The organism is Enorma shizhengliae, from assembly GCF_009676995.1.
Lineage (GTDB): Bacteria > Actinomycetota > Coriobacteriia > Coriobacteriales > Coriobacteriaceae > Enorma > Enorma massiliensis.
Genome location: NZ_VTFZ01000008.1, coordinates 1 through 57,671, shown reverse-complemented (window position 1 = coordinate 57,671; position 57,671 = coordinate 1). Strand labels below are relative to the sequence as shown.

At 63.2% G+C, this 57,671-nt stretch carries 49 protein-coding genes and 1 tRNA gene (1 of these 50 running past the window's edge); 7 read left to right on the top strand and 43 right to left on the bottom strand.

Annotated features, from left to right (window positions below):
- The 12 genes from lacG to GJE22_RS06715 form a co-directional block, all read right to left on the bottom strand.
- Nucleotides 1–497 carry the 5' end (the start) of a 6-phospho-beta-galactosidase gene (gene lacG / locus GJE22_RS06770; protein WP_144688567.1) on the bottom strand. 919 nt of this gene lie to the left of the window's left edge, so only the first 497 of its 1,416 coding nucleotides appear in the window; the start codon lies at nt 495–497; the stop codon falls past the left edge of the window.
- Nucleotides 498–733: 236 nt separating this feature from the next.
- Nucleotides 734–1,498, bottom strand: coding sequence for a DeoR/GlpR family DNA-binding transcription regulator (locus GJE22_RS06765; protein WP_144688566.1), 765 nt, complete (start codon nt 1,496–1,498; stop codon nt 734–736).
- A 275-nt stretch (nt 1,499–1,773) separates the two neighbouring features.
- The gene (locus GJE22_RS06760; RefSeq protein WP_144688565.1) at nt 1,774–2,487 is read right to left on the bottom strand and encodes an SIS domain-containing protein; all 714 of its coding nucleotides are present in this window, start codon (nt 2,485–2,487) and stop codon (nt 1,774–1,776) included.
- A 179-nt stretch (nt 2,488–2,666) separates the two neighbouring features.
- Nucleotides 2,667–3,833, bottom strand: coding sequence for an N-acetylglucosamine-6-phosphate deacetylase (nagA, locus tag GJE22_RS06755; RefSeq protein WP_186297438.1), 1,167 nt, complete (start codon nt 3,831–3,833; stop codon nt 2,667–2,669).
- A 185-nt stretch (nt 3,834–4,018) separates the two neighbouring features.
- Nucleotides 4,019–5,185, bottom strand: a complete 1,167-nt coding sequence (gene agaS / locus GJE22_RS06750; protein WP_144688562.1) for an SIS domain-containing protein — start codon at nt 5,183–5,185, stop codon at nt 4,019–4,021.
- A gap of 66 nt (nt 5,186–5,251) precedes the next feature.
- Nucleotides 5,252–5,971 (bottom strand): GntR family transcriptional regulator, encoded by a 720-nt coding sequence (locus GJE22_RS06745; protein WP_154324133.1) that lies wholly within the window; start codon nt 5,969–5,971, stop codon nt 5,252–5,254.
- A gap of 95 nt (nt 5,972–6,066) precedes the next feature.
- Entirely contained in the window at nt 6,067–6,495 is a 429-nt protein-coding gene (locus GJE22_RS06740) for a PTS sugar transporter subunit IIA domain-containing protein (protein WP_019128874.1), read from the bottom strand.
- Nucleotides 6,496–6,679: 184 nt separating this feature from the next.
- Nucleotides 6,680–7,342, bottom strand: a complete 663-nt coding sequence (locus GJE22_RS06735) for a hypothetical protein (RefSeq protein ID WP_144688558.1) — start codon at nt 7,340–7,342, stop codon at nt 6,680–6,682.
- Nucleotides 7,343–7,580: 238 nt separating this feature from the next.
- Nucleotides 7,581–8,432, bottom strand: coding sequence for a PTS system mannose/fructose/sorbose family transporter subunit IID (locus tag GJE22_RS06730; RefSeq protein WP_144688556.1), 852 nt, complete (start codon nt 8,430–8,432; stop codon nt 7,581–7,583).
- Nucleotides 8,413–9,315, bottom strand: coding sequence for a PTS mannose/fructose/sorbose/N-acetylgalactosamine transporter subunit IIC (locus GJE22_RS06725; protein ID WP_144688554.1), 903 nt, complete (start codon nt 9,313–9,315; stop codon nt 8,413–8,415). The genes GJE22_RS06730 and GJE22_RS06725 overlap by 20 nt, the downstream gene beginning before the upstream one ends.
- Nucleotides 9,316–9,416: 101 nt before the next feature.
- Nucleotides 9,417–9,881, bottom strand: coding sequence for a PTS sugar transporter subunit IIB (locus tag GJE22_RS06720; protein ID WP_019128870.1), 465 nt, complete (start codon nt 9,879–9,881; stop codon nt 9,417–9,419).
- 1 nt (nt 9,882) lies between these two features.
- Entirely contained in the window at nt 9,883–11,685 is a 1,803-nt protein-coding gene (locus GJE22_RS06715) for a glycoside hydrolase family 35 protein (RefSeq protein WP_144688552.1), read from the bottom strand.
- Nucleotides 11,686–12,277: 592 nt separating this feature from the next.
- Between GJE22_RS06715 and GJE22_RS06710 the strand changes: the two genes are divergently transcribed.
- From GJE22_RS06710 to GJE22_RS06695, 4 genes are all read left to right on the top strand, one after another.
- On the top strand, nt 12,278–13,342 hold the full coding sequence (locus GJE22_RS06710) for an aldose epimerase family protein (protein WP_144688551.1): 1,065 nt from the start codon (nt 12,278–12,280) through the stop codon (nt 13,340–13,342).
- A 204-nt stretch (nt 13,343–13,546) separates the two neighbouring features.
- Nucleotides 13,547–14,737 carry a galactokinase gene (locus GJE22_RS06705; RefSeq protein ID WP_144688549.1) on the top strand — a complete coding sequence of 397 codons (1,191 nt, stop codon included), beginning with the start codon at nt 13,547–13,549 and terminating at the stop codon, nt 14,735–14,737.
- Nucleotides 14,728–16,410 (top strand): UDP-glucose--hexose-1-phosphate uridylyltransferase, encoded by a 1,683-nt coding sequence (locus GJE22_RS06700; protein WP_144688547.1) that lies wholly within the window; start codon nt 14,728–14,730, stop codon nt 16,408–16,410. The genes GJE22_RS06705 and GJE22_RS06700 overlap by 10 nt, the downstream gene beginning before the upstream one ends.
- A 258-nt stretch (nt 16,411–16,668) precedes the next feature.
- A tRNA-Thr gene (locus GJE22_RS06695) sits at nt 16,669–16,744 on the top strand.
- Nucleotides 16,745–17,057: 313 nt separating this feature from the next.
- Here GJE22_RS06695 and GJE22_RS06690 read toward each other — a convergent pair.
- The 22 genes from GJE22_RS06690 to GJE22_RS06585 form a co-directional block, all read right to left on the bottom strand.
- On the bottom strand, nt 17,058–18,230 hold the full coding sequence (locus tag GJE22_RS06690; RefSeq protein ID WP_144688545.1) for a hypothetical protein: 1,173 nt from the start codon (nt 18,228–18,230) through the stop codon (nt 17,058–17,060).
- 220 nt (nt 18,231–18,450) lie between these two features.
- Nucleotides 18,451–19,533 carry an isocitrate/isopropylmalate dehydrogenase family protein gene (locus tag GJE22_RS06685; protein ID WP_144688543.1) on the bottom strand — a complete coding sequence of 361 codons (1,083 nt, stop codon included), beginning with the start codon at nt 19,531–19,533 and terminating at the stop codon, nt 18,451–18,453.
- Between the two features lie 3 nt (nt 19,534–19,536).
- Nucleotides 19,537–20,229, bottom strand: a complete 693-nt coding sequence (locus GJE22_RS06680) for a hypothetical protein (RefSeq protein ID WP_144688541.1) — start codon at nt 20,227–20,229, stop codon at nt 19,537–19,539.
- Nucleotides 20,230–20,235: 6 nt separating this feature from the next.
- Nucleotides 20,236–20,703 carry a hypothetical protein gene (locus GJE22_RS06675; protein ID WP_186297437.1) on the bottom strand — a complete coding sequence of 156 codons (468 nt, stop codon included), beginning with the start codon at nt 20,701–20,703 and terminating at the stop codon, nt 20,236–20,238.
- A 6-nt stretch (nt 20,704–20,709) separates the two neighbouring features.
- The gene (locus GJE22_RS06670) at nt 20,710–21,840 is read right to left on the bottom strand and encodes an NAD(P)-dependent oxidoreductase (RefSeq protein ID WP_144688539.1); all 1,131 of its coding nucleotides are present in this window, start codon (nt 21,838–21,840) and stop codon (nt 20,710–20,712) included.
- A 182-nt stretch (nt 21,841–22,022) separates the two neighbouring features.
- Nucleotides 22,023–22,973: a DegV family protein gene (locus tag GJE22_RS06665; protein WP_144688538.1), complete on the bottom strand. Its 951-nt coding sequence runs from the start codon at nt 22,971–22,973 to the stop codon at nt 22,023–22,025.
- A 75-nt stretch (nt 22,974–23,048) separates the two neighbouring features.
- Complete coding sequence (hpf, locus tag GJE22_RS06660) at nt 23,049–23,633, bottom strand: ribosome hibernation-promoting factor, HPF/YfiA family (protein ID WP_019128859.1); 585 nt, start codon at nt 23,631–23,633, stop codon at nt 23,049–23,051.
- Between the two features lie 168 nt (nt 23,634–23,801).
- The gene (locus GJE22_RS06655; protein WP_144688536.1) at nt 23,802–24,758 is read right to left on the bottom strand and encodes a substrate-binding periplasmic protein; all 957 of its coding nucleotides are present in this window, start codon (nt 24,756–24,758) and stop codon (nt 23,802–23,804) included.
- 559 nt (nt 24,759–25,317) lie between these two features.
- Entirely contained in the window at nt 25,318–26,121 is an 804-nt protein-coding gene (locus GJE22_RS06650) for a ComF family protein (RefSeq protein WP_144688534.1), read from the bottom strand.
- Nucleotides 26,122–26,207: 86 nt separating this feature from the next.
- The gene (locus GJE22_RS06645; RefSeq protein ID WP_144688532.1) at nt 26,208–27,911 is read right to left on the bottom strand and encodes a PSP1 domain-containing protein; all 1,704 of its coding nucleotides are present in this window, start codon (nt 27,909–27,911) and stop codon (nt 26,208–26,210) included.
- Complete coding sequence (locus GJE22_RS06640; protein ID WP_087185933.1) at nt 27,899–29,041, bottom strand: DNA polymerase III subunit; 1,143 nt, start codon at nt 29,039–29,041, stop codon at nt 27,899–27,901. The genes GJE22_RS06645 and GJE22_RS06640 overlap by 13 nt, the downstream gene beginning before the upstream one ends.
- Before the next feature lie 622 nt (nt 29,042–29,663).
- Nucleotides 29,664–30,440: a dTMP kinase gene (tmk, locus tag GJE22_RS06635; protein ID WP_144688531.1), complete on the bottom strand. Its 777-nt coding sequence runs from the start codon at nt 30,438–30,440 to the stop codon at nt 29,664–29,666.
- Nucleotides 30,440–33,223 carry a zinc ribbon domain-containing protein gene (locus tag GJE22_RS06630; RefSeq protein ID WP_144688529.1) on the bottom strand — a complete coding sequence of 928 codons (2,784 nt, stop codon included), beginning with the start codon at nt 33,221–33,223 and terminating at the stop codon, nt 30,440–30,442. Before GJE22_RS06630 ends, tmk begins: the two co-directional genes overlap by 1 nt.
- 128 nt (nt 33,224–33,351) lie before the next feature.
- Nucleotides 33,352–35,916: a DNA topoisomerase I gene (locus GJE22_RS06625; RefSeq protein ID WP_144688526.1), complete on the bottom strand. Its 2,565-nt coding sequence runs from the start codon at nt 35,914–35,916 to the stop codon at nt 33,352–33,354.
- Nucleotides 35,917–36,454: 538 nt separating this feature from the next.
- A complete protein-coding gene (locus GJE22_RS06620) occupies nt 36,455–37,384 on the bottom strand; it encodes a DUF4097 family beta strand repeat-containing protein (RefSeq protein ID WP_144688524.1) in 930 nt (309 codons plus the stop codon).
- A gap of 2 nt (nt 37,385–37,386) precedes the next feature.
- Nucleotides 37,387–38,001 carry a helix-turn-helix transcriptional regulator gene (locus tag GJE22_RS06615; protein WP_144688522.1) on the bottom strand — a complete coding sequence of 205 codons (615 nt, stop codon included), beginning with the start codon at nt 37,999–38,001 and terminating at the stop codon, nt 37,387–37,389.
- Nucleotides 38,002–38,223: 222 nt separating this feature from the next.
- A complete protein-coding gene (gene hypB, locus GJE22_RS06610) occupies nt 38,224–38,913 on the bottom strand; it encodes a hydrogenase nickel incorporation protein HypB (protein WP_144688520.1) in 690 nt (229 codons plus the stop codon).
- Nucleotides 38,914–38,968: 55 nt separating this feature from the next.
- On the bottom strand, nt 38,969–39,316 hold the full coding sequence (hypA, locus tag GJE22_RS06605; RefSeq protein WP_144688518.1) for a hydrogenase maturation nickel metallochaperone HypA: 348 nt from the start codon (nt 39,314–39,316) through the stop codon (nt 38,969–38,971).
- Between the two features lie 9 nt (nt 39,317–39,325).
- Nucleotides 39,326–40,111, bottom strand: a complete 786-nt coding sequence (gene tatC, locus GJE22_RS06600; protein ID WP_186297436.1) for a twin-arginine translocase subunit TatC — start codon at nt 40,109–40,111, stop codon at nt 39,326–39,328.
- Nucleotides 40,111–40,830 (bottom strand): Sec-independent protein translocase subunit TatA/TatB, encoded by a 720-nt coding sequence (locus GJE22_RS06595; RefSeq protein ID WP_144688516.1) that lies wholly within the window; start codon nt 40,828–40,830, stop codon nt 40,111–40,113. The genes tatC and GJE22_RS06595 overlap by 1 nt, the downstream gene beginning before the upstream one ends.
- A 129-nt stretch (nt 40,831–40,959) precedes the next feature.
- On the bottom strand, nt 40,960–41,274 hold the full coding sequence (locus GJE22_RS06590) for an STAS domain-containing protein (protein WP_019128845.1): 315 nt from the start codon (nt 41,272–41,274) through the stop codon (nt 40,960–40,962).
- A 184-nt stretch (nt 41,275–41,458) separates the two neighbouring features.
- Complete coding sequence (locus GJE22_RS06585; RefSeq protein ID WP_144688514.1) at nt 41,459–42,739, bottom strand: aminotransferase class I/II-fold pyridoxal phosphate-dependent enzyme; 1,281 nt, start codon at nt 42,737–42,739, stop codon at nt 41,459–41,461.
- A gap of 448 nt (nt 42,740–43,187) precedes the next feature.
- Here GJE22_RS06585 and GJE22_RS06580 point away from each other — a divergent pair, with 448 nt between their 5' ends.
- Both GJE22_RS06580 and GJE22_RS06575 read left to right on the top strand, forming a co-directional pair.
- A complete protein-coding gene (locus tag GJE22_RS06580; protein ID WP_144688512.1) occupies nt 43,188–43,442 on the top strand; it encodes a hypothetical protein in 255 nt (84 codons plus the stop codon).
- A 92-nt stretch (nt 43,443–43,534) separates the two neighbouring features.
- Nucleotides 43,535–43,951: a hypothetical protein gene (locus tag GJE22_RS06575; RefSeq protein WP_019128842.1), complete on the top strand. Its 417-nt coding sequence runs from the start codon at nt 43,535–43,537 to the stop codon at nt 43,949–43,951.
- Between the two features lie 105 nt (nt 43,952–44,056).
- On the opposite strand, the gene nhaA is transcribed toward GJE22_RS06575, so the two are convergent.
- From nhaA to GJE22_RS06545, 6 genes are all read right to left on the bottom strand, one after another.
- Nucleotides 44,057–45,433 carry a Na+/H+ antiporter NhaA gene (gene nhaA / locus GJE22_RS06570; protein WP_186297435.1) on the bottom strand — a complete coding sequence of 459 codons (1,377 nt, stop codon included), beginning with the start codon at nt 45,431–45,433 and terminating at the stop codon, nt 44,057–44,059.
- A 37-nt stretch (nt 45,434–45,470) separates the two neighbouring features.
- Complete coding sequence (locus GJE22_RS06565) at nt 45,471–46,583, bottom strand: calcium/sodium antiporter (protein ID WP_144688508.1); 1,113 nt, start codon at nt 46,581–46,583, stop codon at nt 45,471–45,473.
- A gap of 508 nt (nt 46,584–47,091) precedes the next feature.
- Complete coding sequence (locus tag GJE22_RS06560) at nt 47,092–48,033, bottom strand: DHH family phosphoesterase (protein WP_144688506.1); 942 nt, start codon at nt 48,031–48,033, stop codon at nt 47,092–47,094.
- Between the two features lie 110 nt (nt 48,034–48,143).
- Nucleotides 48,144–49,100 (bottom strand): ROK family protein, encoded by a 957-nt coding sequence (locus tag GJE22_RS06555; RefSeq protein WP_144688504.1) that lies wholly within the window; start codon nt 49,098–49,100, stop codon nt 48,144–48,146.
- 185 nt (nt 49,101–49,285) lie between these two features.
- Nucleotides 49,286–49,849 carry a helix-turn-helix domain-containing protein gene (locus GJE22_RS10080; RefSeq protein WP_144688502.1) on the bottom strand — a complete coding sequence of 188 codons (564 nt, stop codon included), beginning with the start codon at nt 49,847–49,849 and terminating at the stop codon, nt 49,286–49,288.
- Nucleotides 49,846–50,661 (bottom strand): HipA domain-containing protein, encoded by an 816-nt coding sequence (locus GJE22_RS06545; RefSeq protein ID WP_144688500.1) that lies wholly within the window; start codon nt 50,659–50,661, stop codon nt 49,846–49,848. Before GJE22_RS06545 ends, GJE22_RS10080 begins: the two co-directional genes overlap by 4 nt.
- Before the next feature lie 190 nt (nt 50,662–50,851).
- Here GJE22_RS06545 and GJE22_RS06540 point away from each other — a divergent pair, with 190 nt between their 5' ends.
- Nucleotides 50,852–51,061, top strand: a complete 210-nt coding sequence (locus GJE22_RS06540; protein WP_144688498.1) for a hypothetical protein — start codon at nt 50,852–50,854, stop codon at nt 51,059–51,061.
- 186 nt (nt 51,062–51,247) lie between these two features.
- On the opposite strand, the gene GJE22_RS06535 is transcribed toward GJE22_RS06540, so the two are convergent.
- The 3 genes from GJE22_RS06535 to GJE22_RS06525 all read right to left on the bottom strand — a co-directional run bounded on the left by GJE22_RS06535 (nt 51,248) and on the right by GJE22_RS06525 (nt 57,106).
- Complete coding sequence (locus GJE22_RS06535; RefSeq protein WP_144688496.1) at nt 51,248–53,758, bottom strand: ATP-dependent helicase; 2,511 nt, start codon at nt 53,756–53,758, stop codon at nt 51,248–51,250.
- Between the two features lie 449 nt (nt 53,759–54,207).
- Nucleotides 54,208–55,545, bottom strand: a complete 1,338-nt coding sequence (locus GJE22_RS06530; RefSeq protein ID WP_144688494.1) for an MFS transporter — start codon at nt 55,543–55,545, stop codon at nt 54,208–54,210.
- 46 nt (nt 55,546–55,591) lie between these two features.
- Nucleotides 55,592–57,106: a M20/M25/M40 family metallo-hydrolase gene (locus GJE22_RS06525; RefSeq protein ID WP_144688492.1), complete on the bottom strand. Its 1,515-nt coding sequence runs from the start codon at nt 57,104–57,106 to the stop codon at nt 55,592–55,594.
- Nucleotides 57,107–57,671 lie beyond the last annotated feature (565 nt).

The following is a 57,671-nucleotide window of genomic DNA, read 5'->3' as shown; positions in this document are numbered from 1 at the left end:
GTTGCAATCTCATTGAAGGTGAACCAATAGGTCACCTCGTCCTTGTATTCCTCAAAACAAAAGCGTGCGTACGCTTCAAACGCATCAATAACATCTCGATTGAGGAAGTCGCCCGCCCGGTACATTTCAAGCGGCGAATCAAAATGGTGCAAAGTTACATATGGTTCAACATGATGCGCGCGGCATGCTTGAAAAAGGCGATGGTAGAACTCAACGCCTTCCTTGTTTACTTCGCCGATCCCCGTGGGGAAAATGCGCGTCCATGCAATCGAGATGCGCAGGCCGTTAATTCCGAATCGCTCGCAAAGCTCGAGATCCTCCTCGTAGCGATTATAGAAATCGCTGGCAGGGTCAGCTGAAAACCGGCCCTGCTGGGCCAGATGCTCATCCCATGCAACCAAGCCCTTTCCATATGCGTGAGTTGCTCCTTCAACCTGATAGGCTGCAGTTGCTCCTCCAAAAACAAATCCCTGGGGGAAGACGTGCTGTCCGTACATGTACTCTCCTCTAGACATCCGTTCTGCAAACAACCGTCTATACAAGATAGAGGGAATCGCCTTAAAATGTTTGCGTTAACATCAACAGTGTTTAATTTACACAAGTGAACAGTTATAAACTGTTCGATTCTGTGAACGGTATGTGCAGAGGGGTAAACGGCACAAGGACACGGAAAGAAGCCCTGTCACTTTCGCCCGTGACCAGCCGTATGAGTGTTCCCGTATGGGCTCCGCTCCTATACGAGCACTTCAGTGAACTCGTCGACCATCTTACGAGCGCGTTCGCTGATTGCGGCATCACACACAAGCGCATCGAGATTCATGAGCTGATAGAACTCGAAGAAATCCCGCTTTCCGATCTTGCTTGCATCGGCTACCAGATAGCGCGCGTCAGCGCGGTCGAATGCAATTTGCTGAAATCTGCCTTCATCGGCATTGGATGTGAACACGCCGCCATCCGAAATGCCGTTTGCCCCCACAAACGCAGCATCGAGACCTAGCTTGCTGATTGCGTCTTCGGCCAGAGGACCAACGAATGCTCCGGTACGGGGACGAAAGGTCCCCCCGATTAAACACAGCTCATAGCCATTACGAGCCTCAAGCATATTAAAGATGGCGAGGGAGTTGACCACGATGCGCAAATGATAGGAGGGAAGCAGCGGAATCATCTGCTCAACTGTGGTACCCGTACCAAGAAAGATGGTTGTATTTGGCTCGATAAGCTGCACCGCACGAGCCGCAGCAGCAGCTTTTTCGTCTACGTTTCTATTCCGCTTCTCCGCGTGACTGTACTCGCGGCGAAGCATGGAAGGTTGGTACGCCTCTGCGCTACGAGCACCACCGTGAACGCGAACTAGCTCTCCTCGCATCGAAAGCTCTTCTAAATCGCGACGCACGGTCATCTCAGAAACCTCGAGGTGCGCCGCAATCTCATGAACGGAAAGCGTCCCTTCGCGTTCAACCATCTCCTTGATGAAGCTCTGGCGCTCCGCCTTAATCATGAGGTTCCCTTCATGCTGAACAGCAATTAACAGTTATATACATACTTACCCAACAAATTAGCTCAAAGTTCGCACAAGGCTTCATAAAGACGGCAGCCTCTCCATCGCGCCAAAATTGAATTCGTCTGCTGCCCTCAACGGAGCACCAAAGGAGGCTGTTCGGCCGATTGATAGCCCCAATCGACCGAACGCTTTGCACTCAGTAGCCCCTATCCTTTTTATCTGACAGAGTCCAGCCATATTTCGCGCGGTTGCCGGCAGTTACCGCCTACTGTTTAGTACTCGGCCAGGCGATCTTTGAACTGGTCGAGGAGCTTCTGGTTGAACTCCGGACCACCGTCAACGTTGGCGCTCATGTAGAGCGGCGGCTGCACGCCGCGCTCGAGCAGGATGTCGAGCGACTCCATGACCGCGCAGTCAAGCAGCAGGCAGCCCGTATAGAGCGAGGTGCCGCCCACCTTGGTGGGAATGCCCTCCACCTCGAGCGCCGCATCGCCGAAGCACGACTTGTTGTCCAGCACTACGTCGCCCAGCTCATAGAGGAGCTTTCCCGTCTTGCTGCGCGACGTACCCGCAGCAGACACCTCGCGCGCGGTCACGACGATCACCTTGATGCCGGCCTCGCGCGCATGGAGCGCAAGCTCCACCGGCAACGGGTTCCTACCCGAATTCGAGATGAGCACCAGGCAGTCCTCGGGGCGAACATCGAGCTTGAGCCAGAACTGGTCGCCCACGCCATCGAGCATCTCGTAGATGCCGAGTGCCGGCTCGCGCACAATCTTCGTTTGAATGTAGCCGCCCGCTCGCCCGCAGATCTCGAGTGCGTTCGCGTGGCTATGGCCGGAGCCGAATGCGCGAATGATGCCACCGCGCTCGATGGTGTCGGCCATGATGACGGCCGCCTCGTGGATGGCCTCGTCCTGCCCCTCCGTCACCTCGTCCAAACGACGCAGAATCTCCGCCTTGAAACGCTCAGCTGTTTTGAGCATTCCCTGCTCCCTTCACATAGGCACTAAACAGCGGCCCCACCCATCGGTCATTTTGGGACGTGTTCAAAACGTCTCATTTGGGTCATTTGAGACACGTCCCAAAATGACCCAAATGACGCCTATCTGCCCAGAGCAAGGCCGCGATTCAAGTGTATTCACCCCGCGCAGGGCAGCATACGCTATTCGGCGAGAGTGCCGCTCACGTAGGTGGCCGCAAGCGTCATGTCGGCGTTGAAGATGGTAAGGTCCGCCGCGCGACCCGGCTTGATAGAGCCGCACACGTGGTCGATCTTCGCGCTCCTCGCCGCAACCTCCGTCGCCATGCGGATGGCCTGCTCGGCTGTAACGATCTGCCAGTCGACCATGTTCTTCACGCCCTTGGCAAGCGTGAGAACCGAACCCGCGATGGTACCCGTCGAGCCGTCTTCGGCCTTGACGTAGCATAGGCCGCCCGTCATGACGACGGGCATGCCGCCCGAGACATACTCGCCCTCGGGCATGCCGCCGCAGATAAGGCAGTCGGTGATGAGCACCGTATGCTGCCAACCCTTCGCATCGACAAGCGCCTTGATGGCGGCAGGCACCACGTGCTTGCCGTCGCAGATGATCTCGGCATAGGTCTCGGGCGTCGTCATGGCGCAACCGGTCACACCTGGGTCGCGATGATGCAGGCCGCGCTGGCCGTTGTAGGTGTGAACGAAGCAGCTGGCACCGGCGTTCACCGCAGCGATCGCCTCGTCATAAGTAGCGTCCGAATGCCCGATGGCCGTCACCACGCCGCGTGCATCGAGCGCCGCGATGTACTCGAGCGCGCCATCCTTCTCAGCCGCAAGCGCGCTCTTAACGATGCGACCGCCGGCCTGCTCCTGCCAGCCATCGAAGACCTCGACCGTGGGATCGATGAGGAACTTGGGGTTCTGCGCGCCCACGTGCGCCGTGGTGAAGAACGGCCCCTCAAGGAAGATGCCGCCGATGTGCGCACCCACGTAGTCCTCGCTGCGACCCTCGTCAGCCTGCGCGATGGCGGCGCAAGCGCGTCCGATGTCCTCAACGGACTCGGTGAAGGTCGTGGGCAGCCACGTCGTCGTGCCCGACTTGGCGAGCGCAACACTCGCGTCGTCGATAGCGGCGGGATTGCAATCGGTGGTCGCATGGTTATGGAAGCCGTGGATATGCGTATCGACAAGGCCGGGGCCCACGATGGCGCCGGGATATTCGACGACCTCGCACGCCGGCTTCTCGGCCGTCCAACCCGCGAACTTCCCATCCTCGATGGTGAGGTAGCCACCCTGCATGGTGGCGCCCGGCAGTACGAACTTGGCTGCCGAGATGGCAAACGTACTCAAGAGAACTCCTCTCAACAACAGGCCCATTCGACGTCGGAGACGGGTTCGCTTGTCAGGTCAACCTGTCCCAAAACGCTCCATTTGGGTCATTTTGAACACGTCCCAAAATGACCGGTTTACGGCCTTTCCACGCAAGCGACGAATGAGGGCGAAGTCGCAGCGGCTGGAAAGGCCGTTCGGGTTAGTTAGGCGCTAAAAGGGTGGATGGTCACGCCCTTCACCACGCGGTTCACCGTACCGGTGGGGCTCGGCGTGTCGGGGGTGTTGCCCACGCGCACGGAGTTGATGAGCGACACCGTCTGGGCAACCATCACGAACGGCAGTGCCAGGTAGGCCTCCGGCAGTTCGCCATGGCCCTCGAAGGTGAAGGACTCACCCGCGAAACCGGTCTCACCAGCCTGCTGAATCGCGACGGTCTTCTGCGCGATCTCGTCGCCTGCGATCTCGTTCAAGATGTCGAGATCGTACTGGCGGGTGTAGGCGTCGTTGTTCACGAACACGAACACGAGGGTCTTGTCGTCCACGAAGCTCTTGGGCCCATGGCGATAACCCATGGAGCTATCCCACGAGGTCGCAACGAGACCATGGGCGAGCTCGAGAATCTTGAGCTGCGCTTCCTGGGCAAGGCCCACGTAGGAGCCGGAACCCAGATAGGTCACACGGTTGAAGTCGCCGGCCAGGTACGCGGCGACCTCGTCCTCGCGAGCCACGACCTCGCGGCCCATCTCCGCCGCCTCGCGCACCCAAGCGAGTTTCTGCTCGTCGGAGGAAGTATCGAAGATGAGGGCGGAGAGCAGCTCCATACAGCTGTAGCTGCCGGTCATCGCGAAGCCCTTATCGTTCGCGCGCGGGATGAGCAGGGTAAGCGCATCCGGATCGCCCGCGCTCTCCACGGCGAGCTTGCCTTCGGGCGCGCAGGTGATGTTCAGGAACTTGATGTTCTTGACGTAGCTCTTGGCAACCTGGACGGCGGCAAGGCTCTCGGGGCTGTTGCCGGAGCGAGCGAACGACACCAGAATCGTCGGGTCTTCGGGACGAAGGAAGTCGCGCGGCGCCGAGACGATATCGGTCGTAGCGATCGGCTTGAAATCGTACGCGTCGGTATCGCCTGCATGACGCAGATAGGGCGCGACCGTATCGCCCACATAGTCGGACGTGCCGGCACCAGTGAAGATCACCGAGACACGACCCTCGGCCATGGCCTTGGCCGATGCGAGGAAGGCCTCGATGGCCTCTTTGTTATCGGCATAGATCTGGAAGGTGTCCTCCCAAAGATCTGGCTGCTGCATGATCTCGGCGGTCGTGATATCGGCACCGAGCTCCTTCAGCTCCTCGACGGTTTTAGTAAACATCTGCGTTTCCCCTTATCTATGGTCATCATCCGGGTCCATACGCCCGCGCCGCTCTAAACCCGCAGCCTACTCTCCCCGGTGGTGGTAGACCTTGTACTTGAACTGGTCGGCACGGGCAACCGAAAGCGTGTACTCCACGATCTCGTTGCTCATGTTGAATGTGGTGCGCACGAGGTCGAGCACGGGAGCCCCTTCGTTGATGCCGAGCAGATGGGCATCGGCCGTGCGCGCGATGCTCGCGAAGAACTCTTCCTCGGCCACGCGGATCTTCTCGTGAAAGTCGTGCTCGATAACCTCGTACAGCGGCTTGCTCTCCAACAGCGGGCGCTTGAGCGAAAGGAACTTGCGCATGGGCAGATAGCTGCGCTCCACCATCATGGGAATATCGTCCGCAGAGCGCAGGCGCTTAAGCTTGAAGAGCTTGTCGCCCTCGCGAACGCCCAGATGGTCGGCGAGGTTCGCGTCTGCCTCAATCTCGCTGAACTCCAAGATCGTGGTGTGCGGCTCACGCCCCATCTCACGCATCTGGTCGGTGAAGCTATAGGACTGCATGAGGTTCGTGGTTTGTGCAGAGCGATCGGCAACAAAGGTGCCGCGCCCGTGCTGGCGCACCACGAGCCCCAACTGCTCAAGTTCCTGCAAGGCCAAGCGCACGGTCGTACGCGACAAACCGTAGCGTTCCGAGAGTTCGCGCTCGGAAGGCATGAGGTCACCCGGCCGGTACTCGTACTCGATCTTCTCGGAGAGAATATCGACCAGCTGATCATACAGCGGCTGGCGTCTCATGTTCACAGCCACAAAAGCCCTTCCTTTCCGCGTAAACGTCTCGGCATCCTCTCGGCCCTACATGGCGCTACCGCCCGAAGGGTGAGCGGTGCATCCTACATCTCGTCGTCTTCGTCGTCGCCCGCCGGCTCGAGCTTCTTGTGGCAAACGCCAGCCTGGCCAACGGTTACCGCCTGCTCCGCCATCTCCTCGAGCGTGGCGTTCGCGAAGCTGCGGGTCATGACGAGCTCGATGAGCATGGGAAGGTTGGTGCCAGCGACGACCTCGACGTTGTCGACATCCTGGGAGATGAGCATGGACTGGTTGAACGGGGTACCGCCGAGCAGGTCGCAGAACACGAGGACGCCCTCGCACTCTTCGCGCATCTCGGTGATAGCGGCACGGAGGTCCTCACCGTAGGTCGCGGCCTGGGAACCCTCGAAGGGCACGGCCTTGAACGCGGGCTGATCGCCGGCGACCATGTCGACAGCGCTCTTCACGCCGAGGGAGAAGTCACCGTGGCCGGTAAGAATGAAGCCGATCATCAAATACTCCTTTCAAAGGCGGACCGTTCGCTTGCGCTCGCGAGGCTCCGGTCCATCTGCTGTTACCGCCTGCGAGTGGTAACTGGTTACTACCAGCTGTTCGAAAACTCTAGGCTCGTTCAGAGCGAGCGTTGAGTTTTCCCATGGGGGCTCGGTCGTTTGAACCGAGCACGGTGGCGCCTTCCTAGGCGTCCTTCTTGTCTGCCGGCGCGTTGCCAGCATTTCCACCAATGCCCGCGGTGGGCATCGAGGCCTCGAATTCCTTTGCAAGGTCATCGAGCATCTGCTCGTATTTCTTTGCGCTCTTGGTATCGCCGGCATTGCGGTACTGCTTCGCGATGAGCAGGTAAAGCTTGCTCTTCAGCGCGGGATCCGCGCTATCGAGCATGCCCTCCATGCGCTCAATATAGTCATGGCGCTTGCCGCACATGATATCGTAGGTGAGCTGGCAATCGGCCGCAACGGCCTGGTCGCAGCGCTGCTTGACATCGCTCAGCAGCTCCTTGGCGCGCTTTTTGTCGTCGATGGTGATGAAGTAGTTGAACCCCATGACGGTTACCTGCGCCTGGCGCTTCTTGGAATTGCGCATGCGCAGCATGAGCTCCATCATGCGCGTTGCCATCTCGCGCTCACCGCGCGCCTCGTGAACCATGAAGCGCAGCGTGTACTGCCTGAAGGTGGGCAGCAGAATTCGAGCAAAAAAGTTATTGAGCGTCTTGAACGCATCATCATAGAGCCCAGCCGAATAAAGCGCTTGGATCTTCACATCGAGATAATGGCGAAGAATGGTGCTCGCCAAGAAGTAGACGACCACGATGGCGATGAAGATGATGACTTCTGGTCTCACGAATAGAACCTTTCGACCGAACTCGTATGACACGCGCAGCTGCGGGCGTGCGCCCCGTGCGCGATACGCCGGCTCACGCCAGCGCAGTCATATGATACGAAAAAACGGGCGCGCACCTCCTGGGAGAACGTGGCGAAGCAAGGCTCCAGCCGTGAGGTGTGCACCCGTCTTGTTCGCAATCCCCGAAGGGAACGGTGCCCGCCCGCAAGCGAACGGGCACCGAGCAAAGCAGAGAGGCTTAGCCCTTGGCGATCCAGCCGAGGCCGCCGAGGACGATGGCGATGATCAGGACGATGAAGATCGCCTTGGTCGAGGTCATGCCCTTCCTGCCGAGCAGCCAGTACACGGCGCCCACGAGGGCGGCGGGCACGAGCTTCGGGCAGATCATGTTGCAGATGTGCTGCAGGTCGACGGTCACGCCGCCCAGGTCGATCGGGGCGGAGATGACGATGCCGACGTTGGTGGACACGAGGGCGCCCACCATGAACACGCCCATGACGGTAGCGGCGTCGGTGATGGCGTTGAGCTGGTCGCTCATCGTGGTGACGAGCTTCATGCCCTGGTCATAGGCGATGTGGGTCTGCTTGCAGCGGAACCAGTCGACCACGACGTTCACGGCGATCCAGATGAAGATGCCGATCGGGTTGCCGGCGATGGCCATGTTAGCGGCCAGAGCACCGAAGATGGTGGGCAGCAGCGAGCCGAAAATGGAGTCGCCGATGGAGGCGAGCGGGCCCATGAGGCCGGTCTTCAGCGAAGCGACGGTCTCGAGGCTCTGCAGGCCTTCCTCTTCCTCGATCGCCAGGTCGATACCGGTGATGATCGTGTTGAGGAAGTTGGAGGTGTTGAAGAACGGCGCGCAGTGGGTGCGAGCAGCGGTCTTCAGGCCCTCAGTGTTGTCCCCGTAGATCTTACGGAGCTGCGGAAGAATGATCCACAGGTAACCGGAGTGCTGCATACGCTCGTAGTTCCAGCCAGCCTGGAAACCGATGAGGTTGCGGCGGTTGATCTGCGCGAAGTCTTCCTTCGTGAGCTTATAGCCCGTGGTCCCGTTCGGGAGAAGCTTCTCATTAGAGCTCATCGTCATCATCTCCCTCCACAGCGGCAGCCGCAGCGGGGGCAGCAGCCTGCGCCTTGTTCTGCACGTAGTAGATGTAGGCCAGCGCGAAGCCGATGAGCGCGATGGTCAGCATCGACAGGCTGTTGTAGTCGCCGCCGGCGAGCGCGGTGCCCTCGGGGAGGGTGACGGCGCCACCGAGGGTGGCCACGTCGCCAGCCACGCCCGCGACGTTCGTGAAGAGCGTGCCCAGGAGGGCGGCGATGACGAAGCCGAGGATGAGGTAGGCGATGTGCTTCTTAACCGGCAGGTAGCGGAGCAGGATGGCGAAGCCGACCGCGGGCAGCGCGCCGCCAGCGACGGTCAGGCCGGCGCCGAGCCAGGCGAAGTCGCCGTTGAGGGCCGCGGTGATGGCCTCGACGACCGGCTGGCCGAAGGCGAGGGCCAGGAAGACCGGGAGCATACGGCTGAGCATCCAGGAGACGGCGCCGAACCAGTAGTGCACGTTGTAGGCGTTCCAGTTCATCTTCTCGACGTCCGCGTCGCACATGTGGCCGAAGAAGGTGTTGGCGAAGCGGCCGGCGATGTCGGTGTAGACGAGGATGGCCGCCACGGGCACGCCGAGGACGGCGAGCGCCTGCTCCGGGTCCATGCCGGAGCTCACGGCGAAGGCCGTGGCGATCAGCGTACCGGAGTTAGCATCGATACGGGACGCGCCACCGAAGGTGCCGACGCCGAGGATGGTGAGCTGCATGGAGCCGCCGATGTAGAGACCGGTAGCCATGTCGCCCATGATGAGGCCCGTGATGAAGCCGGAGAACACGGCGGAGCCGGCGCTGGAGTACCAGTGCAGCTCGTCCATGATCTGGAAGCCGGCGTACAGGGTGAGCAAGATAATCTGCCACCAAGCAATCATGGTTTTCCCCCTTCTAACATTTCTCGAAACAATACGTTCCTACGCTATGGACAGCCGCGCATCTCCCCTCGCGGCGTAGCGCCAAATTGGCGTCCGGGAAGTTAAACCGTGAACTTCTCCGGGGTGTTCTGCGGCGTGAGCTGCATAACCATGGGCACGCCCATGGCCTGGATCTCGGCGAATGCGTCGAGGTCGCCCTGGTCGCAGTTGATGTTGAGGCCGAACTTCTTGACGCTATCCATCGTGGTCATGTTGCCCACGATAATCTCGTCGAGCTTCACGCCGGCCTTGAGCAGGCGTAGATAGGTCTCGGGCTTCTTGGCCACGATGAACAGACGCTGAGCGTCATACTTGCCAGCGTTGATGTTGGCAGCGGCCTTCTCCACGGGAAGCACGGAGAGCTTGCAGGTGGCGGGAGTCGCCATGCGCAGCACCTGCTTCTGGGTGGCGTCCTCAGCCACCTGATCGTCGACGACCATGAAGCGGCTCACCTGACGGGCGTTGGCCCACAGGTTCGCGACCTGGCCGTGAATCAGACGGAAATCGATACGAGCGCCTACGATCATGTTACTCAACTCCTTCTTTCTCAAGATGCCTGATGAGGGGCTCTGAGCGCAGGGAGATCGTGCTCTCGTACACGCCCTCGGTTTCGAACAAAACGAGCTCGTTCACGCCGGCGCGCGTGAAGCCGTGGGGAACATAGAGCGTCATGATGGGGCCAACTTCCCAGAAGCGCCCGACGTTCACCCCGTTCACGAACGCACAGCCCTTACCGAAGCCCGTCGTGTCGATGAAAGTATCGGCGGGTTCATCGAGATTGAACTCGAAGCGGTGGAAGGCGGGCTGGCCCTCCTCGAACCCAGCGGAATAATCGATGCCAGAAATGTCGGTGAGCGGCAGGCAGCGCTGCTCCCAACCGGTGATGAAGTGAAGATCAACGCAGACGCCCGTGCGGATGCCCTTGTGCTGCGTATCGGCCAGCAGCTTGTGGCCGTAACCCACGCGCCCCATGTTCTCCATGAGGATGTCCAGGCGGTTCTGCTCGGCGGGAAGCACGCACTTGATGTCCTCGCCGATATGCTCCTGGTACTGCGTGGCAACACAGGTGCCCTCGACGTACACCTTGGCGCGGTCGCGGCCGTCGATCACGCGGATGCGCTCCTCGGCGTCCGGCGCGGTATCGCGCTCAATCTGCGTCGTGTAGAGGGTATAGCCATAGCTCTGGCCTAGGTCCTCCATGGGCTGCGGATACTGAGAGGTAACGGGCTCGGAGAGGGCGTCGAGCACGTTGAAGAGGCTCACGCGCTCCTTGCACTCGATGCTCTCGACGGCGACGGCATCCTTGATGAGGGGCTCGCCGGTCCAAGCGCTCGGGAAGAGCTCACGCACCACATCGCGAAGCAGATACCACTTCTCGGTGGGATTGCCCTCCTCGTTGAGCGGCGCATCATAATCGTACGAAGTCACCTGATGGATATCGTGCGTATGGCGCGCGGAGCAGGCGTTCATGAAGGCGAAGTTGGTGCCGCCATGGAACATGTAGAGGTTGATGCCGTTACCAACCTGGAGGCACTCGCGCACGCAATCGGCGAGGTCCTGAGCATCGCGGCGAATCACGTTCTCGCCCCAGCGATTGAACCAGCCATCCCAGAATTCCATGCACATGAGGGGCCAGTTCTTGCCGTGCTCCTCGTGGAAGGCCTTGAGGGCAGCGAGGTTCTCCGCGGAACGCGAACCGAAGTTGCCGGTTGCGAGCACGTCGTCATCGATGAGGGTGCCCGCGCGCAGGCAACCGCGCCACGGGCCGTCGGAGGTGCAGAGCGGCACATCCACGCCGCGCTCGACCATGAGGTCGCGGATGGCGCGCAGGTAGTCTTTATCCTCGCAGTACGAACCGTACTCGTTCTCAATCTGCATCATGATGATGTTGCCACCATGGGCAATTTGGCGCTCCACCAAGATGGGCATGAGGTGATCGTAGTAGCTCGCAACGTGCGCCAGGAAGGCGGGGTCGTTCGCACGGACGCGCATGGAGCGCTCGGGCAGCAGCCACGCGGGCAGGCCGCCCCACTCCCACTCGGCGCAGATGAAGGGGCTGGGACGCACGATGGCCCAAAGGCCAAGCTCGGCAGCCTCGTCGAGGAAGCGCGCGAGGTCCTTGATGCCGGCGAAATCGAATACACCGGGCTCGGACTCGTGCATGTTCCACGGCACGTAGGTCTCAACCGTGTTGAAACCCATGGCCTTCAGGTTATAGAGGGAATGGTGCCAATCGGTGGGATGGACACGCGTGTAGTGGATCGAACCAGAGAGGATCGTGAAAGGTTCCCCATCAAGTAGGAACTCATTGCTGATCTCAAAGGTGTGCATGACCCTCCCAACGGCAAGCGAATCGACCAAGGCGCAGACCGGGCTTGATTCTCACGGTCCCTTCGCCTTCACGGCACCCTGTCGGCGTGACAGATTGGTGCCTCAGGTAGACCAGTATAACCACATTCTCACCACAAAAATTGAAAACTTATGAAGCGCCTGCGAACGGTTGGTTTTTGCCCATGAGCGGTAAATCTTTATTTCCGCAGGTAAATTGGTATGAGAAAGGTGGTACTCATTTTTGATACAAGTGCATCGTATTTCGAGGTGGTTACAACCACTTAACCAGTAGGTATACCAGTGGAAACGTGATTCTCAGCGCTCCGCCCTCCCCTCTCCATGACGCATAGTATGAAGCTTCCGTGAACGGTCGCCTTCGTCCGGCCAGCGGTCCCCAGAATCGCAACGCTTTCGAGACGCGTTTGAAACACAGGCCCTTTCGCCCCCACTCCCCGCAAGACCGGCATTCTTCGGACTGCAAGCCGGTGCAGGTGCGCTATGCTACTCATGCGCACATACTCATATTGCATCCGTCGCATCGCTTGAGTGGCTGCATCGTAAAAGCGGTGGGCGGGGGTTGGAGGCTGTCGTCATGATCGAGTCGCAACCGTTCGGAACCCTTCCAACCGGAGATTCCGCAACGTTGTACCTATTGAGCAACGGCCAGATCACCGTGCGCGTGACCGACCTGGGAGCGACTATCGTGGGCATCGATGCACCGGGGTCGCAAGGCGAGCTCGCCGATATCGTGCTCGGCTACGATGATGCGGCGGCATATTATCCCAACACACCCTATTTCTTCGGCGCAACCGTTGGCCCGAGCGCCAACCGCGTTTTCCGCGGAGAGGTGCCCATCGACGGCACGGTTTACCACCTGCCGCGCAACGAGGGCAGCAACAACCTGCACACCGACCACGCCTGCGGGCTGCACGCGCTTATCTGGGACGCAGATGTTAACGAAGACACATGCGCGATAACGTTCACCTGCGCTGTCGACGACGGTGCCTACGGGCTTCCCGGAAACCGCACGTTCACGGTGCGCTACGCGCTCGACAGGATGCGGCTCTTGGCCGACTACACCGCCACCACCGACACGGCGACGTTTTTCAACCTCACGAACCACACGTATTTCAATATGTCGGGAGCGGGCTCGGGCTCGGTCCACAGCCAGCAACTGCAGATTGCCGCGGAACGCTATCTGCCCATCGACGCGACCTCGATACCTACCGGTGAGCTCCGGCCCGTTGAGGGTACACCCTTCGACTTCCGTGCACCCAAGCTCATTGGGAAGGACATCGCCGGCAGCGACGAACAGCTCGCGCTCACCCATGGCTATGACCACTGCTTCTGCATCGATGGCTATACGGCGAACGCCGCGGATGGAGGCTCTGCCCGCTTCGCGGTGCGCGTCCTGGACCCCGTGAGCGGACGCGGCATGGAGGTTTGGACCTCGCTTCCCGGCATGCAGCTCTATACCGGCAACTTCCTCGATGAAGATCACGGTAAAGGCGATTGCACGTACCGCGTGCAGGAGGGATTCGCGCTGGAACCGCAGTTCTACCCTGCAACGCCCTCGCATCCGTCCTTCCCGCAAGCGATATTCGATGAGGCGCACCCCTATCGCGCGCACAACGAATATCGCTTCTTCACTGCATAGCGGGGCGCACACGGTGCCTTGGTAGCGCACGCGGTGCCCCGGTCGCACGACCTCACGGCCGCATGGCGCACGCGGCGCCGAGCCTCACGAGCAAGGCAACGGCCTCGCTTCGCCCACAGTCCGCCCCATGGCATCGACAAGCCGTCCCCTGTTATATGGATCCGCCACCATCGTCAGCATCAGCCTCAGGAAAGGGAGGAACCAATGTCTTCACCAATAACGCCGCTCGTAGACCGCTTTGCCGAGCACTTCGGCAACACCGGCAACCCCCTGCTTTCCGTGACCGTGCCCGCACGGTCCGAGATCGCTGGCAACCATACCGACCATGAGGGCGGCGACGTCATCGGCGGCGCGCTCGACGCGCGCATCGAAGCTGTCTGCGCGCTCAACGGCACCGGCACCGCCCGTATCGAGAGCGTAGGCTACGGCGGCTTCGAGATTGACCTCTCCGACCTCGCCGTACAGGCCACCGAGCAGGAAACGACCGCCTCGCTCGCCCGCGGCATGGCCTCCGAGCTCGCCGCGACCGGGCGTACGCCCCAAGGCTTCGACCTCATCATGCAGAGCTCCATCCCCTCCGGCAGCGGCCTCTCGTCCTCCGCAGCCGTGGAGCTCGCCTTCGGTCGCGCGATGGAGGCGCTCTGGGAGGGCGCGGCGATCGATGCCGTGACGCTCGCCAAGATGGCCCAGCGCACCGAGAACAACTACTTCGGCAAGCCCTGCGGCCTGCTCGACCAGCTTGCGGAGGCACTCGGGGGCCTCGCCCACATGAGCTTTGCCGACCCCGAGACCCCTGCCACCGAAAAGCTCGCCTTCGACTTCGAAGACAAGGGCTATGCGCTCGTGCTGGTAAACGTGGGCAGCGACCACAGCGCCCTGACCGGCGAGTACGCCGCCGTCCCCGCCGAGATGAAGCAGATTGCCGCCGTCTTTGGCAAGGAGCGCCTGTGCGAGGTCGATCCTGCTGCCTTCGACAGCGAGGTCGTACGCCTGCGCCGCGAGCTGGGCGACCGCCCGGTGCTGCGCGCCCTGCACTATTGGCGCGAGAACGACCTCGTGCTCAAGCGCTGGGACGCTCTCCAGGCTGGTGATATCGACGCATTCCTGGAACTCACGCGCGAGTCCGGAGCCAGCTCCGCCATGTTCCTACAGAACGTGTCTGTAGGAGGCGCGCCCGAGCAGTCCGCTATGGTCGCGCTGGGCCTTGCCGAGCGCCTGCTCGAGGGCCGCGGCGCCTGCCGCATCCACGGCGGCGGCTTCGGCGGCAGCATTCAGGCTTTCGTTCCCGTCGAGCGCGTTGACGCCTTCCTTGCCGGCATGGATAGCTGGTTCGGCGAGGGCGCTTCCCGTCATTACCGCATCGTGCCCGAAGGAGCTGCATACGCATGGCTGTAAACAATGCTCAGGCCGTCGCAGGCGAACAGACTACCGCACAGGCCCCCTCGCTCGCTCAAGACATCGAAGCGCTCGTGCGCTATGCCGTAGCGAACGGGCTCTTGGCCCCCGAAGATGAGACGTGGGCCTATAACGCCGTGCTCGAGTGCGTGGGCGCCACCGGCCCAGGCGCTCCGCATGCGGCCGAGATGCTCGCCGACCAATACGCGCTTGCCCCCACGCGCGACCTTGCCGACCCTGAAGGCATCCTCGAGTTCGAGCTGCCCGCAACCGATGGCTTCGATCTCGAGGCGGTCATCGAGCGCATCGCCGCCGCAGGCGTTGCGAACGGGCGCGAGGAAGACACGCCATCGGGCGCCGATCGCATTGCCACCCGCGTGATGGACCTTGTCATGCCGCGCCCCTCCGAGGTAAGCGCCACCTTCGCCGAGCTCTATGACGAAGACGGTGCCGAGGCAGCGACCGACTGGTTCTACCGCATGTGCTGCGACGCGCGCTATGTGCGCACGGCGGCCATTGCGAAAAACATCGGCTGGACCTCTCCCACGCAGTGGGGCGACCTGGAGATTACCATCAACCTCTCCAAGCCCGAGAAGGACCCCAAGGCCATCGCGGCGGCCGGCGCCGCCCCTGCGACGGGCGATGTCTATCCCGCCTGCCAGCTCTGCATGGAAAACGAAGGCTACCGTGGCCGCGGTGCGGGCGAGGCCAACGGCGCGCATCCCGCTCGCCAGAACCTGCGCATCGTGCCCATCACGCTCGGGGGCGAGCATTGGGGTCTGCAGTACAGCCCGTACGCGTACTTCAACGAGCACTGCATCGCCATGAGCGCCGAACACCGCCTCATGCACGTTGACCGCGAAAACATGGGGCGCTTGCTCGACTTCGTGGACCTGTTCCCCCACTACTTCGTGGGCTCGAATGCCGACCTCCCCATCGTGGGCGGCTCGATTCTCTCGCATGATCACTTCCAGGGCGGGCGGCACGTCTTCCCCATGATGAAAGCCCAGGTTGCTTCCACATTCTCTATGGACGGGTTCCCTCACGTTGAGTGCTCGGTTGTGCGCTGGCCGCTCAGCGTGCTCAAACTCGCGGCGCGCGACCGCGAGCAGCTGCTCGATGCTGCGGCACACGTGCTCGATGTGTGGCGCGACTGGTCCGATGAGGCTGTGGGCGTAATCGCGGAGAGCAACGGCGAGCGCCACAACACCATCACCCCCGTCGCATGCCGCGAAGGCGAGAACTACGTGCTCTACCTTGCGCTTCGCTGCAATGTCACCACCGACGAGCACCCGCTGGGCGTGTTCCACCCGCATGCGGAGTGGCACCACATCAAGAAGGAGAACATCGGCCTCATCGAGGTCATGGGCCTGGCGATCCTGCCTCCCCGCCTGGTTGACGAGCTCGGGGCTGTGGAGCAGTACCTCGTTGAGCTTTCGGGGGAGCCCGCCGCGCTGGCCAAGGCGCTCGAGGCAGACGCCCTTTCCGCCCCGCACGCCGCATGGGCACTCGAGCTTGCTGAGGCCCACGGGCCGATAAGCGCGGACACCGTGGAGGACGTCGTGCGCGCGGGCGTGGGCGAGGTCTTCGGCCATGTGCTCGAAGATGCCGGCGTCTACAAGTGGGACGACGAGGGCCGTGCGGCGCAGCAGCGCTTCATCGACGCGCTGTAAGCTGGCCTGTCGGCTGCGCAGGTGCGGCCGACCTTCCGCAGCAGAGGATCTTCACTCGATTTCTTTCGGGCGCTTTTTCGCATTCTGTGCCGGTTTTTCTCTCAGAGCTGCGTAAAAGCGCCCGAAGATTGCCGCGCCGGCACAATCCCGCTGCCGCTTTGTCCATAGCTTTTGGATTTCTATGCGGGTGACCTTGCGCTGTGGGCGGTTTCCACGTATTATTGTCGTTCGCAGGCGCTTTGCGCCGTGCGTGTGGCCGCCAGCATAGCTCAGTTGGTAGAGCACCGCTCTCGTAAAGCGGGGGTCATCGGTTCGAGTCCGATTGCTGGCTCCATTGAATATTGCAGCCCGGGTAGGTAGCCTATCCGGGCTGTTTTGTTTTTATGGTGCTCAGATGACCCGCGCGTTGCCGGGCGACTTTCGGACATGTAATTCGTTCTCGGGCGTGATCTGGACGCTCAGACCCCTCAAAATGGCAAATTGTCGCCCGAAAACCCCGGCAATGTCCGGATTAGGCCCGGAAACGCAGGGCACGTCCGAATCCCGCCCGGCAAGCAAACTCGGCAAACAAAAGGGACCGGAGCGGCAACGGCTCCGGCCCCTCAAACTATCTTCCTATCGCAACAGCCCGTACGTCGAAATGCTCACTACGCGTAAACGCCATAGAGGCGGATGTTCGCGTTGGCGAAGAGCCCGTTAGCGAAGTCTGTCCACGTGGTCGTATATCCCGACATCTGGTTGCTGTACTCCTGGTACGCCACATAGTACGCGGTAACAGCCTGCTCATAGGTAGCGGTATCGCCGGTAAAGGCATCGCCGAGCGCCAGATAGTAGGAGCCGTCCGTAGACGCCCATGTGTTGTTCTCGGAATCCCACTCATCGCCCGCAAGGTCGATGATGTACTGGGCATATTCGGCCGAGGACGTTGAGGTGTCGCCATTCTCAGGGGCGGTGGGCTCGGTCGGAGCCGTAGCGGTCGACGCCTCCGGAACAACCTGGCTGTAGAGCTTCTGAATGAGTGCGCGCTCGCGGACGATCTCTTTTGCCTGGTCCTCGGTGACGCCGTACTGGGTGGCGAGCGTCGCGTAGTCGGAGCTTCCCAGCATGGACTCGGCAAACTGGTCCATCTCGTCATCCGAGACCTCGATGCCGCGCGATTCCGCCTCGCTCACGAGGATATTGTTGCGGACCGTGGAGATGATAGTCTCGGCCGAGGGAACGCTGTACGTGCCATCGCTGTTTTGCGCGGACTCGAGACTGTACTCGCTCTCGATGGCGCTGCGCACGGTGATATCGTGCGACGCCCCGTTGTAGGTATAGGACGCGATCACCGTGTCGAGCTGGTCCTCGCCCACCGTCGCCGTGCCGGTACCCGTGCCGCCGAACCCGCCGCTTCCAATCACGTAGCCGATCACCGCAGCAACCACGGCAACGATGATAAGGGCCGCCACGCCGCCGACCATCACGCCGCGCGGCACGTTCGCGAGCACGCCCGTATGAGCAGGCTCGTCATCGCCGGCATCGCGCGATTCGTCGTCTCCGGGCTCGCCGTCGGCATCGTCACCATCGTCGCCGCCATCGCCATCGTCGCCCGAGGCGGGCTCGCAGCCGTCTTCGTCGTCAAGGCCGTCGGCATCGATGCCTTCGGCCTGGGCATCCTGCGCCTCATCGTCACCAGATGCGATATCTTCTGCAGATGCGCCAGAAACGAGCTCTACCGGGTTCTCAGGCAGATCGTCCGGCACATCCGAGCGTTCGATGACCTCGATGCCCTCAATGACCTCGTGCTCCGACTCATCCTTCTTAAGAATCAAACCCATGAGTCCAACCTCTCTGATAACCAGCGAACAGCCCCGTGGAGCCAGTAGCTTTTACGCATGCGCGAAACGATATGGCACGCAGCAGCGCTACAAGCAGCTGCGCAGCATCCTGTTTAGGATACCGCCGTCCGCCCGCCCTACGCGCCTTGGGCTTTACTTAACCCGATAATTGATAAACCCGGCCCGCGCGGTCGCTCGAGCCGGGTTCAATCGCCCATTTCTAAAGGTGCGCAATAACGGCGTCGGCATATGCCCGCGTACCCGCCGCCCCCTCGGCGCTTCCCGTGAGCGCACGGCGCACATCTGCCGTCACCACAGCGCCCTCGGCAAGCGTCGCGCGCACGGCAGCGCGAATCTGCTCGGCAGCCTCCGCTTCGCCCAAATGCTCGAGCATCATGGCCGCCGAGAGAATCTCAGCGGTGGGATTGGCGATGTCTTGCCCTGCGATATCCGGCGCCGAGCCATGCGTGGCCTCGAATATCGCGCAAGAGGTCCCGATGTTCGCACCGGGAGCCATGCCAAGCCCGCCAACGAGCCCCGCGCACAGATCGGACACGATGTCGCCGTAGAGATTCGGCAGCACGAGCACGTCGAAATCCGACGGATCCTGCACGAGGCCCATGCACGCCGCGTCGACGATCTTGTCTTCGAAGGCGATGGAGGGATGCTCCGACGCAACCTCGCGCACCGTGCGCAGGAACAGGCCGTCGGTCGCCTTCATGATGTTCGCCTTATGGACCGCCGTGACCTTGCGCCTGCCGCAGCGCTCGGCATACTCAAACGCCGCCTCGGCGATGGCGCGCGAGCCCGCCTCGGAAATCGGCTTGATCGAGATGGCTGAGTCTGCCCTGAAGGGACGCAGGCCCGCCTGGTCTACGAGGCCGGCGAGCGCAGCAACCTCAGGGGCGCCGGGATCGAATTCGATACCGGCATAGAGGTCCTCGGTATTCTCGCGGAAGATCACGAGGTCGACATCGTGGTAGCGCGAGCCGTCTCCAGGAAGCGAAAGGCACGGACGCACGCAGGCGTAGAGGTTGAACGCATGGCGCAGAGCCACGTTGACGCTGCGAAAACCCGTACCAACCGGTGTGGTGATGGGCCCCTTGATGGCTACGCCCACCTTGGACACCGCGTCCAGCACGCGCTGGGGCAGGGGCGTCCCATACTCGTCCATAACGCCCGCGCCAGCCTGCTCAACGTGCCAGGTGATGGAGACGCCGGTCGCCTCGACCACGCGGCGCATCGCCTCGGTGATCTCGGGGCCGATACCATCGCCGGGTATGAGCACCACGTCGTGCGTCATGGGCTACTCCTCCTCGTCCTCGACATCGTCCTTCTGGACGCGCGCTTTCTTCTTGGGCGCATCGAGCTTGAAGCGCTTGACGAGCATGTCGTAAATCTCACGCGAACGCGCCTTGAGATAGGCGCCCTTGCCGTTCTCGGCATCGAAATGCAGGCGCGCGGCGAGTTCCTCCGCAACATCGCCCGCGATCTTGCCCTCGGCGAAAACATACAGGTAGCCGAGCATGTCACGGTACTCAAGGTCGCCGTGATAGCACTGGATGGCCTCGTCGACGATGGGCCACACCTTCTTGGAGCGGCCGCGCTCGGTGGCGCCCCACGCGCAGAGCATCTTGAATGCCGAGAGCCTGAGCGTCGCAGAGAGTTCGTCGAAAAGGGCGGTCTCGGCTCCCTCGTACGCTGCACCGATCTCTTTCGCGTGCTCGGGCACGAGCTCGGTGAGCGCGTCGAGAATCTCCCAGCGTGTCTGCGCCTCGGGGCGATAGAGCGCGTCGATCATCTCGGAGATGTACGGGGCGAGCAGCTCGGGCTCATGCTGGGCGAGCAGTGCGGCAACGCGCGCGGAAAACTGGCGCGTGCGCCGGCTCGAGCTTCCCAGGTCTTCGATGAGCGCTGCGAGAGCCGTGTTGTCCTTCTCGATGCGCGCCAGCGTGGCGAGCTCCTGCGGATCGAGTTCCTGCGCGGTGATATCTGCCATTCGAACCTACCTCTTCTTACGTGTGCCCTTGCGCGCAGCATGCCCCGAGCCCTGCGAGGCTCCTTGACCGGCATCGGATTCCTGCGCGACCGAAATCATATCCGGCGCCGCCTTTCCCTTGTGGCGGGCGCGCCGTGTTGCCTCGCCGCTCCCCCGAGCGGCGCGGGCGCGATGGCCCTTGTTGACGTTAAAGAACCGATCGAACTTCTTCCATGGACCGCTCGACTCGCCGAATCCCATCTTAAGGCCGGTGAGGCACCCTGCAAGGAACCCAAGCGGTGCCGAACACAGCAGCGGAATGAGGGTGAGAACAGCCGTCGCAACGATGCAGGCAACGAACGCGATAAGGTTGTACACCCAATACTCGCGCGAGGTCGCGGCTCTCTCCCCCGCATACGTGCCCACGGTAAACCCCAGGTAGATGCTGAAAAGGAAGACGAGAACGAACGCGATGATGAAGGCGGGATCGGTCATGCGCGCCTACTTCCCATGGTGCCCATGGCAGCACTCATGGCCCTCGCCGTGATCGTGATGCCCGTGACCTTCGCCATGGCAGCACTCGTGATCGCCATCATGATGGTGCCCATGGCAGCACTCGTGCTCGCCTTCGCCGTGGTCGTGGCCGCAGCCGCACTCGTCGCCACGCTCGTGGTCGTGGCCGCAGCCGCACTCGTCGCCATGCTCATGGGCATTCGTGTAGAGCGACCAATCAAGGCCGGCGGCAACCGCATCGCCCTCCTCCTGATAGAGAAGGGTGATTGCCTGCGTGCCCAGCTCGGCGCCACCGATAGCGTCGAGCATGTCGTAGAGGGCGTACGCGGTATCGGCGCCGGGAAGGGCAATCTCCTTCTCCTCGGCCTCCTCGAGCGCCAAACGGATGTCCTTGATGAAGTGCTTCACCATGAAGCCAGGCTTCCAATCGCCGTCGAGCGCCTTGGGCGCAAGGGAGTCCATAGCGCCCGATGCTCCCGTGCCGGTCAAAATCATCTTACGGGTCTGCTCCAAGTCGAGGCCGCTCTGCTGCGCGAGCGAGAGCGCATCTGCCATGCCGACCATGGAGGATGCAAGCACGATCTGGTTGGCAAGCTTGGCCGACTGGCCCTTGCCCGCACCGCCGAAGCAGAAGATGCGCGCGGTGAAGGTCTCCAGCAGCGCGCGGACCGGTTCGATGTCGCGCTCGGTCGCACCCGCGATGGCCGTGAGCGTGCCGGCGATGGCACCGGACTCGCCACCCGTCACAGGGCAGTCGAACGCCATGCGGTCGCTCACCGCTGCAGCCTCGGCGATATCGCGCGCAAGCGCGGGCGAGCTCGTGGTGAGGTCGATGAGAACGGCACCGAGCTTGGAGGCCGCGAGCAGGCCGTCGCTCGACAGGTAGAGCTCCTCGACGTCCTCGGGATATCCCACCATCGTGAAGACGACATCCGCATCGCGCACTGCCTCTGCGGGCGAGGCTGCCCACACGGCGCCTCGCTCGACGAGCGGCTGCGCCTTGGCTTCGGTGCGGTTGTAGACCGTGAGCGGGTAGCCGGCATCCATGATGTGGCCCGCGATGGGCGCGCCCATGATGCCCGTTCCTATAAACGCGACGCGCTGCTTGGTATCTGCCATGTTAATCTCTCCTATCAGATGATCCATTTTGGACCCGTCCCAAAATGGATCGTTCCACGAACTTTGTACACGTCATCCCGTGAGGGGTTCCGTGGTGCTTCGAATTGCCCTGAAAGAGGAGGGGGGACGCCTCAGGGCGCCGACCAACGATTGAAGGGCAAGGCGGAGTGCCACGAAAGCCCTCACCCGCGGACCTTTTTGGCGATACGGTCCGTGAGCGATGCCTTGTCGGCGCGGTTCTTCCCCCAGAAAATGACGGCAACCATACCCGGACCCACGTGCGCGCCGATGGTTGGGCCCACGGCACCCCGGATGATGGTAAGGTCGGCGCAGCCCGGCTCCTTGCGAATCGCCGACTCCAGCCAGTCGCCGTCCTTCTCGCAATCGGAGGTGACGATGGTCATGGGCAGGTTCGGATCGAGGACGTAGTTCTCCTTGAAGGCCTTCACGAGCGATTTGAGCGCCTTCTTGCGCCCGCGGTTAACGCCGGTGAGGGTCAGCGAACCGGAAAGATCGAACGACAGATTCGCCTTGATATCGAGCTTGCTGGAAATCTGTGCCGCCGCCGGAGGAATGCGACCGCCCGCCGCAAGGGAGTCGAGGCTATCGAGGGTGAAGTAGCCGTGCACGTAGGTCTTGGACTCGTTCGCCCACTCGGCGAGCTGAGCGGCCGTGAGTCCCGCCGCGCGCTGGCGCACCGCCTCAAGCACCAAGAGCTCACCGCACGCGCAGGGAAGCGCGTTGTCGACCACGTAGAGCTCGAAATCGGGGTACTTCTCGCGCACCTCGTCGGCCGCGATGCACGCGTGCTCGTAGCTCGAGGAGAGCGCAGAGGTGAAGGCGAGGTACACCGTCGGCGTCCCCTCTTCCGCGCACTCGGTGAAGTACTCCAGGTAGCGACCGACCGAGATGGCCGCGGTCGATGCCTTCACGCCGCTGCGGATCTGGTCGTAGAACCATTTAGGCGTCATCGAGGTCCAGATGTCGTCGGCCTTCTCGACGCCGTCGAGAATATAGGGAAAGCCTAGGATATCGACATCGAGGGTCGCGGCGATCTCGGGGGTGAGGTCGCTGCAGGTGTCGACCGCAATACGGCAGCGGTTCTTGTACCCTTCGGACGCGGCAGTGCTCATCGACAAGCCTTTCTCAAAAAAGGCGGCTGCCCCGCATGGACAGCCGCCCGCCTTTACGCATGCAGTAGACGTATTTTACTCGTCTAAGCTCTCAATTTTCGGCTTGATGATGCCATATCCACCATTCTTACGGTGATACACCACATTGATGAGGCCCGTCGTGGCATTTTCGAACACATAGAAGTCGTGTCCGATGAGGTCCGTCTGCACGAGCGCTTCCTCTTCGGTCATAGGGGTGATGTCGATGACCTTCTCGCGCACGAGCAGATCGTCTTCCTCTTCGGGCAGAAGCAGGTCGGCAAGGTCGTCGACGGGCGGCACCGGCGCAACCTCGGCTGCCGAGGGGCCCTGCTGGCGGTTGTCGACCACCTTCGTCTTGAACTTGCGCAACTGGCGCGTGACCTTATCGGCCGCAAGGTCGATGGCGGCATACATATCCGCCCCGTGCTCGGCCACGCGAATCACCGAGCCTCTCGCACGGACGGTGACCTCCACGATCGCAGGTTCGGGAATCGAGGGGTTCTTCTCGTAACGTAGAACGACGTCGGCCGTCATGGGCTCGATATCGAATACCTTGAGCGCCTCGCCGACTTTCTCTTCAACACGTGCGCGCAGAGCATCAGTTACCGTGGTCTTACGTCCCGAGACCGTGATATCCATATGTGCTCCTATCTATCCGGGGACAGTACGTATGATGTTTGTACCCAATCGGAGCGCGGGCATCACATGAGCCATTGAGGCTGCGGAACGTGCCGTTCATCGAAATGAGCGCAGCGCGCACGGGCACATGCGCTAGGTGCCGTACGGAATGCACGCTTGAACTCGGTGCTAATCGAGGCTGTTGATATCCTCCGTAATCGTTGGCTCGCCGTCCGAGGAGGCGGACTCATCATCGGACGCACTCTCGTCCGTAGACAGGGTGACACCCGAGATGACCTCGCTCGAGAGGCTCAGCGGCACCGGGCCGTACCATGCCTGGTGAATCGCATCGAGCGTGCCATCGGTCGCGAGGGCATCGAGCGCATTATTCACCTCATCGGCTAAATCGGACGACGACGAGAGGTATGCGATACCGTACGAGGTTGACGAGCTGATGGTGCCCGCGAAGAACACGCCTTCGTACGAGCGAGCGAGATAGCCGCCCGCGGTGGCGTCGCACGCAACGTAATCGACCTCGCCCGCGGCAAGGGCCTCGAAGCACTCGTTCACATTGCTGTAGGTGCTAGACGCCACGACGTTCACGCGAGCGAGTGCCTCCTGCGAAGCGGAGCCGTCCTGCACGCCCACGCGGGCCGACGTGAGGTCGGACGCAGACACCGTCGTCGACGCCGCACTCGTGGAACCTGTATTGATGCCGAAGATTGCGGTCGCGTTTTGCAGGACCTCGCCCTCGGTCGAGATGTCGCCGGACTCGTCGCTAGCGGTAGCGCCCAGGTAGATATCGGCCTCGCCGCCCTCGAGCGCGCTCGAGGGCGAGGTGGCGCTCACGAAGGACACCTTGAGTCCCATGTTCTCGGCAAGCGCGGTCGCGACATCGATATCGTAGCCTACGAGCTCGCCATCCGTACCCGTGATGACCTGCGGAGCGTCGGACGTATCGAGAGCGACGGTGAGCGTGCCGGCCTGAACGAGCTCGGAATCGGCAATCGCCTGAGCGGGCGTCTCGTCTACCGCCTCATCGAGCGACGGCGTGGCAAGCGAGCAGCCCCCCAGACCAAACGCGAGCGCGAGGGCGGCAACCCCCGCCGCAGCCCGTACAAGCCTCGACTTCAATCCATCCACCATCGCGCGATCCTCTTCATCCCAAGCGCCGGAATCGGCGCCAACCCTATGAGCTCCACTCGCCACGAAAGCAAGCGGTCTTTTTTCGATGTCCTCCAGCTGACCTGGTCTTTTCCCCCACACCTGCGCACTGGAACGTTTGCTCAGCCACCGCGATGGCATCACGACTTGCCCGCTCGTCCGCGGGGCGGAATTGCCCCTAGAAACGGACGGTGCGACTTACCTCTAGGACGCGCCATGATCGCACGCATGCGCACACGCGTGCTTACGTGGGTCCCTTTGACCGCGTCTGTCATGGACTAGGATGCGCGCGGCGCACCCGCAACCACAGCCTGGGAGGACGAGGGAAATTATACAACACGGGCGCTTAGCGTGGGGTTTCGCGGTACTAAACAGGGCTGCGATGCGGACAGGGCGCAGGGCGTTGTCGGGCGCATTCCGGACATTGATGGCATTGTCGGGCGAGATTTGGACGCTCAGAGCCTCCCAGATGGCGAATTATCGCCCGAAAACGCCGACAGTGTCCGGAATGCGCCCGAAAGCGGCGCGACGCAACGCGCTCTCACCAGACGCGGGCAAACGCTAGGGCATCAACGCACGCGGCGCCGGCCTGCAGCAGGCTCGCTCGGGCGGCACGCAGCGTCGCACCGGTGGTGATGACGTCGTCAAGTAAAAGGAGGCGCTTGCCCGCAACCGGCTCGACCACCTCGTACAAACCCTGCGCCTGCTTTTGGCGCTCCGCACGACCAAGAGCGCGCTGATCGCCCTTGCCGTGTTTTAGCAGCGCATCGAGCACCGGCTTCCCCGCCATGTGCGCAAACGTCGAGGCGACGAGCTCCATATGGTCGAACCCTCGGCGAGAAAACGCCGCAGCCGTCACAGGCACGAACGTGATAGCGTCGACAGCAGAGAGCAGGCCTCCGTACCGTTCGGGCGCCGCAGCCTCAGCATGCTCGGCAGCGTCCAGCATGAGCTCGGCGATGGGCTGGGCGAGGCGCCGCTCGCCTGCATCTTTGTACGCTCGGACGATGCGCGGCACAGGACCCTCGAATACCGTTGCCGCAAGCGTTCTCCCCAAAGGCTCACACGCAGGCGCGCAGGCATGCAAACCGGAAGGCGCGTCGGATACCGCAAGGGCGCCATCGCCCGCGCATTCCGTGCAGAGCACATCGCCGAATGGCGCGCCGCAGCGCGTGCAGGCATGCACCGGATCGATAGGAGTTATGCGTGCGATGCAATCGTCGCATACGAGAGCACCGGGACGCTCGCATCCGGCACAGCGCGTCGGCGAGATGACCTCGAGGGCGACCTCGCGCATGCGCTGCCGCCATGTCGGCACGGCCGCCTCGCGGTGCGCATCTTCCATGGGCAGCACCCCCTCGCCTCAAACGCTCTGTGAAGAAGCCGAGCCGGAACCCCTCAATTGACGGATTCCGGCCCGGCTGGTTTCCGCTAGTCCTCAGACGCGGGAGGCTGTGAGCCCGGCGCCGAGCCCTTCGGCTTACGCGGCCTGCGGCGGCGACGCTTCTTGGGCGCCTGTCCCTCGCCAGCCGCAGCGTCATCGCGGGCGGCGTCCGCTTTCGGCCGCTCCTGGCCGGCAACGCCGTTCCTGCGCGCTCCGCCGCCGTCACCAGGACGCCGGCGCGACACCTTCACATCGCCGTCCGCAACCTGGCTGGCCACCGAGGGAACATCGGGCTTTTGCGGCGCCTGCTTCGTCGCGTCGCCCCGCGCCTCTGCTCGCGGCGCCGAAGCCGAACGATGGCGACGGCGCGTGCGCCCTGCCCCTTGTCCGGAACCCTCAGAAGAAGCCTCCCCGGCATCCCGGCGGCTCTCGCGCGCCGCGGCGCTCAGGAATGCGCTCTCGCGCTCCTCGCTCGAGAGATGCCGACGGCGACGGCGCGAACCTCCCTGGCCGGAGCCGCTCTGGGCCTGCCCGGCAGCGCCCTGCCCGCCATCACCGGGACGACGCGACGGCGCGGCCTCGGCGGCATCGGGGCGTGCGCCACCTCCCGAACGCTTGCGGCGACGACGTCCCGAACCCTGCCCTTCTACCGAAGCGTCGGATGCATCGGCGGCCTTGGCGGAACGGGCGCCGCGTCCCTGCTTTTCGCCGCGCGACCCCTGGCCAGCCTGGCCATCGCCGCGCTCTCCACGACGGCGACGACGCGAGGTGCCGCCATCGATCACGATGCGGTCGGCGCTCGAAAGGCCATCGCCCACATCGACGCCGTTCTCGCGGTCGAGCTCCATGAGCGCCAACGCGATATCCGGGCTCTCGAGCTTCTCGAGCACGCTGCGCGTCACGCAATCCGGACGGCACGCGCACCCCTGTTCCTCGGATTTCTTCTTAGCTGCATCGGAGCAGGTCATGTCGGCCAGGTCCACGCGGAACACCTTGCCGCTTTCCAGGCGCAGAATGAGCTGCTCACGCGGGGTATCGTATTCCTGGATGCGAGCCTTGCCGAGCGGCGTATCGATAACCGCCTTCTTCTTGGGAGCGCGGCCCTTGAAGTCCTTGTACGCTTCAAACTCATAGCGCAGGCAGCACATGAGTCGACCGCATACACCCGAGATCTTCGCCGAGTTAAGCGGAAGGTCCTGCTCCTTGGCCATGCGGATGCTCACCGGCTCGAACTGGCCCCCGAAGCGCGCGCAGCACAGCTCCTGCCCGCAATGCGCGATGCCTCCCACGAGGCGCGTCTCGTCGCGGACGCCGATCTGGCGCATGTCGACGCGCGTGTGGAAGCGCGCGGAAAGGTCCTTCACGAGCTGGCGGAAGTCCACGCGGTCCTCGGCGGCGAAGTAGAAGACGGCCTTCTCTCCCCCGAAGAGGTACTCCACCCCAACCGGTTTCATGTCGAGGTCGTTCTGCTTCACGAGATCACGGAAACCGTGCATGGCCTCCTCGCCGCGGCGGGCGAGCTCATCGGCTCGGTCAAGGTCGGCATCGGTGGCTATGCGCAGCACCGGCTTAAGCGGCGCACGGAGCGCCGATTCCTCTACCTCGAAGGGATCAGCGGTAACGAGGCCAATTTCCTGGCCGCGCTCGGTCGAGCAGATGGCGTAGTCTGCCTCGATAATGTCGAGACCTTGCGGATCGAACCACAGGTCTCGCGAGGCAAACGGGAATTTTACGGGAACTACGACGGGCATGAGAGGGCCTTCCTGATATCGAAGAGCATGACCTCGAGGGCCAGCTGAGGGGTAACGTTCCTGGCAATGGCGCGCTCAGCGGAGGAGACGGCGTCGAGCGCCTGAACGATTGCAGCCGGGTGCGCCGTCGCGGCGATCCTCTCGACGATCGAGCGGACGTCCGCGTTCACGATGCCGCCCGGCGCGCCTTCGAGCTCGATGAGCACGTCGCGCAGCAGCAAGCGGGCGCAAGCCAGCACTTCCATGATACCCGAACGCTCGCGCGCGTTGAGCTCGCGCTTGTTGCGGTCTTCCAGCTGCTTCAGCGCACCGCGGCTCAGAAAGTCCGCGTCGCGCTCGAGCACGGCCTTTTGCGTCGACTGAACCTCGGCAAGCGGGGCTTTCACTGCAACGACGAGTGCTTTCGCCGACGCGAGAACGTCTGCCTCGTCGGCATGGGCAAGCGAGTCGATGGCGCGCAGCATCTCGCGACGTGCCTGCTGGCGCTCGGCGCTCTTGAGAAACGCACGCGCCCGGGTGGGGCTCCCCGCGATGGCGACCGCCATGCGGCAACGCTCCTGCGGCAACCCCGTCGACCGCGCGACGAAGTTCGCCGCGTCCACCGGAGAGATCATGCGGAACGGAACGCATTGGCAGCGAGAGACGATCGTGGGCAAGATGGTCTCGCTCGAGGTGCCAAGCAGGATGAACGTGACGCCCTTAGGCGGCTCTTCGAGCGTTTTGAGCAGCGCGTTTGCCGAACTCGCCCGCAACTGCTCCGCACGATCGAGAATATACACCTTGCATGTGGCACGAATGGGTGCGAGCAACACGTCATCGAGCAGGTCTCGCACCTGCGAGATGAGATAGCCCGTCGCGCTTTCCGGCGCAAAATAGTGCACGTCGGGATGCGTGTGCCGAGCCACGCGCACGCAGGCATCGCACGAACCGCAGCCGGAATCTTCGCAGATGAGGGCCTGTGCAAGCGCCCATGCGGCATCGAGCTTGCCCGATCCGGGCGAACCGAGGAAGAGGTAGGCATGCGAGGTGCGGCCGGCCTCGACGGCACGCGCCAAGAAGTCGCGCACGCGCGGCTGCGTGTCGAGCTGCGCAAGCAGCGAGCGTTGGTTGTCCAGCACGGCGGCGGGCATGGCGGCTCCCCAGCTTGAAGACGTAACGGTCTGGCCCGCGATGCATCAGACGAGTTCTCTGGCATCTCGGCTATCTGCGATGCGAGCCGTGTCGATTATCATACCCCGACCGGCCCGCTCGCGTCTTGCCCGCACTACTCCCAGGAACGTGTCCTCCGGCACTACACAGCGCGTCTTCGGGCGGCTTTCCGCCATGCGGCACGTTCTCGGGCGAGATTCGGACACCGCGTGCGTCTTCGGGCACAATTCGGACATTCCCGGCGTCTTCGGGCGAAAAATCGCCACATCATGCGCCCTCAACGTCCAAATCTCGCCCGAAAACACCCTCGGTGTCCAATTGTTGCCCGAGAACGCACGCGGCGTCTGAATCTCGCCCGAAAAGCCCTAGGGAAACGCTGAATGTATCTTAGGGGCGACCGGGCTTGCAGCTTTGGGCACTTCGGAGTGGAGGGCCCGGGTAGCCGCGCCGCGGCCGGAAGGGCACCGGCCTCCTGAACTGCGCCTTTCCCTTCCCCTCGCTTTCCTCTACCCGTCCGCCGCGTCAGGAAGTGCCCAAAAGTTGAAACCTCGACAGGGCGGACGGCTCCGGCGCCTCATGATCGGCGTTTTCCAAGATGTCCGGCTATTGCCCGAGAACGAGGGCGCGAACGTCGGCATGGATTGCGTCGATATCGCGGCTGGCATCGACAAGGCGAACCCGCCCATGCTCTGCGGCAGCAATTGCGCGGAAGCCAGCCGCCACGCGCTCCTGGTAGGCAAGCCCCTTGGCCTCCATGCGGTCCTGGGCGCGATCGCGCGCGGCTGCACGAGCAGCAGCCTTGGCTGGGTCGATATCGAAAACGAGCGTGAGATCCGGGTGGCATGCACCAACGGCGAGCGCGTTGGCCCGCTGCACCGCACCAAGATCCATCCCGTTGGCATAGCCCTGGTAGGCGGTCGTGGAATCATAGAAGCGGTCACACACAACGATGCGCCCCTGAGCAAGAGCGGGAGCAACCACCTCGTGAACGAGCTGGGCGCGCGCCGCCTCGTACAGCAGGAGCTCGCAGGTGTCGCTCATCGCCGCATGCGCCGGATCGAGCAGGAGCTCGCGGATTTTCTCCGATATGGTCACGCCACCCGGCTCACGCAGAAGCAGCACGTCGTAGCCTGCACGTTCGAGGTCCTCAGCCAGAAGCTTCGCCTGCGTGGATTTACCGCACCCATCGATGCCCTCAAGCGTGATGAAGCGGGGCGCGGCAGGATTCTCCGGAAAACTCGCTGCTGTCGGCGGCTCTGCAGCCGGCGGCTCTACTGCCAGCGGCCCTGCAGCCAGCGGCTCCACGCCCGACGGCTCCCCGCTCGCGCAAAGGGCCTCAACGACCGCAGGCCCGGTTGGCTCGACAATCTCCTCCGCCATCAATTCCCCCACTCAAAGGAGCCCGCGCTCGTGCCCACGATTGAGTCATCCTCGAACGCGTACACATAGACGAGTTGCACGCCGTCCGCGTAGCTGCCGATTTCGTACGGCCACAGCGCAACGACGACACCGTTCTCGTCGGCATAGAACCGATCCTCATCAATGAGGGTGTTGAGCGAATCCTCATCGGTGCTCAACGCGCCATTGGGCTGCGCGGCAACGTAGTCGAGTACAGCGGTGACCGCCGCGCTCTTCAGCTCATCGAGCGAAACGCCCGTCGCTGTCTCGAGCCCCACCTGCTGGCCCGTATCCAGGTCGTAGAACGTGCCCGTCACGCTCTCGGTGCCGTGCGCGCCGCCGGTAAAGCCGCTTCGATCGCTCCGCACGCACACAATCGTTCCCTCGTGGTACGTCACGGTATCGCGATGCACCTGTATCTGCACGTCGCCCGATTCAAACGTCCATGACTGCGCATTGGCAACGTCTTCGTCAAACGAATCTTTGAGGTGGGCGTTCAGCGAATCAAGCGCCGGAGTCGTGGAACCGTCTGCCAGCGTGAACTGCGGGTGGCACCACGTCGAGGTCGCCTCCCATTCGGTTCCCTCGCCCTGCGAAGAGGTATAGGTCACGTCTTGCTCAACGATATCGTATGCATAGGCAGCGTCTTCCGTTTCTGCCTCAACGGCCTCGAGAGCATCGCCTGCACCCTCTTGGAGCTCCGCGAACGTATCCTCGGTCGCCGCACGCAAGTCCTCGCCATAGAGCACATCGCACTCATCGTCGTCCATGGATTCCGCCTCGACGGCGTTGTTGAAGAGCGCGAGGTCGTAATGGGTCGTGTGGTCAAGGTCGCCCTCGAAGTCGTTCCACTCCTCCTCGGTAGCGCTCTCCCCGTCGAGCGTGTAGGTCACGGAATTCTCACCAGTGTCGTAATTGAAGAACGAATCGCGTACGGCGATCGCATCGAGCGTCTCGCTCACCTGCGAGAAGTAGCCCGTGTATTCGTCGACCAGGCTCGCGTTATCAACCTGCATGTCGTACCACACAGCGCAGATTACCGGCAGGTCGTTGTACTCGTAGAGGTCGAGGAAGTATGCACCGCCGTTCGTGTACGGAGCATTGCCCTCGTAGACTTGCACGAGCTCGCCGTCTTGATAGTCCCAGACCTCGACGGGGTAGACCTCGTCGGCGCTCGCAGCGTCCGTGCCGATCTCCACAGCGTTATATGAGACGAGGAGCTCGTTCAGGCCATCGCCATCAAAGTCGATGAGCCGCGCGAGGGCGAGCCCCGTCATGGCCGTCATCTGGCCGTCGTAGAGATCTGTCGTGCCCGCGGGGCCATAGGCGTTGATGAGCTCCTGGCACTTCAGGTAGTAGTGTGCGTAGGCGAGCTGCTCTTCGGTAAACTCGGACTCGCCCTGAGCATCCCCGCTCTCCTGGCCCTCACCGCCTGAAGCGGACTCATCGGACTCGGGCGCGGGCGGCGTGACCACGACCTCCGAATCGGCGTCGGGGTTATCGTGCTCATAATGGATGGGGATGCGCTGGTCGCTCGAGCTATCATCCGAAGAATCCGAGGACTCGATAACGAGGTAGTAGTCGCCATCCGCGATATCGTCGCCGAAGTCTTCCATGGTAAAGCCGTTGTTGCCCGTCACGCGGATTTGCGCCACGGCATCGGCGATGCCGTCGTCTGCGCTCGTGCGATCCTGGCGGTCGGCCGTGCGCTCGACAAGGCTCACGACATACGAGGTGAGCTCGTTGCCCTCGGCGTCGCGCGGGCGAATGCGCGTAACCACCGAGCACTGCACCGGGTCCGTCTGGCCGTAGGTCACAGTTGGGCCTTCGGCATCCAGAAAACGCGGCACGACGAACACGCACAGTACCACGACGGCCGCGAGCGCCAGCACCGCGATGCCCGCGATGAGCGCCACGGGCTTTTTCTTGCGGGGCTCTGCGCCGGGGGCGGGCGCGGGTTGATCGGGCGCGGGCTGGGTGGGCGCGGGCTGCTGGGCAGCCTGTTGAGCAGCCGCATCCTGCGCGGGCTGTCGCCACGAGACCTGCCGGGGCGCGGCCTCCTGGCTGGAAGGCCGGCCGGCTACGCCGCCACCGAGCACCGTGGTCGCCTCGTCCTGCGGCGGCTCGGACCACAGGGCGTCCTCAGCAGCCGCGGCATCGGCTGCAGCAGCGGCGCGCTCCGCTTCGTCGGGATCGGGCGAGGGCGCAAGCCCCGTGGTGCGCTCGTCGTTGGGAGCAACGTCCTCGCCGGGTGCCGAGGCATCGTCGGCACCGAGAAGGATGGTGCCGTTCGGCGGCTCGCTCGCGGCACCCTCCGCAGCGGCGGCATCGGGGGCGAAGGCGGTCGTCTCGTCTTCGCTTGCGCCGCCGATGGCAAGCGCGCTCGTTTCGTCCTCGCTCGCGGCGTCTGCAGCACCCGCCTCGTCGGCGGAAAGAGCCGTTGTCGGCTCATCGCCCGCGGCATCGGCACCAAGCGGTGCCCCGTCAGGCCCTTCCGCGGGCTCTTCTGCCAACGGCGAGGCAGCGTGCTCGACCTGGGGCTCCCCATCTGGCGACTCCCCGATGGTCGCATCGTGCACCGATTCGGCAACCGGAGCCTCCTGCGCTTCATGCCCGGCCATTGGCTGTGCACCAACGCTCTCCCGCCCGGCCTGCTGCCCCTGCTCGAGATCGCTGCGCGGAATCACCTTGGCCACCGGAGCGCCGCATTGCGTGCAAAACTTCACATCGTCCGGCAATTTGCTGCCGCAATTCGTGCAGAACATCGCACCCTCCCGCCGTTATTCGCAAGATACGTACATGATACGCGAACCACGGCACGGGAAGCCTTGGCGCAGCCGCACCAAAAGGACCCCGATTGGCAGCACCGCTTCGGTGCTATGCGCAGCCCCTGCTACTTGGTTGTTTTCTTCGCCGCCGTCTTCTTGGCGCCCGGCTTGGCCGCGCTCTTGCGCGTACCGCCCTTGGCAGAACCGCCCTTGGCCGCGCCGCGCGCCCCGCGACCGCGCGCCGGCTTCTTCTCCTTGTCTGGGCAGTCCATGTTCACGCAGATACGCCATGGGCCGCGTGCCGTCTGAACCACGACGACGGGCGCGCCGCAGTGCTCGCACACCTCGCCCGTGGCCTCAAGCTTGCCGCGCGCCGGCAGGGGGTAGCTCACACCACATTCGTCGTAGTTCGTGCAGCGGATGAATCGCTTGCCAGATCGCTCGCTCTTATGCGCGACTAGCTCTCCGTGGCGACCGGCCTCGGCGCATACGCGGCACTCCCCCACCACCAGATCGGGCTCGAAATTGGTGGGGCACTTGGGGTTCACGCAGACCTCATAGGCCTTCTGCCTGAACGGTTGGCACTTGATGCGCGGAGCGCCGCACTCAGGACACACCGCCCCCTCGCCCTCGATCGGCGAGACCTTCACGCCGCTCGGCACCGGATAGGTCACGTCGCACTCCGGCCAGCCCATGCACCCAATAAAGCTCCCGCGCGTCTTGGCGCTCGTTTTCATCACAAGGTCCTTGCCGCACTTGGGGCACGTGCCCACCTTCGCGTCGGCCGTCACCGCGTCGGCGATGGCCTCGCCTAGATCGTCCTTGTGCGCGATGAGCGTATCGAGCATGCCGGCGAGCAGCGCGCGCGAATGCTCGACCACGTGCTCTTGGGTATCGGCGCCCGCGGCAACGTGCGTCATGTCGTCTTCGAGCTCCGAGGTCATCTCGGGCGTGGTGATGCGGGGAGCGAACTCGTGGAGCGCGTCCACGATGGCCATGCCGAGCTGGCTGGGCTCGATGGGATCGTTCTTGAGGTAGCGCACCTGGTAGAGGCGCTCGATGATGCTCGCACGGGTCGATTTGGTGCCAAGGCCGCGCTTCTCCATCTCCTGCACGAGCCGACCCTGGCTGTAACGAGCGGGCGGCTCGGTCTGCTTGGCCTCGAGCTTGATATCAGAGACATCGATCGCGTCGCCCTCTGCAAGCGGCGGCAACTGCTCGTCGCGCTTGAGGCCATACGGATATGCCTCGCGGAAGCCCGCATCCACCAGAACATCGCCCGAAGCCGTGAAGGGCTCGCCCGACACATCGATGGAAAGCTTCGTGTTCTCGATGGTCGCCGGCCCCATGAGCGTGGCGAGGAAGCGCCTCGCGATAAGCATGTAGAGCTTCTTCTGCCCGCCGTCGAGCGTCTCGGGGTCGCCTTGGCCCGTGGGGTGGATGGGGGGATGGTCGGTGGTCTCGGTCTTGCCGCGCGTGGGCTTCATGGGGCCGGAAAGCACCTTCTGGCACACCGGGCGCAGCGCCGGGCTGTTAGACGAGAGGCCGTCCACGATGCCGGCGATGTCGAGCGTGCGCGGATAGACGGTGTTGTCTACGCGCGGATAGCTGATGAAGCCCGCCATGTAGAGGCTCTCGGCGATACGCATGGTACGCGCAGGGCTGACGCCCTCGGCAGCAGCGGCAGCCTGAAGGCTCGTGGTGTTGAAGGGCGTGGGCGGCTGTTGCTTGCGAGAGCGCTTTGATACAGCCGTGATGGTCCCCGTCGTTGCACCATCGACATGCGAGAACGCGGTCTCGGCAGCGGCCCTATCGGTAAAGCGCGCCGTGGCGTGGCTCATCTTGAACGCGGTCTCGGGCTGGCCCTGCGCTGCGCCGACACCCCGGATTTGCCAGTAATCCTCGGGTACGAAAGCCATGCGCTCGCGCTCGCGCTCTACCACGAGGGCAAGCGTGGGGGTCTGCACGCGACCGGCGCTGCGCACGTTGCCAAAACCCCCGAAGCGCGCGAGCGTGAGATAGCGGGTGAGCACCGCACCCCAGATGAGGTCGATGTATTGACGGCTCTCGCCCGCATCGGCAAGATCTTGGTCCAAACTCACCAGGTTATCGAAGGCCGCCGTGACCTCGCCCTTGATGAGGGCGGAATAGCGGGCGCGACTCGTGGGAACATCGGGTGCCACCTCGCGCACGCAGTTGAGGGCGTCCGAGCCGATGAGCTCGCCCTCACGGTCGAAGTCCGTGGCGATGATTACGTGATCGGCCTTTTTTGCAAGGTTTTTGAGCACGCGGATAATCTCCTTCTCCGCGGGCTTTTTGATAATGGGCGCCCACGTGAGATACGGTAAGCTCTCGACCTTCCAGCCCTTGATGTTGATGCCGTTGGCAAGGAACGGCTTGCGCTTGGTGTCGTACGGCGGGCGCGCGAGCCCGTCGGGTACGTCGGCGGGGAGGACCTCCCCGTCTTCCGTTACGCTGTACCAGCCTTGCTTCTTATCGAAAAGAACCTCATCGGGGAAGTCGGGGGCAAGGATGTGGCCGGCGAGGCCCATGGAAACCCAATCCTCGCCCTGCACGGTAAAGCGGTACACCTGCGTGTTATATACCTTGTCGGTCTTTGGCTTCCCATCGGCCAGAAGCTGGGCGATCTTTTGGGCGGCGATGTTCTTCTCTGCGATGACGAGTTTCAAGGTCGGACCTCTTGTAGTTACGTGGTTGCGACGGCGCGGGCGCAGCGGACACCGCACCTCGGTTTTGCCTGTTCTAGCGGGACAGTATACGCGAGTTGCCCTGAGTTTACGAAAACCTCACCGGCAAGCGGCGTTGAGAGCGCGCGGAGCTACCTAACAGCAGCCTGCCCAATCAAGAGACCCCCTTCGAAAACGGGCATGATTTCGATCAATCTCACTTTTTATACCCCCTCTTTTTTGCAATATCCTGCCCGTGAACGATGAAAGCGCGGCAGAATAATCTGCCCGTAAACAGGGAGTTGAAACGGTAAAACCGCACACCGCGCATGGCGCCATTCCCGCAGGAAATATTCGCAAGCTGTTCATACACAAGCCTTCGCAACGGGGTACACTACTACTAGCGGCAGAGCCCGTACCTACCTACGGGCGGCGCTACGGTTGTTGTGGGCTAGTTGCCGCTAGCCCACTTCATTTTTTCCGTCTCGTCATCCGCCATCGCGAATACTCTTTTCGGGCTCTGCCAACTGCTGTTGCCAGCCTACTTCACGCGCACGGAGCCGCTGATGGAATCGGCCGTAATCTGCGCCGAACCATCGCCGTTGACCACCTGCGCGCTGAGCGATCCCGGCTCGTCACGTTCCGCCAGCTCCCCAAGCTCGCACACGAACCCGCCCGACACGCGATCGCTCGTGAGCGTGAAGCCGGCGTCGTCCGGAACATCCAGCGTTATAGACCCGCTCGTTGAATCAAGCGCCGTCTGCGGCGGCAAAGCACCAGCAAGCGTTACATCGAGTGCCCCCGAAACGCTCGTAACGGAAAGATCGGTCGTCACCGCTCCATCGAACGAAACCGACCCGCTGATCGAGGCAACCTCAGCACGGCCGGCGTCGAGCCCTTGTACCGTGATGCCTGAGCTTACGGTAGATACGATGAGATGGTCGCAAACGACTTGGTCGAGCCCCATGCCGGCCGACGTGCCCGAAAGATCGACCGACGAGAGCGACAGCCCCTCGGGAAGCTCGATCGTGAGCGCAAATGCTGGGTACTCGAGCCCGTTGTTGCTTTCGGGGAGCCCGTCGTCAACGATGAGCGTACCCGTGCTCTCGTCGAGCGAGATGGAGGAATGGCGCGGATCCATGTCATACGTGCCCGCACCGAGCCGCGCCCGCACCACGACGTCGTCGCCCGTTCCACGAACCAGCCTCACCTCTCCTCCGTTCCACGTTACATCGAGCCCCTTTACCTTGTCGCCGTCGAACGACGCGTGCTCGTCGACGGGCTCGTCGAGCACCGTGGTTTCCCCGCCGACCGATCCGATGACCGGAAGATCGATAGAGGGCAGGCGGCTGGAAGTTGTCCTACGGGTAAGCGCGACCATGAGCGGGAACCCAATGAGCAGCGCAATCACAACAGCCGCTGCAATGACCTTGGCCTTCTCGGCTTTCGTGAGGCGATCGAAGCTCTTCATGCCTACCTCCTCCCTTCGTCTTCACCGCGCAGGCGCTCACGCTGCTCTGCAGCGTCCATGATGTTCGCGACCCAGCGATAGAGCGGGATGGTAAAGAACACCAAGAACGAGAAGGGCGCGGCTCCCATGATGGTGAGCACGAACCAGAGGGGAATCATGAGGATGCCGTACGGGAACGAACGCCACGCCCCTTTAGCGTGCCCGCGGCCCGTGCCCTCGGCAGCCTGCGCCACGCGCTCGCTCGCACGCGTGGCCGCCTGCGCCGCCTCGGCAGCCGCCTTGCTCGCCTCCGCCGCAGCCGTGGCCGCCTGTGTTGCCTGTTCTGCACGTGCGCGCTGTGCGCCGAGCTCTTCTTCCGCACGTACCTCGCTTGAACGTTCCGCGCGCTCGAAGGCAACGTCGTCCTCGATCTCTTCGTCCACCCGAAGCAGCTCGTCAAGGCTCACGCCGTAAAGGCGCGCCAAGGCAATCAGGTTCTCGGTATCGGGTGAGCTCTCCGCGCGCTCCCACTTGGAAACGGCCTGCCGCGACAAGCCGAGTTCGCGCGCAAGCGACTCCTGGCTGTACCCCCTTGCGCGCCTGAGCTCCGCTAGACGCTGGGCTATCTTGACATTCATGGTTCTCCAACCTCGTGTTGCGAACGCCTGACCTTCCCGGCACCGGTACCGTTGACCCCACCGTACGAAAGACGGCGGTCGCACGCCAGAAAGTCTGGTAGGAATTTACGCAACTTTTAGTTGCGATGCCCCTGAACTGCCATTTTAATTCTTTTCATACGGAAAGCAGCCTCGGTTAGCGCCGCTGCGTTGCGCCACGGCACAAGGCTCCCTCGGGTAGGGTCACGCCTGCGGCGTGCGCGCGGCCTCGATCTCTTCGGCAAGCCAGTCGCACCAAGCGTCCATACCCTGCCCCCGCGTTGCGCTCACCTCGAACCGCGGCGCAGTTGGGTTAAGGTCGTCGAGCGTCGAGCCGTAGGCATCGAAGTCGAAATCGAAGGCGGGGGCCACGTCGACCTTGTTAAGCAGCAATGCCCCCGCGTGCTGAAAGATCCCCGGGTACTTGAGCGGCTTGTCGTCGCCCTCCGGTACCGAGAGGATCATGATGGAGAGGTTCTCGCCCAAATCAAAGTCGACCGGGCACACAAGATTTCCCACGTTCTCGATAAAAATCACGTCGATGGCATCGAGCCCCACCGCGTCGTCGAACGCATCGACCGCTTGGCCGATCATGTTTCCCTCGAGATGGCAAAGGCCGCCCGTGTTGATCTGGATGGCGGGCATGCCGGCCTCTTTCATGCGTACGGCGTCCACGTCGGAGGCGATATCGCCCTCGATGACGGCGCAGCGCAGCCCGCGGGCCGCCAAGCGCTCGTTCGTGGCAAGAATGGTGCTCGTCTTACCCGATCCGGGACTCGAGAGCACGTTGACCACATAGGTGCCCGTGCGCGCGAACCGGTCACGCAGCTCGGTGGCGAGCCGCTCGTTGCGCGAGAGGATGGGCTGCTCCAAGGCAATCGTCTGCTCTGCCATATCATCGCTCCTTATCGAATGAGACAGTTGTACCGGGTGAAACTGTCTCATCTAGCTAGCTCTCAACCTCCATGGATACCAGATCGAGCTCACGACCGCGCAGCAGGTGGGTATCGCGGCCGCCGCATGCCGGACAACGGACATGGAAGCGATCGTGGTCGAACTCCTCGCCGCAAGTCAGGCATCGGCTCCGAGGATGAACCTCCTCGACCTCGAGCTTGCAGCCACAGGTTACCGGGTCTTCCTCGGTCAAGACCTCCCAGGCAAAATCGAGCGACTCGGGCACCACCTCGCGCAGGTCGCCTATGCGAAGCGCGACAGCCACCACCCGCGAAGCGCCTGCCTCGCGCGCGGCGGCTGTGACCGTTTCCAATATGCCCGAGACGATGCCCAGCTCGTGCATGGCGTCTCGCTACTCCTCGTCTTCCTCGTCGGAGAAGAAGCCCACGCGGCTGCCCTTGAGCCCCGCCTTGCCCTCGCGCGCGATGATGACGAACCTCGTTATGAAGAGCGAAATCTCATAGAGCGAGAGCAGTACCGCATACATGAAGATCATGGTGACGGGGTTGGCGTCCGGCGTGACCGTTGCCGCGATCACGGCCATAGCAACGTAGATGTAGCGCCAGGCAGCACGGAAGGTCACGTACGGGACGATGTGGAACACGGCGAGGTAGAAGACGAAGAGCGGCAGCTCGAACGCCACGCCGAAACCGATCATGAGGAGCACCTCGATATTGAGGTAGTTCTCAAGATCCGCGAACGCCGTAGCGATGGAGTTCGTCTCGTTGATGAGCCATTCGAATCCGGGCGGCACGATGAAGAAGTAGCAGAACACCGCGCCCACGAAGAACAGCGCTGTAGCGATGAAAAGCGTCGGGACGACCCATTTACGCTCGTTCGGCTTGAGCGCAGGGAGGAAGAAGCCGAGAATCTGCCACAAAATCATGGGCACGCAGACCACGCAGGCAGTCTTGAGCGCGATGGAGAAGCGCAGCGAGAAACCGCCGAGCGCGCTCATGACATAGAACTCGCCGTCTACGAAGGGGGCGATCGGGTCGGTAAGCACGTCGATCACCGTAGGCGCGGCGAAGTAGAACACCACGGTCGCCACGATGATGGTTACGATCACGATGGTCAGACGACGCCGCAGCTCTCCCAGATGGTCGAGAAGCGGCATGCGTGCGGGTCCGACGGGCATTACTGCTCGCCTCCCTTCTCGGTCTCGGTCGATGCGGCGGAAGCCGCTGCGGGGGCGGGGGCGTCATCCGCCGTGGGAGCCTCGTCGCTCGCCGCAGGGGCCTCGTCACCCGGGGCGTCCTCTGCCTCGGCAGCCCTATGCTTGCGCGGTCGGCGAGCATACAGACTCGCGACGGTGTCCTGGGGGTCCTCTTCGGCCACCGCGTCGGCAGGCTGGCCGTCCGCCGCGCTACGCTCGCCTGCCTCAGCGCAATCGCCCGAAGCATCGCCCGCAGGCTCGGCCGAAGACCCAGAAACCGCACCCTCAGCGCTGGCGCCCGACTCCTCGGTGGCAGCGGAACCCTCGGCATCTGCTGCCTCGGCCTCGCGAGCGGCCTTCTCGGCAGCTAAGCGGGCACGGCGCTCCGCGAACGTCTCCTTCCGCGCCTCGGCGGCCTTAGCCGTCGCGAGGTCGGCGCTATCGCTGGCGGCGGGGGCGTCGGCATCGGCGTCCTCGTCGGCCGCTGCGGCCTTCTTCGACGTGGCGGGCGCGTTGGCGGCAGCCGCCATGGGGTCGATGACCTCGGACTGGACGACGGACGTCACCTTCTCCTGCGTCTCCCGAAACTGGCGGAGAGCACGCCCGATGGTACGGCCCATCTGCGGAAGCTTATCCGGCCCGAAGAGCAGGAAGGCGAAGACCACGATGATGATGAGCTCGGTCTGCCCGATTCCGAACACAAGAACCTCCTGGATTTCGATTCATAGCGGCGCATGGCAAGCTGGCGCCCCGCCATGCACGGCACCGCGGCGCATAACCGCAAAAGTATAGCGCCGCCCTCCCAAGGAAGGCGGCTCCGAACAAAGCCCTTACAGAGCGGTAATAGAAATCTCCGCATCAACGCCGAGCAGCTGGGCCACGCGCATGACCCCCGGCTGGGCGTTCACGACCGAGAAGCCGCGGCCGCGCTCAGCCGCATGGTGCGCCGCGCCCACGAGCACGCCCACGCCGGTCGAGTCGATGTAGGCAACGTGCTCAAAATCGAGCTGGATGGCCTCGGTGGGCTGCTCGAGCGCAAGATCGATCGCATCGCGCAGCTTGGAGGCGTTCGAGATGTCCACTTCGCCGGTAACGCCGATGGTGTAGCGCTCGGGCGAAGCGTTCGTGGTGATGGTCAGGTCCATGGTAGCTCCCAACGTTCTGGCGCATGCCAGGTCGAGTCAATGCATCCGCACGGATGGCAGCAGCTCGTGCCGCAGCACCTGTGCAGCATCTTTCATTGTACCGACGATACGGCGTACCCGAGCCGCTGCAAGCGGAATATCAAATCTTTCGCATGCCGGACGGGCGAGCGGGAAGCCCCCGCCCCTACCGCTCCTCGAGAGCGAGCTGCGCAGAGACGAGCTTGGTCGCAAGCACGAGCACGTCGAGGGCGGCCTCGAGCTCATCTACGCTCGGGTACGTCGGAGCGATGCGGATGTTCGTATCGTGCGGGTCGTTGCCGTATGGCCACGTGGCGCCCGCCGGCGTGAGCTTTACGCCCAGCTCCGCACAGAGCGCCGCGATGCGCTTCGCCGAGCCCTCGGGGCCATCGAACGAGACGAAGTAGCCGCCGTTGGGGTGCGTCCACGTGGCGCAGCCCGTACCGCCGAGACCCTCGGAGAGCTTGCGCTCCACCGCATCGAAGCGCGGGCGCAGGAACTCCGCGTGCTTGCGCATGTGCTCGTGAACGGCATCCAGATCGGGCAGGAAACGCGTGTGCATGAGCTGGTTGAGCTTGTTCGCGCTGATGAGGCCCACCTTGAGGGTGTTGGCGACCTCCACCACGTTCGCAGGGCTGGACCCGAAGAACGCGATGCCCGCACCCGGGAAGGTGATCTTGGAGGTAGACGCCACGCCCAGGATGCGGTCCTCGTTACCCGCCTCGCGCGCGATGTCGAAGATATTCGCGAGCTCGTCGCCATCGTCGGTGAGATCGTGTACGGCATAGGCGTTGTCCCACACGATGCGGAAGTCCGGGGCCGCCTTGCACGTGGCCAGGCGACGCACCGTTTCCTCAGAGTAGGTGACGCCGGTGGGGTTGGAGTACTTGGGCACGCAGAACATGCCCTTGATGGAATCGTCCTCAGCCAGCAGGCGTTCGACCTCGTCCATGTCCGGGCCCGTCTCGGTCATGCGCACGGGCACGTTCTCGATGCCGAGGTCCTGCGTGATGCCGAAGTGACGGTCGTAGCCGGGGGCGGGGCACAGGAACTTCACGTGATCGAGCTTGCTCCACGGCGTGTAGCCGGGCACGCCCTTCTCCCAATAATGGATGAGGATGGACTGCATGATGTTCAAGCTCGAGGAACCCAGCACGATGGTCTGCTCGGGCGGCACGCCGATGAACTCTCCTGCCAGACGGCGAGCCGAGGGGATGCCCTCAAAGCAGCCGTAGTTGCTGCAATCGACACCCTCGTCCATGAGGTCCGCATCGCTCGTCAGGATGTCGAGCATGGGGCGAGAGATGTTCACCTGCTCGGGGGACGGCTTGCCGCGCGCCATATCGAGCTTGAGCTCCTTGGCACGCGTCTCCTCGACCTCGCGCTCGAGCTCGGCAATTGCTGCCTTGAGTTCTGCGGTGTCCATCTTCTGGTATGCGTTTTGCATGCGCTCCTCCACCCCGCGTCTCCCCGTTTGCCGGGTCGCGACGCATATTCGTTGCGTTATCCCGGGACAGTATACCGAGTTCTTGGAGGAGTGCGCTGCTTGCCAGCGTATCGAAACACAATATCCGTTCCACCGCCAAAGAGGGAGCCCGCATCCCGGCCGGCCGGGGCGGCGACACATGTCCCGGCGTTTTCGGGCGAGATTCAGACACCACGGGCGTTGTCGGGCGGGTTTCGGACATTGGTAGCGTTGTCGGGCGAGATTTGGACGCTCAGGGCCTCCCAGATGGCGAAATATCGCCCGAAAACGGATCGAGTGTCCCAATCTCGCCCGAATGCGCCCGGTGTCCGGAACATGCCCGAAAACGCCGCGGGCACAGCCGTGCCGCATCTTGCGCGGCGCACGGCAAACGGGGACAATGAGCCCACCAACGAATGAGGAGGATTCCATGGACATGGCGTCGTTTCGGGCAGAATCCTACGGCGAGCTGCAAGGCCTCGTCGACGGGCTCTATGCCACACGCACCGTCGTCGACCGGCTCGACCTCGTGATGCAAGCCGAGGTCCTCGACCTCGATGCCGACCTCCAGGAAATCGTCTCGCTGCTCCCTCCCGGATCATACGAGCGCCAGCGGCTCTGCGACCAGCTCAACTCCGCAATCGCCGCTCACGGCTGGGGCGGCGTATACGGCACCGTGGAATAAGCAATCGCAGAGTCGGATTGTATGTCCGCCATCCCAAAGCCGGTTTGAACGCCCCGCCATCGCAGCGCGAACTCTCCCACAGAAAGGCAGCCATGAACGACATCCAGCGCGAATACAACGAGGCCATCGAAGCCGCCGACGTGGCGTTGGCGCACCTGTACCGAGCCCAAGAACTCCTCGGCTCCGCAGGAAACTGGGGCCTGTTCGACATCTTCGCCGGAGGAGCGATCAGCTCCTATATCAAGCGGAGCAAGATGCAGGAAGCGCAGACGGAAATCGACGCGGCCCGCGAGGCCCTGCGCATCTTCGTGAAAGAGCTGCATGACGTGGAAGGGGCCTCGGGCATCCAGATCGACACCGGCGGCTTCATGTCGTTCGCCGACATGTTCTTCGACAACGCGTTCCTCGATATGTACGTCCAGATGCAGATCAGCGAGGCCCGCCAGCAGGTGGCCGCGGCGATCCAGCAGGTCGAGGCCGTGCGCGAGGCGCTCAACGGCAGGCTATAGAGCCACAGCGGCCGCCAGCGCCACGACGGGCCGGAGCGCCTCGCAAGCCTGAGCATCAGCGCGCAACGCCGCTATGGGCGCGCTGCGCTGCGTGCAGCACGACCGTCAGCGCCTCTCGCGACACGCAATGCCCATGTAGATGAGACCGATGATTGCGGCCGATACCGAGCCGGCAAGGATGGCCGTCTTCGACGCGAGCAGCTCCGCCGGAATCTCCGTGAACGCCAGGCCCGCGATGAGAATGGACATCGTGAAGCCGATGCCGCCCAAAATGCCGATCCCCGCGATGTGCTTCCACTGCACGCCCTCGGGCAGCTGCGCGAGCCCGGTCTTCACCATGAGGAACGTCATGCCAAAGATGCCGAGCGGCTTCCCGAGCAGCATGCCCAGGTACGTGCCCACCGCGACGGGATCCACCACGAGCGCGCCCAGGTCGACGCCCACGAGCCGCACCTGAGCGTTCACGAACGCGAAGATGGGCAGGATGATGAAATTGACCGGCGTCGAGATACGGTGCTCCAGGCGCTGAAGCGGCGGCGTCACGCGGTGCATAACGCGCTCAACGCCGTAGACGGCATGGGTGAAATCGTGCTGCCCCAGGATATGGGCCTCGTCGTCGAACGTGTCGTCAAGCTCGGGCAGCTTTCCCTCGAGCCAGCCCACAAGCCCGCCGGCGTTGATGTCGGAACGGGCGGGGATGGTGAACGCCAAGATCACGCCGGCGAGCGTCGCATGGATTCCGGACTGGAAGAGGCAGAACCACAGCACGAGGCCGAGCGTCACGTACGGCGCGAGCCCGAAGTGCCGGCGCCGGTTGAGCGCCGCCAGTGCCAGCGTGACGGCAGCGGCCGCAAGAAGCCAGATCGCGCTCGGGGCATGCCCGTAGAAGAGCGCGATGGCAAGAATGGCTAGAAGGTCGTCCGCGATGGCGAGCGTTGAGAAGAACACCTTGATCGCTGGCGGCACACGGCTGCCCAGAAGCGAGAGCACACCGAGCGCGAACGCAATGTCGGTCGCCATGGGAATGGCCCACCCGTAGATGGCGCCGCCGCGGTTGATGACCGCGTAGATGCACGCGGGGACCACCACGCCGCCCACGGCGGCAAGCATGGGCAGCATGGCCTGCCGGGGCCGGCGCAGCTCGCCCACGGTCATCTCGTATTTAAGTTCGATGCCTACGAGCAGGAAGAAAATCGCCATGAGGAAGTCGTTGACGAAAAGCTCGAAGGTGAGCGAGAACTCCCATCCGCCTATACCGATGACGACCGGGCGCGCGAACCATTCGTGCAGCGGCTCATAGAGCTCCGTGTTGGCGCACGCCACCGCCGCGACCGCGGCCACAATCATGACCGCCGCCGCGATGGTTCCGTTTGAGGTGATGCGTTCAAGCACGCTCCTCCGCTCAAGGCGGCGGCGCTGCCTGCTACTGATCAACGGCGCCTGCTTCGCCGCAGCGCCCTGCCTACTCTTCTGCCCACTCATCGAGTGTCTCCCTCTCCTCAGTCTTGCCATCCCCGCGCTATCGCAGCAGAGAGGCAACGATATACGCCACATAGAGAAACGTGAACGCGATCCCGTCGATACGCCCTACACGGTTGCGCGGCCTATGGAAGGCGCACGCGAGCAGCGCAGCGGTGAAAACGATCTGCAGTATGAAATCGACATTGTACGCCGCATCGTAGGGAACCGCCGAGAACAGGGCCGGCGCGCTGATCACCAGCAGCACGTTCGCCACGTTCGACCCGATCACGTTGCCCACGGCAATCTCGGTATTGCCCTTGAGCGCAGCAACCACACCGGTTACCAACTCTGGCAGGCACGTGCCGAGCGCCACGACCGTGATTCCGATGACGCGCTCGCTCACGCCGAGTCCGCTCGCCACGATTACCGAGTTGTCGACCACAAAGTCCGCTCCGAATTTGAGCAGCACGATGCTCACCGCGATGATAAGCACATCGATCAGCAGATTCTGCTGCCTTAGCTTGACCGCTGCCGTGCCAGTAGCCGAGCCGGCAGCGGGCGCGGCAACAGAGCCCTGTGCGAGCCCAGCAACCGAGCCGGCAGCGGGCGCAGCAGCGACCATCGGGCCCTGCTCGAGCGTGCCTGCTGAATCTGCGGCTGGCGTGGCGGCAAGTGCAAGCGGCTCGACATCGCTCATGTCCTCCGCACGCTTAGCCCGCGTGCCGACCACGGCAGAACGCACCATGAACGCCGCGAAGAAAGCGAGCATCGCCACACCCTCGACCACGGTGATCTGACCCCCGGTATTGGCGAACACCAGAAGCAGCACCACCGAGGCGATGCTCGCGGGAATTTCGAAACGCCGCGTGCTTCGGGCCAGCGGGATAGGCGAGATGAGCGACGAGACGCCCAAGATGAGCAGGATGTTTGCCAAGCAGCTGCCCACCACGTTGCCGAACACCATATCGGCGTGACCGCCCGCACCAGATGTCACGCTCACCACCAGTTCGGGCAGCGACGTGCCCACGGCAACGATGGTCAGCCCGATAACGCGCTCGGGCATGCCGAAGCGCGCAGCGATGTTGCTCGCCGATTCCACGAGCTTATCGGCACCAACAACGAGCAGAACAAAACCTATCAGGATGAAAGCGAATTCAACGACATAGGGCATGAGGACCTCCCAACCGCCACGGGACACGCGGCGGACACAGCAGCGAGCAAGGGCTTGAGCTGGGGACGCAGGCGGGCCCGGCGCATGCGCCGAACACCAGTCGTCCCTATGCAACAATCGCCTTGCGCTCACCAGCCCTCATGGTCAAACGCAAGGAGCTGTTATGACCCGTTGCCATAGCATCCTCCATGCTCTCGTTCGTTGTAGGTAGCCGCCAGGGCTCTCTGCCCGGCGCACGTTGCCCCAAAAAAGGCGAGGCGCCAATCGGGCACCTCGCCGATATCGTTTCTATTGTCCCCGGAATACGGGCTTTTCCGCAGCATCCGCCGCGTGAATCCACAGCACCTCCGCGATAGCGCCTCGAAAGGGTCTGCGCGGGCGCGCAGCTCGCCCCTTGAATTGCCTGATCGCATAATCGTGCGACCCGTATCTCGGTCCGTTCGACTGTGTCGCCGCGCGACGCACGCCTTGGACCGTTCGGCTGCGTACCGAGAAGCGCTATCTCCGCTTAGTTGGCAGCGAGGATGGGTGCAGCCACCTGCTTCTTGCGGGAGAGGACGCCGGGGCACCAAACGCCTTCGGCCACGTCCTCGATCTTAAGGCCCTTCTGAGCGGCAGCCGTGTCGCCCTCCAGCAGCACCTGCGAGCCCTCCTCCATGATGTCGGTAATGCACAGCACGATGCCGTCGGCGCCCTTCTGGGCCTGGTAGGCGCGCATCGCCTCGCGGATCTCGGGGATCATGCCGAGGGCACGGGTCTTATCGACCGTCTCGTACTGGCCGATGAGCAGCTGCTTGCCAGCAACTTCGAAGAGCTTGATGTCGTTGCCGACCATCTGCTCGGGCGTGAAGGAGCCGGACGGGCGGGAGAGGAAGACCTCCATGCCGAACTTCACCGGGTCGACGCCCAGCTGCTCGCCGAGCTTGGCGGCGGTGGCACGGTCAACATCGGTGGTGGTGGGGCTCTTGAGCATGAGGGTGTCGGTCATCATGGCCGAGAGCAGAAGCTTGGCCTGCGTATCGGTGAGCTCCTGGCCCAGCACCTCGAAGAGCTTGGCCACGACGGTGCAGCTGGAGCCCCACGGCATGGCCACGATGGTCAGCGGCGCAGCAGTGGTGAAGTCGCCGAAGCGGTGATGGTCCACGACGCCCACGATCTGGGCGTTCGCCAAACCGGCAACACTCTGTCCGGGCTCGTTGTGGTCGGTGAGGATGACCTGCTGCGGGTCCTCGCCCTCGGCCGCGGGCTCGATGGCATCGAGCAGCATCGGCTCGGGCAGGCCGGCGTCGGCGAGGAGCTTCGCGGACTCAGCCGGCAGCGGGCCGAGCGCGCGAGCCTCGTACGTGCACCCGTTGAACTCAACCTGGTTCAGCAGCTGAGCCAGCACCACGGCGGACATGACGGCATCGTTATCGGGATTCTGGTGTCCGAAGACGAGAACCTTGCTCATGTGTATGCTTCCCTTCGCACAGGGCGGGGCAGGTGCCCCGCGAGTTTCCCAGTTGCTCCCTATCCTAGCACGCTACGAGCATCGATCGCCCGGGCAGAGCGCAAGTTCACCTACGCTTCGGCTGCCTGCAACGCCACGTAGGCGGCGCCGTAGATGCCCGCATCGTTGCCGAGCGATGCGACCTCGATGGGAGTATCGGCATTCACGTTGATAGCGCAGGCGCGATACCGCTCAACGAGCGTTTCGAGATAGACATCGGCAGAGGCCGACGCGCCGCCGCCCAAGAGGAAGAGCTCCGGGTCGACCACGTTGGCAACGAGTGAAAGGGCACGCCCCAGGTAATCGGCCATGGTGCGCATGGCGGCAAGCGCCACCTCATCGCCCTCGCGGCACGCTTGGAACACGTCCTTGGAATCGCTCGGCCCGGTGAGCTCGATGGGCTCGACACCGCGTGCCTCGCACTCAGCCAGATAATTGGAAACAACACCGGTTGCCGAGGCGTACTGCTCGAGATGGCCCTTGCCGCCGCAGCCGCAGGCACGCTCCTCGTTTGGGTTCATGCGCAGGTGACCGATCTCGCCACCCGCGCCAAAGGCTCCGGCAACGACCTTGCCGTCGATGACCACGCCGCCGCCAACGCCCGTACCGATAGTCACGAAAACGAGGCTCGTGCGCCCCTTCGCCGCGCCGGTCCAGAGTTCGCCCATCGCTGCTGCGTTCGCGTCGTTCACGAACTTCACCGCAGCTTGCGGGCAGAATGCGTGCAGCGCGGCCTCCAGGCCGGGCGCATCGATCTGGATGTTCGCCTGCATGCGGATGATGCCATCGGCAGGGACGGGGCACGGGATGGCAAGCCCGATGCCGAGCACCTCGGCCGTGGTCGCATCGGCCTCGGCGAGCACCTGGCCGATGCCATTCGTGACCGCGCTATAACCTGCCTCGTCCACGATGGGAGGTGTCGGCACGCTACCCTTGCCAACCAAGGTGCCATCCTGCAAGAACAGACCGACTTTGACGGACGTGCCGCCCACATCGAGGCCTACGTACAGCTTCCGGGGCTCTGTCATGACGATTCCTTTCCGTGCGTTGAATCCGGCACCGGCGTCGCGAGACGTCGAGGTCTCGGTGCGCGAGCCGGCATGCTACCTGCATAGGCGCACAGTATACGGCGGGACCCTATCGCCGCGCACCACACTTTGGCGAACAGCCCCCACGCATCGGTAGGCGCACGCCCCCAGCGGTGCCAGGCTCGTCAGGCCTTCGGATCGCTCGCGAACGTGATTTCTAGCCGCGTGTTCAGCCCATCCGCTAAGCGACCAAGCGTCTTTAGCGTCGGGTTTGCCTGGCCGCGCTCGATCTTGCTGACCTCTGCTTGCTTCAATCCACTCCGCCGGGCGAGCTCGCTCTGCGAGAGGCCCGTGCGCGCCCGAGCTTGCGCCAGCGCCTTGCCCACCCCATCGGCATAGCGCGCCTCGGGCTCAATCTCACGCAGGTAAAATCCGTCTTGCGTGCTTCTGCCGCCGCGCGCCATGAGCAACGCGCATGGGTCGTACGCATCGAGACCGTGCTCGCGCAGAATCTGCCCGATATTCTGTCGTGAAGGCGGAGCGATGCGCTCCTGAACCCATGCATTGACCCAATGACCCGGCACGTGCGTCCCTTGCGCCACGAACGGCGCGAACATAGCGGGAACATCGCATGCGCCAGCACCATCTGCCGCAGCAAATTCGAATTGCCCGCTGCCGGCATCGTACGTTAATTCCCCGCAGGGACTGGAGCCAACCCGCTCTCCCTGTATGACCTCGAATCGTCTCATTGCTCTTTCATTCCCTCATACCAGCGCCACCGCGTCCAAATAACTTCCCAAATCTTGTCGGGGAGCATCGCAGGAGCGGCATGCTCGAGCCCGGCTAGAAGCCGCTCTCGGTCGCCCTCGGCCAATCCCCCCTTGAGCACAATCGGCATAGCGTGCCGTAGATTCTCCTCAAGAGAGCGCGAGCCAACGAAGTTCGTTGTCGCAACGGAGGTCAGCGGCGCAAACCCCGCTATACGCTCCTCATCATCGCCGTATGGTGCGAGCAGCGAGAGGCCTTGATCAAAAAGCGGGGCAAGGCGAGCCGCACCGCGCTGGTCGAGGACTACTTCGATATTCGATGCATGGCGATCCCTATTTGCCACGAGATAGTCAACGAGCATCATCTGCCCGATGCGCTCGCCCCACCCGTTGCGCCTGCAGAACTCCCACGGCGTCTCGTTGGGCTCTTTATAGAGATCGTAATAGGCACCAAGCCCCATCTTCTGCTCGCCGGGCCGGCGAAAGTTCCTCGAGGTGTTGAGCCAAACCTCGTGCTCGACCCCATCAAGTGCGATGAGCGCGTGCACCAAGCGATACGGAACATGATCGATGCCCAGGATGTCCATGAGGCGGCTGGCCACCACCTCGTTGACGCACTCGCTTCCATCAAACCGGACGCCCGTGTATCGGGGCAGCTTGTAGTAGAGCGCACGCACGCCCGTGCCCGTGCGCGCCTTCAAGTAGGTGCCCGCCGTCCCAGAACTGTTCACACGCTCGATCCAAGATAGCGCTCTACAATCTTGCAGCTTTTGAACTACATCATAGACACGCATAAGACCAGCTCCTTAGTATTATGCATGTGTATAGTATAGAACATATATTCTTGCAGAATAAGATGCGAAACGACCTCATGTTGACAGTTGGTTTCGTGTTGAAGAACAGCCTGTGACATGTGCCGACGCGCGGTAATCCCCAGCCCAGCACGGGAAAAGATAAGGTCATCTACCACCGTTGGGAGGCACCATGTCGAACGTCATGTCCCACGCAGAGTCCCTGAACATCAACGAGCTTATCCGCCTTGCCTTTGATGTGGAATCGCCCGATGAGGAGAGCGCGGAGGCGCAACCCGTGGATTCCGCCGAGGGGCAGCAAGACGAGCCCATCAACCTCGATGAGCTCTTTGAGCTCGTCTATGCACCGGGCACTTCCCAAGACCACGCGACAGCTGCGTAGCAAAGGGCGGCAGCAGAGCGGTAGGCAGTGTCGCTCAGTTGGGACAGCATCCCTAATGGGTCAGCGTCGCTTCGCTTGGCGAGCGACGCCTCGCTTAGCAAGCGTCGCCCCACCTGGCAAGGATAGCCCCGCTTGGCAAGCGCCGCTCGGATCGGCTCGTGGTTGCGCTACTCCCCCAGCGATGCCCTAGTCGACCTTCACAATGGGAGCAAAGCCCTTCATGAGCTTCTTGACCTGCCCGGTCTTCTCAAACTTAACTTCGATCATATCGCCCGAGGCAGCGATGACCGTGCCCGTGCCGAACGTCTTGTGCCGCACGGTGTCGCCCGGCGCGAACACCTCCGCTGCTTTCGCCGCATCCGGACGGCGCTGCTCCACCTTGGGGGCAGGCGCCGCGGAGCGCTGGCGATGCGAGGTGCCGCTGCCGAACGTCGACGGCTTCCTGCCGGCGTCGGGGCTGATGCTGGTATGGCGCACCGCACCGCCGGTCGAACGCGTGTAAGAGCCGAAGACGCGCCCGCCGTACATGTCGGACCCCATGCCGGAACCGAAGGTGCCACGCCGGTCGCCGCGCTTCTCCCAACCGGTGCCCTCGAACCCGGATGAGCCCACGCCGGAGAACTCGATATCCGCCGCGGGAATCTCGCCCACAAAGCGGCTGCGCGGATTGGCCTGCGTGGAACCGTAGGTGCGGCGCGTGGCGGCGTACGTGAGGAACAGGCGCTTGCGGGCGCGCGTGATGGCCACGTAGGCCAAGCGGCGCTCCTCCTCAAGCTTTGCGGGGTCGTCGGTGAAGCCGGCCACGTGCGGGAAGATGCCCTCTTCCAAACCGGCCACGAAGACCGCGGGGAACTCCAAGCCCTTTGCCGAATGCACGGTCATCATGGTAATGGCGCGCGTCTCACCCGCGAGCGCGTCGAGGTCGCTTCGGAGCGCAAGCCACTCGAGCAGCGCCGGGAGCGCCTTGCAGGCAAGGGCTCCATAGGTGCGGTCGATCTCATCGGCCGTCTGGGCCGCGGCGGCCGCAATGGGCGCAGGCGTCTGCGGAGCGGCAGCCTCCTCTGCCCCTACGGTCAGCCCAGCCGCACGGAGCTCCTCAAGGCTCTCGAGCGTACCCTCGATATCGTCGTGGCTCTCCTCGAACTCGGCCGCTACGCCCAGGAATTCCTGGATGTTCTCCACACGGCCTTCAGCCTCGGGCGTCCCCTCTGCACGAAGCGCCTGCATAAGGCCGCTCTGCTCCACAATGGCCTCGACCACGCGCTGCAGCTCACCGTCCATGCGGCGCCCCTCGCGCACAATCGCCACGAAGTCACCGAGCGCCGCGCGCACCTTCGCGGAAAAGCGCCCGGTCTCGGCGGTCGCGATCTCGCATGCCTGGAAGAAGCTGCATCGGTTCTCCCGCGCGAGCTCCTCGATCTTGGCGATTGAGGTCGACCCGATGCCGCGGCGCGGCGTGTTGATCACGCGCTTGACGCTCATCTCGTCGGCTGGGTTCACAATCATCTTGAGATACGCCATGACGTCGCGGATTTCCGCTCGATCGAAGAAGCGCGTGCCGCCCACGATTTTGTACGGCACGCCGGCACGCAGGAACATATCTTCGAGGATACGCGACTGCGCGTTGGTGCGGTAGAACACGGCGATGTCGTCGTAGCTCATGCCGCCCGCGCGGAGCTTCTCGATCTCGCTTGCGATCCAACGGCCCTCGTCGCGCTCGTCGCTCGCCTGGTAGGCCTGGATCTTCTCGCCATCGCCCGCCGCCGTGAACAGGCGCTTCTCCTTGCGCTGGCTGTTGTGGCGCACCACCGCGTTGGCCGCGGAGAGAATGTGCCCCGTGGAGCGGTAATTCTGCTCGAGTTTGACCACGTGCGCCGCAGGGAAATCTTGCTCGAAGTCGAGGATGTTTGAGATGTCCGCGCCGCGCCAGGAGTAGATGGACTGGTCGTCATCGCCCACGACCATAAGATTCTGGTAGCGGCCAGCCAAGAGGTTCGCGATCTCGTACTGCACGTGGTTCGTGTCCTGGTATTCGTCCACGCTGATGTAGCGGAAGCGCTCTTGGTACTTCTCGAGCACCTCCGGGCGCGTGCGCAAAAGCTCGAGCGCGCGCACGAGGAGGTCATCGAAATCCATGGCGTTTGCCGCGCGCAGGCGCCGCTCAAGTTCGAGGTAAACCTGCGCGGCCTTCTGCTCGGGCGGGGTCGATGCGCGCCGGCTGAACTCGTCGGGATCGACCATGGCGTTCTTCGCGGCGCTGATCTTCGAGCGGATCATATTGAGCGGATACTGCTTCTGCTCGATGCCGAGCGCCTGCATGATATCGCGCACCATGCGACGCGAGTCGTCGTCATCGTAGATGGTGAATTGCCCCGTATAGCCGAGCAGGTCGGCGTCCTCGCGGAGCATGCGCACGCACATGGCGTGGAAGGTGCACACCCACATGCCGCGCGTGCCGTCGGGCAGGAGCGCCCCCAAGCGCTCGCGCATCTCGGCCGCTGCCTTGTTGGTGAAGGTGATGGCGAGGATGCGCCAAGGAGCTATGCCAAGGTTTGCCACGAGGTGTGCGATACGGTATGTGAGCACGCGCGTCTTGCCCGAGCCGGCGCCAGCGAGTACGAGCAGCGGCCCCTCGGTAGTAAGGACCGCCTCCTTCTGGGCGGGGTTGAGCGAGTCGATGTCTACCGCGTAGGGCATGCGTTCCTCCGGCGTGTCGGCGATGATGCGCGGGCGGCGGCTGAGGCCGAGCGATGGCAAATACCGAAATGGCAGCTACAGCCAAAGCGACAACCGAAGTCGCGCCCGCTCTGGAGCCAACATAGTATACCTGCCCGCCCGGACACGACGCGCCACCGCAAAACGCCCACTCGATATCACGCCGATTTGTCCTGCACCCCAAACCCAAGCGGATATGCCTCCAACTCACGTACGGTGGGCGATGCGCTCGATTTGCCGGGCCAAGCCAACCCAATTTCAACTTTTGGGCACTTCAAGCGCGACCTCGTCAGTAAAGGACGTTCCAGGCTGACAAAACCCCAGCTCACGCATGGCGCGAACTGAGGTCTACTTCGGGTGATGCGCTTGAAGTGCCCAAAAGTTGAATGTTCATTGCCAGCACGTGGCGAATCTCTCATTTGCAAGCGCTCTTAGCGCTGTTCTTCGTACGCCTCCTCGCGGCGAGCGACCTCGTCGATCAGAATCGTATCGCCATGCTTCGACGCAACCACCGTAACCAGCATGAACACCGCCATGAGCGTGATGTAGGCGAAGAGCATGGTGGGGGCAGCGTCCATGACCACGCCCGAAAGGATTGGCGTCACCACCTGAGCTGCCATCGACACCGTGTAGTAGTAGCCAGAATACCGCCCCACGCTGTTGGCGTCGCAAAGCTCAAGCAGCATGGGATACACGCACAGATCAACGCCGCCAAGGGCAGCACCCATGAACAGGAACACCACGTAGAATGCCGGCGAGAACCCCGGAGCAAGCCAGATGATCGCCGAGCCCGCCACCATCACGAACGACGTGATGACCGCCATGCGCTTGCGCCCGTATTTGAGCGACAGGTTGGCGATGGGCACATACGAGAGCAGGCCGCCCGCGATGGTCACGATGTTGATGATGGCATAGCTGCCGCCCGCCATGCCAAAGAACGTGTCGGCATAGCGCGAGATGTTCGTGGTCATGGCGTTGTAGCTCATATAGTAGAAGAACGTCGCAGCCAAGATCATGGCGATGGAGAGGCGCACCGACGGGTCTTGGATGCGCTGCTTACCGCCCGCCTCGGGCGAGTCGTCGGTGTCGATCTGGGCCTCCTCGATTCCCATCTCGAGGCTCTTCTCGTGCATGCGCTCAACAAGCTGGGGCTCGCGGATGCGCCAGAAGTACAGAAGCGCCGAGCCCAAGATGAACGCTGCCTGCAAGCCGAAGAGCGGCAGATAGTCCGGATGCTCGACATCGGGCACGAGCAGCGTGATGGCCACGAGCATGACGCCTGTGCCCGCGTAACCGACGATCTTCTCGATGGAATCCGCCTTGGTACGGAGCGGACGCGGCGTGATATCGGCAACCACCGCCACCGTCATGGTGCGATACGAGCAGATGGCAAGCAGCGTAAGCAGAATCATGGCAATGAGCAGCGGGAAGCTGCGCATGTTGTTCGCCACGGCGATGAGCGGCACCGCGATGGCCGCGACCACCGAGCCCGCCATGATGAACGGCGTGCGCCGGCCGAGCTTGCTCGCGCAACGGTCCGAAAGGATGCCGAAGAGCGGCAGCAGGAAGAGACCAAAGATGTTGTCGAGCGCCATGACCACGCCCGTTGCGGCGTTGTCCAGGCTAAACGTATTCGTGAGCATGAGCGGCACGATGCCGTCGAACACCTGCCAGAAGCTGATCATGCCCATGAAGGGCAGCGCGGCGAAGGCAACGCTCGCGTAATCGAGCTTTGAGGCGCGCTTCACCGCCGATGTCTTGGTTGCCATGATTCCCCTTTCTCCCAAAATGATAAAACGAACCCGGTTCGTTTTATCATTTTTCAAGCTGGTCGAGATGGGCGAGGAACGAGACGTAGAACTCGATGCCCTTCTTGTACACGTCTACGCCGATGCGTTCGTTCGCCGTATGGATGAGCGACCGCGCCTCCCCGGAATACACGAAGCCGCAGAAGCGGTATACGCGGTCGCAAATCGCATTGAACTCACGCGAATCGCTGCAGGAGCTCTGTACGTATGGCGCGAACCCGGCCGTCGGATACACGCCCTTTACGCAGCGATGCAGATAATCGAAGGCCGGATCGTCGCCAAAGGGGCTCACCGGCGCGGGCTCGGTATAGGGAACCGAATCGTTGACCTCCACAGTCACCTGCGACGCCCCCACGCCCGACGCAGCCGCCTCGGCAAGCGCCTGGGTGCGGGCGCGCTCCGTGGCATCGGCAACGGATTCGAAGGGGGCGATGCGCACGTTGAAGTTGGCGCGCGCCACGGGCGGCAGCACGTTGTGCGCCGGCGAGCCCTCAAGCTGCGTGAGCGCATAGGTTGAGCGAAGCATGGCGGCAGTCTCGGTGTTTCCCGCCATGATCTTTGCCACTAGTGGACGCGTGAGCCAGAGGTTCGAGAACACGACCTTGTAGAGAAGGCTGCTGTGGCTTGCGAGCTCCGCGAGCATGGCATCGAGCGCCTCCGTGAAGCATGGCATGCCCGGGTTCGCGCCGATGCGCTCGCATGCGCGTGCAAGCAGCCGCGGAGCATCGTTTGCCTGCGGCGTCGAGGCGTGCCCGCCATCCGCCGTGGCCGTCACCGTAAGGTCCACGTGCCCCTTCTCCGACACGCCCACCATGGCGACCGGCACCTTCACGCCAAGCGGCGTATCGGTGGCGACAGCTCCGCCCTCGTCGAGCACCAGGTACGGATGGATATCGTGATCGCGCAGCCATGCGACCGCATCGCGCGCGGCCGGCCCGCTCGTCTCCTCGGCATTCGACGAGAAGTACCACACGTCGCGCGGAGGCACGTAGCCGCGCCCGATCAGATACTCCGCCGCCTCGAAAAAACCGCCCACGATGCACTTGGTATCCAGGGAACCGCGCGCCCAGATCTCGCCGTCGATGACCTCGGCTCCAAAAGGATCGTGCTCCCACATTTGCCCCTCGACCGGCACCACGTCGTGATGCGCCATGAGCACGATGGGATCGAGCGATGCGTCCTCGCCCGGCCAGCGTAGGAGGACGCCGAACTCATCGATGCGGGTGAGCTCGCAGACGGAAAACGTCTGCGGATACAAGCGCTGTAGCGTAGGGATCCAGCGCTCGAACGGCTCGCGGTCGACCAGCTCCGGATCGTCGCGCGAAACAGTGGGGATGCGCAACAGCTCGCGGAAGCGCTCGACCGCATCGTCTCCCGCGCGGTAACCGCCCGCATCGAGCGGGCTTCCTTGCGGCCGCGCAGGCTTCATGCTCAAAGCGCGTGCCACGCATACGCCTGCAACCGACCCCGTAGCAATAGCGGCAAGCCCCGCCACCGCCTTGATGATCGCACCCTTGCCCATATAGCCTCCTCCTTCATCACGGCTGCCCGCACTCGCTGGCATCGGCGCGCTCGGATGCTGGTGCCGATCCCGCTCGGACACCGGTGCGGCACCTTCCATGCGCCGGTGCGGCACCTTCCATGCGCTCGCACAGCCTTCTTCATGCGCCGGTGCGGCACCTTCCATGCGCTCGCACAGCCTTCTCAAAGCCCAAGTCGATTATCTGCGATAACGTCTCAGGCAATAAGGATAGCCCTATCTGCCGGCAAGATGGGCGCGAGCCGCAAACGGAACGACAGCGTAACCAAGCGGCTGCCCTGCCCAGCGCTTGTTGCTTTCGGGCGCGATTCGAGCACGCGGCGCGTTGTCGGGCGACATCCGGACGCTGAAAGATTGCCGGGCGACATCCGGTCACATCATGCGTTGTCGGGCGACTTTTGGACGCTCAGACGCCTCCGAGGGGGCTCGGACATTTCTTTGGACGGGCCTAGGCGGCCAGCCCGAGCCGCTCCCTGCGGCCCCTGATCGTATCGTACACGGTGAGGCCCCCCTCGCGGAAGGCCTTGAGCCGGCCCTCCCGGTACCA

Bases quoted from the DNA above. Each gene is read 5' to 3' on its own strand.
- GJE22_RS06580 (WP_144688512.1), top strand. From the start codon at position 43,188: ATGGACATGGCGTCGTTTCGGGCAGAATCCTACGGCGAGCTGCAAGGC.
- GJE22_RS06710 (WP_144688551.1), top strand. From the start codon at position 12,278: ATGATCGAGTCGCAACCGTTCGGAACCCTTCCAACCGGAGATTCCGCA.
- GJE22_RS06670 (WP_144688539.1), bottom strand. From the start codon at position 21,840: ATGGCAGATACCAAGCAGCGCGTCGCGTTTATAGGAACGGGCATCATG.
- GJE22_RS06540 (WP_144688498.1), top strand. From the start codon at position 50,852: ATGTCGAACGTCATGTCCCACGCAGAGTCCCTGAACATCAACGAGCTT.
- GJE22_RS06715 (WP_144688552.1), bottom strand. From the start codon at position 11,685: ATGCACACCTTTGAGATCAGCAATGAGTTCCTACTTGATGGGGAACCT.
- GJE22_RS06560 (WP_144688506.1), bottom strand. From the start codon at position 48,033: ATGAGCAAGGTTCTCGTCTTCGGACACCAGAATCCCGATAACGATGCC.
- GJE22_RS06590 (WP_019128845.1), bottom strand. From the start codon at position 41,274: ATGGACCTGACCATCACCACGAACGCTTCGCCCGAGCGCTACACCATC.
- GJE22_RS06565 (WP_144688508.1), bottom strand. From the start codon at position 46,583: ATGCCCTATGTCGTTGAATTCGCTTTCATCCTGATAGGTTTTGTTCTG.
- nhaA (WP_186297435.1), bottom strand. From the start codon at position 45,433: ATGAGTGGGCAGAAGAGTAGGCAGGGCGCTGCGGCGAAGCAGGCGCCG.
- GJE22_RS06665 (WP_144688538.1), bottom strand. From the start codon at position 22,973: ATGAGCACTGCCGCGTCCGAAGGGTACAAGAACCGCTGCCGTATTGCG.
- GJE22_RS06530 (WP_144688494.1), bottom strand. From the start codon at position 55,545: ATGGCAACCAAGACATCGGCGGTGAAGCGCGCCTCAAAGCTCGATTAC.
- hypB (WP_144688520.1), bottom strand. From the start codon at position 38,913: ATGGCAGAGCAGACGATTGCCTTGGAGCAGCCCATCCTCTCGCGCAAC.
- GJE22_RS06585 (WP_144688514.1), bottom strand. From the start codon at position 42,739: ATGCAAAACGCATACCAGAAGATGGACACCGCAGAACTCAAGGCAGCA.
- tmk (WP_144688531.1), bottom strand. From the start codon at position 30,440: ATGGCGGAGGAGATTGTCGAGCCAACCGGGCCTGCGGTCGTTGAGGCC.
- GJE22_RS06700 (WP_144688547.1), top strand. From the start codon at position 14,728: ATGGCTGTAAACAATGCTCAGGCCGTCGCAGGCGAACAGACTACCGCA.
- GJE22_RS06655 (WP_144688536.1), bottom strand. From the start codon at position 24,758: ATGGTGGATGGATTGAAGTCGAGGCTTGTACGGGCTGCGGCGGGGGTT.
- GJE22_RS06525 (WP_144688492.1), bottom strand. From the start codon at position 57,106: ATGGGCAAGGGTGCGATCATCAAGGCGGTGGCGGGGCTTGCCGCTATT.
- GJE22_RS06650 (WP_144688534.1), bottom strand. From the start codon at position 26,121: ATGGAAGATGCGCACCGCGAGGCGGCCGTGCCGACATGGCGGCAGCGC.
- GJE22_RS06680 (WP_144688541.1), bottom strand. From the start codon at position 20,229: ATGGCAGATATCACCGCGCAGGAACTCGATCCGCAGGAGCTCGCCACG.
- GJE22_RS06730 (WP_144688556.1), bottom strand. From the start codon at position 8,432: ATGATGACGATGAGCTCTAATGAGAAGCTTCTCCCGAACGGGACCACG.
- GJE22_RS06705 (WP_144688549.1), top strand. From the start codon at position 13,547: ATGTCTTCACCAATAACGCCGCTCGTAGACCGCTTTGCCGAGCACTTC.
- GJE22_RS06685 (WP_144688543.1), bottom strand. From the start codon at position 19,533: ATGACGCACGACGTGGTGCTCATACCCGGCGATGGTATCGGCCCCGAG.
- GJE22_RS06545 (WP_144688500.1), bottom strand. From the start codon at position 50,661: ATGCGTGTCTATGATGTAGTTCAAAAGCTGCAAGATTGTAGAGCGCTA.
- hypA (WP_144688518.1), bottom strand. From the start codon at position 39,316: ATGCACGAGCTGGGCATCGTCTCGGGCATATTGGAAACGGTCACAGCC.
- agaS (WP_144688562.1), bottom strand. From the start codon at position 5,185: ATGTTTACTAAAACCGTCGAGGAGCTGAAGGAGCTCGGTGCCGATATC.
- GJE22_RS06615 (WP_144688522.1), bottom strand. From the start codon at position 38,001: ATGAATGTCAAGATAGCCCAGCGTCTAGCGGAGCTCAGGCGCGCAAGG.
- GJE22_RS06725 (WP_144688554.1), bottom strand. From the start codon at position 9,315: ATGATTGCTTGGTGGCAGATTATCTTGCTCACCCTGTACGCCGGCTTC.
- hpf (WP_019128859.1), bottom strand. From the start codon at position 23,633: ATGGATATCACGGTCTCGGGACGTAAGACCACGGTAACTGATGCTCTG.
- GJE22_RS06675 (WP_186297437.1), bottom strand. From the start codon at position 20,703: ATGACCGATCCCGCCTTCATCATCGCGTTCGTTCTCGTCTTCCTTTTC.
- GJE22_RS06575 (WP_019128842.1), top strand. From the start codon at position 43,535: ATGAACGACATCCAGCGCGAATACAACGAGGCCATCGAAGCCGCCGAC.
- GJE22_RS06720 (WP_019128870.1), bottom strand. From the start codon at position 9,881: ATGATCGTAGGCGCTCGTATCGATTTCCGTCTGATTCACGGCCAGGTC.
- GJE22_RS06555 (WP_144688504.1), bottom strand. From the start codon at position 49,100: ATGACAGAGCCCCGGAAGCTGTACGTAGGCCTCGATGTGGGCGGCACG.
- GJE22_RS06640 (WP_087185933.1), bottom strand. From the start codon at position 29,041: ATGCCCGCCGCCGTGCTGGACAACCAACGCTCGCTGCTTGCGCAGCTC.
- GJE22_RS06630 (WP_144688529.1), bottom strand. From the start codon at position 33,223: ATGTTCTGCACGAATTGCGGCAGCAAATTGCCGGACGATGTGAAGTTT.
- GJE22_RS06745 (WP_154324133.1), bottom strand. From the start codon at position 5,971: ATGAGACGCCAGCCGCTGTATGATCAGCTGGTCGATATTCTCTCCGAG.
- tatC (WP_186297436.1), bottom strand. From the start codon at position 40,111: ATGCCCGTCGGACCCGCACGCATGCCGCTTCTCGACCATCTGGGAGAG.
- GJE22_RS06645 (WP_144688532.1), bottom strand. From the start codon at position 27,911: ATGCCCGTCGTAGTTCCCGTAAAATTCCCGTTTGCCTCGCGAGACCTG.
- GJE22_RS06535 (WP_144688496.1), bottom strand. From the start codon at position 53,758: ATGCCCTACGCGGTAGACATCGACTCGCTCAACCCCGCCCAGAAGGAG.
- GJE22_RS06690 (WP_144688545.1), bottom strand. From the start codon at position 18,230: ATGGGTTTGATTCTTAAGAAGGATGAGTCGGAGCACGAGGTCATTGAG.
- GJE22_RS06620 (WP_144688524.1), bottom strand. From the start codon at position 37,384: ATGAAGAGCTTCGATCGCCTCACGAAAGCCGAGAAGGCCAAGGTCATT.
- GJE22_RS06760 (WP_144688565.1), bottom strand. From the start codon at position 2,487: ATGCTCAAAACAGCTGAGCGTTTCAAGGCGGAGATTCTGCGTCGTTTG.
- GJE22_RS10080 (WP_144688502.1), bottom strand. From the start codon at position 49,849: ATGAGACGATTCGAGGTCATACAGGGAGAGCGGGTTGGCTCCAGTCCC.
- GJE22_RS06740 (WP_019128874.1), bottom strand. From the start codon at position 6,495: ATGATCGGCTTCATTCTTACCGGCCACGGTGACTTCTCCCTCGGCGTG.
- GJE22_RS06765 (WP_144688566.1), bottom strand. From the start codon at position 1,498: ATGATTAAGGCGGAGCGCCAGAGCTTCATCAAGGAGATGGTTGAACGC.